This is a genomic window from Thermoplasmata archaeon (assembly GCA_035622275.1).
GTDB lineage: Archaea > Thermoplasmatota > Thermoplasmata > Lutacidiplasmatales > UBA184 > Lutacidiplasma.
In genome coordinates this window covers 1-48,800 of sequence record DASPVQ010000003.1, presented here as the reverse complement: position 1 = coordinate 48,800, position 48,800 = coordinate 1, and the positions used below count along the sequence as shown (strand labels likewise).

The window sequence follows — 48,800 nt, the reverse complement described above, 5'->3', positions numbered from 1 at the left end:
AGCTCCGAGCTCGGGGCTTAGGCGTCGTGGACGGCCCATCAGGGGTCGGCCCCGACGTCGCGGTGAGATCCTCTCGCCGCCGCGCGTCGTACGGGCCTGTCGGTAGGGGGCCTCCTCCCCCGCGGGTTGGAACTCGAGGCGCGCGCTGCCCTCTCGGTTGGGGGATCTCCTGGCACCTGCCGCGGCACGTGGCCGGGCACCGAGGGGAGTTGGGCGGCCTCAAGAAGCGTGAAAGAAAGGTGGCCCCGGTGTCCCGGGGCCGAACGGGTTGGACGCTCGATTGGCAGTTCCGAGAGCAGGGCAATTTGGCGGCGGAGAATCCTCGCGGCGCGCGTGCCCGAAATACGGCCCAATTCGGGCCGGACCAGGTCGCGCAGGAGGTCCGACTCTCTGACGGGGGATGGGCCCAGTCGGATTTGAACCGACGACCTCCCGGTTATCAGCCGGGTGCTCCAGCCAAACTAAGCTATGGGCCCATGGCGACCGGCGCCTCGAGACGGCGGCCCCAGCACGAGCCTCCTACTAAACCAATTCGACCTACGCGACCCGCTTTCGGCTCGTAGGGAGAAATCGGGACGGGGGAGGTCCCGGCCTCCCCCGCCCGGAAAAGGGTTAGGGAAAGGGTTGTCGCTGCGCTGCTGCCCGCCTACCGGTAGAGGTCCTTGTAGGCGTCCGCAAGTTCCCGAGAGGCGGCGTTCAGCTGGGCCGCCCTCTCAAACTGTCCACGCTCGACCAGGCGCTGCTGGACCGCGACCGACTGGCTGATCGACCGGGCCACCGCGCGGCGCACCTGCTCGAGGTTCTGGTCGACCTCGTCCCCGCGAGGGGACGGGCCGCTCCCCGAACTCGGTGCGAAACCGTACGGCGCCGCCGCGGGCTGCTCGGGCGCCTGGATCGAGGGTTCCTCGACCCGGCGTCCCCGGCGCATGACCGCGTAGGTCCCGACGACGCCCACGATCGCGGCCAGAGCGATCAACCCGACGATGAGCCCGCCGCCCAGCGAGGTGTCGTACCACGCCGGAGCGATCGTGCCCTTCTTCTGGTTGAGCTCCGCCTGCAACGTGTTGATCGTCGACTGGAGCTGGGCGATCTGCGTCTGGTCCGAGCTGACCGTGGCCTGCGCGGCCGCGAGCGCGCTCTGCAGCTGGGCGATCTGGGCGGCGTCCGCACTGTTCTGCGCCTGGAGGGCGGAGATCTGTGCGCTGAGCGACGTCACCTGCGCCTGGGCGGCTGCGAGCTGGCCCGACAGCGTCGACACCTGGCCCTGGAGGGACGAGACCTGCGACTGCAACGAGGCGATCGTCGCGTTGTCGGCCGACAGGCTCGCCTGCAGCGAGGCCACCTCGGCGTTCAGCGAGGCGATCGTCGTCGCGTCCGCACTGAGCTCGGCTTCCAGCTGGGCGACCAGGGCGCTGGCGTCCGCGGCCTGGTTGGCCGCGTAGATGGTCACCGAGTTGGTGGAGGCCACCGCGCCGGGCGCTTTCTCGGTGAAGACCACCGAGTAGCTCCCGTCGAGGAGGTTCGCCGTGTTCAGCGCGTAGGTGCCGCTCGTCGCGTCACCGGGCGAGAGCGCGTAGGAGGCGAGCACTTGCGAGGTCCCTCCCGAGACCAGCGACAGCGTGCCGACCGCACCCGCGAACGCCGAGCCGTGCCAGGAGACCGTGTCGATGCCCGTCACGGTTCCCGTGGCGGAGAGCGACAGGCCCGACGGCACGTAGGTGTACGGGTCCGACCAGTAGATGCCGTACTGGACATCGGGGAAGACGAAGCACTCTTCCTCGAAACAGCCCTCGTTGATCGACAGGTCGTTCCATCCGACCGCCACCATCGAGACCGTCACCGGGCCGGAGGTCGGGAGCGCGAGATCGATCTCGATCACGCCCTCACGAACACCGCTGCCGCAGAGCCAGTCCTCCTGGTTGTAGAACGCGGACGGGTCGCCCGTCTGGCAGACCTGCTGCGGAGTGTCGCCGGTCGGCGGCACGCTCGCACCCGATGTGGCACAGTAGTTCCCGGGGTCCTCCGGGAAGAACGTGAGCCCATCGCTGCCGGTCGTCGAGACGATACCCGGCCACGCGCACGCGGGCAGGAAGCTGACGTTGTCGAACTCGCCCGGAGCGCCACCCACCGAGACATTGACCCACTGGACGTTGGTCATGCCGGCGAACTCCACGAAGCCCGTCACGGTCGTGTCGGAGAAGCTGAACTGCGGATAGAACGAGCCCATCTGCGGTTCCACGTAGACCGTCACGGTGTTCGAGACAAGGCCGTTGAAGTACGCCGTGATCGTGTAGACCTGCGTCTCGAGACAGACCGGCGGGATCACCGGTTGGGATCCGTCGGTGTCGAGGCCGTACTCGTTGTCGAGTCCGGTCGCCGGGGTCTGACAGCTGGCCTCCGCGATGAACGCGTTGTCCCAGATGTCGGCGGTCCCCTTCGAGTCCGTCAGGTAGTTACCGATCACCACGCCCGGAGCGTAGGTCGCGGGGTTCAGCGTCGGGTCCTGCGAGTAGTAGTCCGTGACCACGGAGGTCTGGACCACGCTCGCCGACTCGACCGGGGTGGTCAGGCCGTCGGTTTCCGTCAGCGTCACGAGCGCGTTCGCCTGTCCCTGGAGGTTGTACTCGCCCTCGAGGTCGTAGGTGTTGAACATGGTCTCCTCGGCGACGGACGTCTGGCAGATGTCCTCCACGTCAGAGATACACAGGTTCAGCGAGCCCACCGGCTGCACGTTGCACGCGAACTGCTGGAAGTTCCACGCGTTGCCGCCCAGGATCGGGTTCGAGCCCTCCTGGATCGTCAGGAAGTAGCCGTAGTGCCAACCGCTGTTGTTCAGCGCGTTGGGCCCGGATACCGACGACGGAGGCGCGAGCGGCGTGTACTCGAACGTCCAGGGCGATCCGGTCACGGAGATGACCTGGGTCGTCCCGCCACCGTAGGCGGTCCCGTCCTCGGGGGTTCCCGAGTACGCGATCACGCTGAACGGTGCGTTGCCGAGCGCGGCCGTGCTCACGATCTCGAACGTGTAGGTCTCACCGCACCACAGCTCCGAGATGTCCTGGAGACCGGTGGGGGTGACGACTTCCACGAACCAGGGGTCCGTGATCAGCGCGTGCTGCGAGTCCGTGGCTCCAACGAGCAGTCCGTCCAAGACGTCCAAGTCCCAGACGCCCCATCCCTGGAGGTTGTTCCAGACCGAGGCGCCGCCGAAGAACTTGCCGTCCGTCCAGCCCGGCGGGATCGCCGGGTTGAAGATGCTGTCCGCGAACCACGGGTGGTCGACGGAGTTGGGCACCTCGATGGACAGGTTGGTGTAGTACCAGGTAAACGAGTTGAACGGCGCCCAGTCGCCGATGTCGCCGTTGTCCACGCCCATGTTCGTCATCGGGACCCACGGGTTGACCGTGGTCGCGCCCGCCTGCCAAGCGTTCGACGTCTCGGCAAGGAGGGGACCGATGTCGCCCATGTACTGGCTACCCGCACCGTACTTCTGCACGACCTGCTCCTCGATGAGCGCCCACCCGCCTGCGCTGATGGGCGTCGCGAACGAGGTTCCGCCGTAGAGGTAGTTCCACGGCCCCTCGCACCAGCCCTCGGGCAGGAAGTAGGTCGGACCGCACGCATTGTAGTAGATGCTCTCGTTGAACGCCGCAGCGTTCGAGATCGTCGGGTCAATGCGCGCGCCGTCCACGTACGTGCCGTTGCCGGCCTGGTACCAGGCCTGCGGCGACTCGATCGACTGACCGAATCCGCCACCGACCTCGCCACTGAACGTTCCGTCGTACGATGGGTACGCCCAGTACGTGTAGCTGTACAGGCTGGTCACCGGCGCGACCTCCACCCAGTTACCCTCTTCGTAACTGTAGCAGCAGTACTCGTAGCAGAACTCCTCGCTGAAGTCCTCGAGGAAGGCGTACTTGTTCGTGTTGGGGAACAGCACACCTTGATCGTCGGCGGTCATCTGCCCGCCGCCCACCGAGATCGTCGTCGGGGAGTCGGCCGGCATGAAGTCCTCGACCACGGCGTAGACACCGCCGCTGTCGCCGTTCGCGAAGAAGCTCGTCACGCCCTGGATCGACAGCTCCTCGAGGAGCTGGCTCGTGTACGTCACGTACATCGGCGAGCCGAAGTACGTGGTGTACGTCTCACCCGAGCCGTAGCTGTTCGAGGTGATCGAAACCTGGCACGCGCTGCCTCCGTTGGAGTCCGACGTCGCGCCGTAGACGAAGACCGGCCCGAAGACCGGGTCCGTCGACGGGATGTCGCAGACCTGCTTGCCCACGAGGTTCGCGCTGATGAAGCTGTACGCCTCATCGAACGCCGAGAAGTTCGGGTCCGGTACGGAGACCAGATCGATGTGGGCCTCGGGGGCCATCGTCGCCGCGTACTCGATGTCGAGCGCGGTCTCGATGTACCAGCCGTAGTCGGCTCCCTGGTCGATCGCCTCGGAGAGGCTCGACGCGCCCAGGTCGATGTAGGTCAGCCGGTCCAGGAGGTTCGTGGTGAGCCCGTTGGGGTACGTCCCGCTCGGGAACGTGAGCGCGCTGAATGCCGCCAGCTGGGCCGGGTCGACCGCGCCGACCTCGACCACCGCGATGGTGATCCCCTGGCCGTAGTCGCGCTCGCTCAGGATCGTGTCCGCCCCGGTGAAGAGCGTGCACGCTCCCTCGAGCGTCGGCATCGTGCTCGGGAAGAACAGCTGGGTGGCCTCGTCGCCCTCATAGAACCACGAGTAGTTCGCTGCGCAGTTGCCGTTCAGAGAGAACGGGTCCTGGTAGTGGTAGCCGCCCTCGCCCCAGTCGTCGCCGTAGGTCTGGCTCCACGAGCCGTTGGTGGTGTTGAACACCTGCGTGCTCGAGGTCAGCTCTCCGGGGCTGGTGGCGTACATGGCCTGGACTTGAGGCTGCGCCAGCTGGATACCGAAGCCCGTGACCGCGTCGACGTACTTCGCGATGCCCGCGGGGAGCGAAAGGTCCCCGACGTTCGCGTAGAACGTGTACGGCTCCGAGGTCCAGATCGGCGTCTCGAACGGCTGTCCCCCGACGGTGACTTCCTGCTCACCGGTGACCTTGTCGAACACCGGGTTGTAGTAGTCGGGGTTGCTGTAGGACAGCGCGAAGGAGTCCACCTGAGTGTGGAACGCCTTCTGGAGCTGCGCGGGCGTACCGGACAGGCTGACCGACAGCAGGTCAGGGTGAGTCTCGACCGTGAGGCCGAAGCTCGAGAAGTACGCGACGATCGACGCGTAGGTCGACGCCGGCACTCCCGCCTGCGAAGCGATCTCGCTCGGGGTCAGGAAGTCGTGGTAGCTCGTGCTCGCCGGGTTGCTGATCGCCGTCTCGATCGAGTTCAAGCTCTTCTGCGGCGTCAGGCCCACTTCGATCTGGACCTGCGCGCTCGAGCTGAAGGCGCTCGGGTCTGGAGCGAGCGAATAATAGCTCGCCAGAGTCGGCGGCAAGGTCGACGGCCCGACCGCATTGTACTGCGAGGCGGGCGCGACCTGCTGTAGCGGTCCCGTGGCGATATTCGCAGGGGCCGCTGCGGCCGCAGCGCTCGCGGGCGTAGTCGCCTGTCCCGACGGAGGCGCCGCGAACGCCGAGCCCGGTAGGGACGCTAGTGAAAATCCCGCAACGGCGGCCAGCACCACTAGCAGGGCCAGCGCCGCTTTCCAGTCTTTGTCTCTCATTCGTTCTCCCGGTTGTTCGAACCGCTGCCGTCAGGCAGAGCGGTCCAGAGGAGGGAATGGAGTGCGCCTAATCAAGCGAGTGAAAGGCGACTGGAAGCGGCTTGGGTATCACACGGCGACGGGCCCGGTAACGGCCTAGCGAGGGCTTTCGCCCGCTCGCTCGGGCGTCCAGGCAAAGGGCCGGTCGATCCCGCCGCCCGTCCTCTTCCAGCGGGCGAGCGCGGCCGCCAGCTTCGGAAGGTTGCGGGGCGGGCTCTCCGTCGCGCCTCCCGCCGACAATCCTCGGATCCAGCTCAGCACCATCTGCTCCCACGACTCCGAGTCGCCGCGCACCTGGGTCATGATCTGAGGGTGCCGGCTGAGCCACCGGGCCACGCTGGCGGAGAGGTCGGAGTCGCCCGCATCGGACAGCAGGGCGACCTTCTCGTTGCCCGCTCGCTGTAACTGTACCGAGTGGAGGAAGGCGAGGAACTCCTGGTCGACGTGGCGGTGGGTCGTCCGAGCCTCGCCGGGTCGATCGAGCAGCCCCAAGGTCGTCACGAGGTCCTTCATCCAAGGACGGCTCGGGCCGGGTGGCGGATCCGACGGGGGCTGCCGCAGGGGGGCCAGTCCGGTCGCCGCGGAGTTCGACCCATCGGAGAACGAGAGCGCGACGACCCGGCGGGGGGGGTTGACGTAGACCCCGAGCAGGTCGATCGTCTTGGGCCGGAACGGTGAGTCCTCGGCGAGCAGCGCGACCCGCGAACGGTTCGGGCGGATCCCGTACATCTTCCAGACCCGGCGGACCGCCGAGTGGCTCACGCCGACCGCGCGGCCCATGGTACGCGTGGACCAGTGCTCGCGATTCGGCGGTCGCTCGGACAGGGTCTTCTGCAGGATCCGCTGCACCACCGCCTCGGGGAGCCGCGGGGGAGACGCGTTACGCGGGGCCTCGCGACGCAGCCCCTCGATGCCGAAGAGAGCGAACCGCGATCGCCAGCGAGCGACGGTGATCGGATTCGTGCGGAGCAGACGCGCGATCCGTCGGTTGCTGTGACCGTACGAGGCGAGGAGGACGATCTGCGAGCGTATCACCAGCCGGAAGGGGGTGGATCCGCCCCGGCTCCAGCGTACGAGATGCTCGCGCTGGCCCTCGTCCAGCACGATCGGAAGCGCCCGCCGCACCAAGGAGCGGCATCGGAATCGGTGGTTTAGTTATACTCCTCTGTAACGGGCTCGGCTAGCATTTTGCAACGCGCGATGTGGCGCGGAGCCGCTCGAGGAGGGTGATACCTCCGTCGGTTCCAGTATATGAACCACCCGACCACCCGCGGCGAGTGGTATTCGTGTCGGATAACCCGAAGCGCGAATCTCTCGTCAGAGAAACGTTCCTCCGCTGACTAACCCGGGGCGATCGCCGGCCGCTTCGCCCGCGCCCTCGGGGGGCAGGCGTGCCTCGGTGGCCCCGTCGGAAGATTCTTGTACGTCGCTTGGGGTGGCCGGCCCGCAGGCGCCCCGGCCGGGAGCGTGACACGGGGGCCTGCGATGAGGACCGTGAGGCACGCGCCCGCGATCGCGCTGTCGACCCGCGAGCGGGCCGTTCTCGAGGCGTGGAGCGGGGAAGCCCGCTCCTCCCCGAGGTTACGGCTGCGCGCGCGCATCGTGCTCCGGGCCGCCCAGGGGCGGACCAACCGCACGATCGGCGCGGAGCTCGGGGTCACCGACACCACGGTCGGACTCTGGCGTCGACGATTCGCCGTCCACCGACTCGAGGGGATCCGCCTGATCGCGCCGCATCCGCTGCAACCGTATCCGTTACCCCTCAAGAACGAGGAGCGGATTCTCCGCGCGACCCGGGAGCTGCCCCCGCCTCCGCGGGGCCGCTGGACCGCGCGAACGCTGGCGCGCCGGCTGGGCCTGAACCACATGCAGGTTCACCGGGTGTGGCGCAAGCACGGGCTCTCGCCGGGCGCGACGGCGGTGCCGTCGGCTCGCGTCGCGAGCGAGCCGTGGGTGGAGGTCGTCGGCGCGTTCCGTTGTCCTCCGGTGACCGCGATCGTCTTCGCCTTCGACCTGACGGGTCGCGCCGGCCGCGAGCCGCCGTCCTGGACGGCCGCCGACGACCGAGCGGGCCGCGGCCTCCCGCTCATCTACGCGCCGGCGCCCGGGACCGGCGAGCTGTTCTGGAGCGCATCGCGGCTGAACGAGACGACCGGGGACCGGACGACGCCGGTCGCGGATCGCTACGATCTCCTGATCTTCCTGCGCTCGATCGAGCTCGCCTGGTCCTCGCGCGTTCGATTCCACCTGATCGTCTACTGCCCCGAGGCCGGCATGCAGCGCCAACTCCGGTCCTGGCTCGATCGTCGCCCCCAGTTCACCCACGAAGCCGTCACGGGGCCGGACGCTTGGCCCCCCGCGGTCGGGCGCTTCCTCGGCAAGTGGGGGCCCCGCGCGGTGAGCCGATCGAGCTACCGGGGCGTCGAGCCGCTGGTCGAAGCGTTCGTTCGACAGGCGGCCCGAGGACCGGCCGCACCGATCGGCTTCAGCTGGTCGGCCGTGCCCTACCGTCCCGAGGGTCCGGCCCCTGGTCCGGCTCGGGACGGGAGCGCGGGCCCCCCGGCCGCCTGAACGCCGCCGGTGTGGGCCGCCCTCAAATACGGACCGATTCCTGGGACCGTGCGGGGACGCCGATGCGCGTCGTGGTGTTCGGGGCCGGCGGTCGCATCGGCAGCCGCATCACCGACGAGCTGCTCCGACGCGGGCACACGGTCCGCGAGGTGGCGCGGCCGGGCCGGGGGGCCGGCCTTTCCGTCTCGGGCCGGCCGACCGTCATCGCGGACGTCACGAGCCCGGCCCGCGTGGCCGAGGCCGTGCGCGGCGCGGACGCCGTCATCTCCGCGGTCGGACCGCGTGCCGGCGACGACGCGTCGGTGGTCGAGGGGGCGGCCGCGGGACTGCTGGCGGGGCTCCGGCAGGCCGGTGTCCACCGCCTGATCGTCGTCGGGGGGGCCGGCGGTCTCGAGGTGTCGCCCGGCGTCCGGCTCGCCGAGACCGAGCGGTTCCCGGCGGCCGGGAAGACGATCGCCGAGGCGCACCGCCAGGCGCTCGAGACCTATCGCAACGAGCCGGAGGTCGAGTGGACGGTCGTCAGCCCGGCCGAGCTGGTCGAGCCCGGCGTCCGCACCGGGCGGTATCGCGCGGGCGGCGAGCAGCTGCTCGTCGACGCGAGCGGCCAGAGCCGGATCTCCGCGGAGGACTATGCCGTGGCCGTCGTCGACGAGCTCGAGACGCCGCGGCACGTGCGCCGCCGCTTCACGGTGGCGTCGGCGTAGGAGTTCGGGATGGCGGCCGTCGCGCTCGCGTGCCGGGACCTCGGGTTCGCCTGCGAGTGGGCCGTGCGGTCGCCCTCGCGCGCGGCCGCGGACGAGCGGCTCGCCGAGCACCTGCGGTGCGCGCACGCCGTCGCGTCGCCGGACGACGCGCTGCGCTCCCGCATCGAGGCCGCGTTCCGGCCGGCGTGACCGGGCGCGCTCGCAACCGTTTTCTTGAGGGGCGGAGTCGGCGCCGCGGACCGGTCGAGTTCTCGTGCCGACGTTCGTCTCGCCTCAGAAGTGCCGCGGCTGCATGCAGTGCGTGGACATCTGCCCGTCGGACATCATGCACATCGACCCGGACCGGGGCCGCGCCTACAACCTCGAGCCGGCCATGTGCTGGGAGTGCTACGCCTGCGTGAAGGCATGTCCCGAGGGCGCGATCGACGTCCGGGGCTACGCGGATTTCGCGCCCCTCGGCCATCGCGTCGTGCCGAACCGGACGACCGACCGGATCTTCTGGACGATCCAGCTGCGCGGCGGCGGGACCCGACAGTTCGACTTCCCGATCCGACGGACGCGCTGGGGGACGATCCCCTCGCCGGCGAGCGCGCCAGCGCCGGCGCCGGGGGACCTCGGCAGCGAGCTGCTCGCCTTCGAACCGGACTATCTCGCCGTCGACGCGCTCCCGTCGCCCGGCGCTCCGGCGCCGCGGCCGCTCTGAGGGAGACGGCCGGATGGAGGACGGCACCGGGAGCCCGCGGGTCGTCGACTGCGATCTGTTGATCGTCGGCGGCGGCTTCGCCGGCTGCGGGGCCGCCTTCGAGGCGCGCTACTGGGGACGGGAGCTGAAGATCGTCCTCGTCGAGAAGGCGGCGATCGAGCGCTCGGGCGCGGTCGCCCAGGGCCTCAGCGCGATCAACTGTTACCTCGGCATGCGCTGGGAGGAGAACCGCCCGCCGGACTTCGTTCGCTACGTGCGCTCGGACCTGATGGGCCTCGTGCGCGAGGACCTGGTCTACGACGTCGCGCGCCACGTGGACTCGTCGGTCCACCTGTTCGAGGAGTGGGGCCTGCCGATCTTCACCGACCCGTCCTCCGGACGCTACGTGCGCGAGGGGCGCTGGCAGGTGATGATCCACGGCGAGTCGTACAAGCCGATCGTCGCCGAGGCGGCCCGGGCCGCGGCGAGCCAGGTCGACGAGCACGTGCTCATCACCCACCTCGTGCCGTCCGCGGCGTCGCCCGACCGCGTCGCCGGTGCGGTGGGCGTCAACCTGCGGGACGGACGGTTCCACGTCTACCGGGCGCGCGCCGTGGTCGTCGCGGCCGGCGGCGCCTCCCACCTGTTCCGCCCGCGCTCGGCCGGCGAGGGCTGGGGCCGCACCTGGTACCCTCCCTGGTCGACCGGCTCGGCCTACGCCCTGCTCATCGGGCTCGGCGCCGAGATGACCCAGATGGAGAACCGGCTCGTCGTCACCCGCTTCAAGGACGGTTACGGGCCGGTGGGGGCCTTCTTCCTGTACCTCAAGGCGATCGCGACCAACGCCGCCGGCGACAACTACGAGGTGACCGGACGGGCCGGGCTGCGCGAGACGGTCGGCGAGTACGCGGACGCGAAGCCGCTGCCGACCTGCCTGCGCAACCACCTGATGTTCCGCGAGATCGTCGAGGGCCGCGGGCCGATCCTGATGCACACCGAGCGCGTCATCGACTCGCCCGAGAAGGAGACGATCGCCTGGGAGGCGTTCCTGAACATGACGGTCGGCCAGGCCGTGACGTGGGCGGCCCAGGGGATCGACCCGGCGCGGGAGCCCTCCGAGCTGATCCTCTCCGAGCCGTACGTCCTGGGCTCGCACGCGGTCTGCGCCGGCGCCTGGACGAGCGGTCCCTCCGACGTCGGGCCCGACGAGTACCGCTGGGGGTACAACCGGATGACCACGATCGCCGGTCTGTTCGGCGCCGGCGACACCGTCGGGGGCTGCGCGCACAAGTTCTCGAGCGGCTCGTTCACCGAGGGACGGCTCGCCGCGAAGGCGGCCGTCCGGTTCCTCACCGACCACCCCGGGTCGGTCGGGATCGAGGACTCCGCGCTCGGGAAGCGGCGCGCCGAGGTGTTCGCCCCCCTCGCGCGCGTCGCCGAGCGCGGCGACCGGGTGACCCACGGCTCCGTGCACCCGGACCTATTGTACCCGGACCAGGGGCTCCACCGCCTGGAGAAGATCATGGACGAGTACGGCGGGGGCGTCGGCGCCGGCTACGCGACGAACGAGGCGCTGCTCGAGCGCGGTCTCCGACAGCTCGGGCACCTCTCGGAGGACGCGGCGAGCCTCGGCGCCCGCTCGCTGCACGAGCTCGGACGCGCCTGGGAGCTCGCGCACCGCCTGCTGACCGCCGAGGCGGTCCTGCGGCACACCCGCCACCGGACCGAGACGCGCTGGCCGGGCTACTACTACCGCTCGGACTTCCCGAGACTGGACGACGAGCGCTGGCACTGCTTCGTCAACTCGGTCCGCGACCCCGCGACGGGGGCCTGGCGCCTGTTCACTCGGCCGTGCCACCACTTCGTCGACTGAGCCGGCCCGGCCGCTCGCCGCGCGTCTGGAAGACGCGCGCGATCGCCGCATCGAACGCCGCGGCCACGCGCACGCGGTCCTCGAGGGCCGTGCGCAGCGGGCCGGTCCGCAGCCAGCGGTCGATCGCGGTGACCCACGGCTCGCCCGGGGCTGGGTTGTGGAAGTGGAAGCGGGGATGGGCGGCCCCCCACGCCTCGAGGCGCGGCTCGGCCTCGGGGGGCGCCCGGTCGAAGAAGATGTGGATCTCGGCGGGCGGCGGGGTCCGCTCGTCGATCGAACGGAGGAACACGAACAGCTCGGGGGACGACCAGCGCACCTCGCTCGAGGACGGCGCGGCGACCTCGTAGGCGCGATCGAGCGCGGCCCTCAGGCCGAGCGACGTGCGCACGTTCCGGCCGAGCGTGTAGGCGCCGGACCGGCTCGTCGCCGTCGGCGGCGGAGCCGGGCCGGTGTCGCGCGCGTGTCCGGCCGTCTCGTGCGGGAGGAAGACCCGGACCGCGAGCGCCGCGGGCCCGTCCAGGAACACCCCGAGCACCTCGACCGGCGGGCGCTCGCTGCGGCGCTCGAGCTCGCCCGGGGTCGTCGCGAAGGAGACGCCGTGCGCCTGCCAGACCCGGTGGACGAGCATGTGGTTGACGTGCAGCGTCCGCGCGAGCGAGCGCGTCGTCCAGCGCGAGCCGCTGGCCGGCCGCTCCTCCCAGGTCGCGCGGAGGATCCGGTCGACGAGCGCCGGGTCGGTGACGCCCCGCACCCGCACGCGCGGGGCGTCGCGCACGAGCCCGTCGAGCCGGTTCACCTCGAAGCGGCGCCACCAGCGCAGGACGGTCTCCGGATGCACCTGGATGCGCTCGGCGACCTCCCGGGCGCTCGCGCCGCGGGCCAGCTCGAGCACGATGCGGGCCCGCAGCGCGCGGCGGGGCGCGTTCGCCGCGTCGGCCGCCCACTCGCGCAGCTGGCGGGCCTCGTCCGGATGGAGCGTGAGCGCGCGTCCGGCGGGCACGCGGACGAGAGGGGGTTCCCTTTAAATTGCGTTTCGCGCGGATACGTATCGGATAATCGTCAGTACCGCGCGATGCTGCCGGTCGCCAGCGCTCGCCGCTCGAAGGTCTTCCACAGGCCGAGCGACAGGCCGTAGCAGGCGGCGCCGGCGAGCGCCGTGGCGCCCCAGAACAGCGCCACGGTCCCGATCGGATCCGCGGCCACGGCGGCCCGCACGGCCGATAGACCCCAGGTCAGGGGCAGCGCGTCCCCGGCCCACTGCAGCGGGACCGGCAGCGCCGCGAGCGGGAAGTTCACGCCGGAGAGCAGGAGCCCGAGGAACAGGAAGATGTTCCCCAGGATCAGCGCCGTGCGCAGGTACAGCGCGACCGCCCCGAGCAGCAGGCCGAAGCCGACCATCGCGAACGCCGTGAGCACGACCGAGACCGCGAGCTCCGGGATCTGGGCGGGCGGCAGGACGACGCCGAAGAACGCGACCGCGTAGGCGATCCCGACGGCGGCGCTCGCGATCGAGATCAGGATCGGGATGAAGCCCCGCCCGACGTACAGTGCGAATCGGCTCGCGGGCGAGACGAGCAGGTGCTCCATCGTGCCGCCGTGCTTCTCGTTGTCCGTGGTCAGGCAGACGGAGAAGACGCTGGAGTAGGTGACCGTCGCGATCGCGTTCCCGAGCGCCGTGAACGCGACCTCGCTCGCCCCGCCGCCGCCGAGCTCGACGACGTAGGCGAAGAACACCATCTGGGTCAGCGGGATCACGAAGATCGTGCCGACGACGAAGTCGATCCGCATCAGGCCGAGGCTCGTGCGCGGGGCCAGCCAGGCGTTGGTCCAGAACGTCCGCCACACCGACGGCCGGGGGACGCTCGCGGGCGTCGATACGAGCGCGCTCAGGACCCGTCACCACCAGCCCAGGTTGCCCTGCTCGAGCACGTGGTGCTCGACGTAGCGGTAGACCGTCCCGGCGATCGCGAGGTAGACGACGGTGGTCACCACGGCGCCGGCGAGGTCGACCCAGAAGCCCCAGCCGAAACCGACGTAGCCGGGGATCGCCAGGTAGCGCAGCGCGTCGAGCGCCCAGGTCGCGGGAAACACCAGCGCGACCGGGTTCGTCCAGAACGGCAGGAGGACCACCGGGAACATGCAGCCGGTGCCGACGTAGAACGCGAACTCCCCGACGTTCTGGATCACCCCCGCGTAGCGCGTGTAGACGAACGCGGCGGAGAGCAGGACGCCGACCGCGGCCAGCGTCAGCATCACGAAGACGAACAGCGCGACGAAGCCGATCGGATCGGGCAGCGCGGGCGGGCCGCCGGCGGCGACGAGGATCACGACGTAGACGATCGCCCCGCCGATGAGACCGCTGGCGACGTTCCATACGATCCGGCCCAGGATCACGAAGAGGTACGGGGTCGGGGACTGGATCGTCGGTTCGAGCGTGCCGTACTCCCGGTCGAGGCCGGTCGCCCATCCGCTGCCGTAGAGGGTCTGACCCCACATGCTCATCATGGCGGCGCCCAGGATCGCGTAGGTCAGGAAGTAGCGACCCTCGTCCCGGAACAGCTCGAAGGAGACGAGCCCGAAGATCACCGGGGCGATCATCGAGGGGATCAGCCACTGCGGGTCGGCCATGAACTCGAGGAACGACAGGCGCAGCGAGGCGGCCGTCGCCCGGGCCCAGGAGACCTGGGCGGTCGGCGCGGCCATCTACGGTTGCTCCTCCTCGACGAGGTCGAGGTAGACGTCCTCGAGGACGGTCGGTCGCTCGCGGACGACGAGCTCCGGGTGACCCGGGAGCTGGCCGACGACGTCCTCCGGGCGGATCTCGCCCGTCCGGGCGCGCAGGGTGAGCCGGGTGCGCGGGCCGAACTCCTCGCTCACGACTTTGGAGACGCCGGGCAGGCGCTTGAGCACGTCGAGCTCTCGGTCCTCGAAGCCGTAGGCCTCGACCTCGAGGGTCCGGTCGCCTCCCACCAGTTGGCGGAGCCCGGGCACCGTGTCGCGCGCGACGATCCTCCCCTTCGACAGGATCGCGAGCTCGGGGCACAGCTCCTCCGCCTCGAACATGTAGTGCGTCGTCAGGAAGATCGTGACCCCGTCGGCGATCAGCGAGCGGACGAGCTTGCGGGTCTCCCGCGCGCTCTTCGGGTCGAGGCCGATCGTCGGCTCGTCCAGGAAGAGCACCTGCGGGCGATGCAGGATGCCGCGGGCGATGTGCAGCTTCTGCTTCATGCCGCGGGAGTACTCCTCGACGCGCCGGTCGATCGCCTCCGTTAGGCCGACGCGCTCGAGCACCTCGAGGATCCGCGCGTCCCGTTCGGCGATGGGTATCCCGTACAGGTCGGCGAAGTAGCGCAGGTTCTCCCGCGCGCTCACCCGGTTGTAGAGGCCCCGCTCCCCACCGAGGACGAGGCCGATGCGCGGCCGCAGCCAGTCCGCCTCGTCGACCACGTCGTGGCCGAGCACGGCGGCATGTCCGCCGCTCGGCAGCAAGAGCGTCGCGAGGATCTTGACGAGGGTCGTCTTGCCCGCGCCGTTCGGACCGAGGAGGCCGAAGATCGCGCCGGTGTCGACGCGCAGGTCGACGCCCTTGAGCGCCTCGGTGCGCGTGACCTCGCGGAAGAGGAACCCCTTGCGGCTCTCGAAGACCCGCGTGACGTCACGGACCTCGATGGCGGGCGCGCTCGGCATGGAACGAAGGCTCGCCGACTCCGGCGCCGGTACAAATACTCGCACCGAGGTGAACTCCCCCCGGAGTCCGGCTGGAACGCTCGGCGCGCAGCCGTTACACCCGCGGGCCCAGCGAGGCGGACGGCCGTAGCGTTATATCGGAACCAACGGTCGCACCGCCGATGGGCTCCGCGGCTCCTCCGGCCCGCGCGGCGTCCGACGCGGCCGCCGCCCCGACCGACCTCGCTGACGATCGCGTGGTCGACGCGTACCGGCTCATGGTGCTGGCGCGCGCGACCGACGAGCGGTGCCTGACCCTGCAGCGCCAGGGACGCATCGGTTTCTACGTGCCGCTCATGGGACAGGAAGCGGCGCAGGTCGGATGCGCGCTCGCCCTGCGGCCCGAGGATTGGCTGTTCCCGGCGTACCGCGAGCTCGCCGTGGCGCTCGCCCGCGGCGTACCGCTGCCGGCGATCGTCGACCAGCTCTTCGCCAACGCCGACGACCTGACGAAGGGCCGCCAGATGCCGAACCACTTCGGCTTCCGCGAGTTCCACTTCGTCGTCGCGTCGAGCCCGATCGGCACCCAGATCTCGCAGGCGGTGGGGGCCGCGATGGCCGCCCGGCGGCGGCGCGATGCGCTCGTCACCGTCGCCTTCTTCGGGGACGGCGCCACGAGCTCGAACGACTTCCACGCGGGGCTCAATTTCGCCGGGGTGTTTCGCGCCCCGACGATCTTCTTCTGCCAGAACAACCAGTGGGCGATCTCGCTGCCCCGAGACAAGCAGACGCGCAGCAAGACCCTCGCCGAGAAGGCCGAGGCGTACGGCTTCCCGGGCGTCGTCGTCGACGGCCTCGACCTCGCCGCGGTCCATCGCGCGGTCGCCGAGGCACGGGCCCGGGCCCTGCACGGCGACGGCCCGACCCTGATCGAAGCCCAGGTCTACCGGCTGGGGCCCCACTCGACCTCGGACGACCCCAAGCGCTACCGCACGGACGCGGAGGTCGCCGCGTGGCGGGCGAAGGACCCGGTGGCTCGGCTCCGCGGCGAGCTTCTCGGGTCCGGTCGGCTCGACGAGGCCACCGACGCCAAGCTGTGGGAGGCCGCGCGCGCTCAGGTCGGTGCGGCGGTGGACGCGGCGGAGCGCGGGCGAGCGGTCGCGCCGTCGACGCTGTTCGACGACGTGTTTGCCACGCCGACGCCGCGCCTCGCGTCGGAGCGGGCGGAGTTCGAGGCGCTCGGCCGCGGAGGTCCGTCGCCGGCATGAGCGAGCTCACGCTGGTCCAGGCCGTCAACCGGGGCCTTCAGGAGGCGATGCGCACCGACCCGGACGTCCTGCTGCTCGGCGAGGACGTGGGGGTGAACGGCGGCGTGTTCCGCGCGACCGAGGGGCTCGTGAAGGAGTTCGGCGAGGAGCGGGTCATCGACACGCCGCTGTCGGAGACCGGGATCGTGGGCGCCGCGATCGGCATGGCGCTCTACGGCCTCAAGCCGATCGCCGAGATCCAGTTCCTGGACTTCATCTATCCGGCCTTCGACCAGATCGTCAGCGAGCTCGCGAAGTTCCGGTACCGGTCGGGCGGGCAGTTCCCCTGCCACGTCGTGATCCGCGCGCCGTACGGCGGCGGGATCAAGGGCGGCCTCTACCACTCGCAGAGCACGGAGGCCTACTTCTGCCACACCGCCGGCCTCAAGGTCGCGATACCGTCGACGCCGGCCGACGCGAAGGGGCTGTTGCTGAGCGCCGTCCACGACGAGGACCCGGTGATCTTCCTCGAGCCCAAGCGGATCTACCGGTCGGTGACGGGGGAGGTGCCGGACGGCGACCACCGGGTGCCGTTCGGCCGCGCGCGCCTGGTCCGCGAGGGCTCGGACGTCACGCTCGTGGCCTACGGCGCGATGGTGCCGCCGACGCTGGAGGCGGCGGAGGCGCTCGCCCAGGAGGGGATCCGGGCCGAGGTGATCGACCCGCGCACGCTCGTGCCGCTCGACGAGGCGGCCCTCGTCGCGTCCGTCGAGAAGACCGGACGCCTCGTCGTCGTGCACGAGGCCGCGCGCTTCTGCGGGGTCGGCGGCGAGATCGCCGCGCTCGTCGCGGAGAAGGCGTTCTACTCGCTGAAGGCGCCGCCCACGCGCGTCACGGGTTACGATACGCCCTTCCCCTACGCGCTCGAGCAGCTGTACCTGCCCAACCCGGAGACGATCGCCCACGCTGCGCGCACCGCGGTGCGGGCCGGCTGACGGGAGCGAACGTGGCGTTCGAGTTCCGCCTCCCCGACATCGGCGAGGGGGTCGCCGAGGGCGAGGTCGTCCAGTGGTTCGTGAAGGAGGGCGACTCGATCGCGGAGGACGCGCCGCTCGTCAGCGTGCTCACGGACAAGGCGAACGTCGAGATCCCCTCGCCGCGCGCCGGTCGCATCGCCCGGCTCCACGCCCAGGTCGGCGAGAAGGTGAAGGTCGGCGGGTTGCTCGTCACGATCGAGGAGGCGCCCGGGGCGTCCCCCCGCGCCAGCCCGGCGGCAGGGCCGAGCCCGGCGCACGCGGTCGCCGCCGGCGCGAGGGCCCCCACCCCCGCCACCACCGCCGCAGCCGCCACGGCAGGGACCTCTGTGGCGGCCTCGCCGTACCTGCGCCGCCTCGCGCTCGAGCGGGGGATCGATCTCTCCCAGATCCGGGGCAGCGGACCGGGCGGACGGATCGTCGAGGCAGACCTCGCCGGCGCCACCGGTGTTGCGGCGGCCGGTCCTGTGCCTACCGCGCTCGCTGCGACTCCGCCGCCGTCCGCATCGCCCGCGCCGCCCGCGACCCCGATGCCCGCAGACCTGCCCGACGTGGCGCAGCGCATCCCGATCCGAGGGATGCGTCGCGCGATCTCCGAGCACATGACGGAAGCGAGCCATCGCCCCGCACCGTTCACCTACGTCGAGGAGATCGATGTCACCGAGCTGATCCTGCTGCGGGACCGCATGGCCAAGCACATCGAGCGCGACGGCGTCCAACTGCGCTACCTGCCGTTCATCGTCAAGGCCGTGATCGCCGGGTTGCGCGCCCATCCGACCCTGAACGCGACGATGGACGATGCGCGGGGCGAGCTGGTCGTCCGATCGGCCTACCACATCGGCATCGCCACGGCCGCCCCGGACGGTCTGATCGTACCGGTGGTCCGGAACGCCGACCAGAAGAGCCTCGCCCAGCTGGCCCGGGAGATCCAGGACCTCGGAGAGCGGGGTCGCGCCGGCAAGCTCGCCCGCGCGGAGCTGACCGGCAGCACGTTCACGATCACGAGCCTCGGCGCGCTGGGCGGGGTGCTCGCGACGCCGATCCTCAACTATCCGGAGGTGGGGATCCTCGGGGTCCACAAGATCCGCCGGCGTCCGATCTACCGCGCGGACGGATCGCTCGGGCCCGCGGATCTCATGAACCTGTCGCTGACCCTCGACCACCGGGTGCTCGACGGGATCACCGGTGCGGAGTTCCTGCAGACGGTGAGGGCCGGCCTCGAGGATCCGCACCAGCTGTTCGCCGACATGCGATGAGCGGCGCTCCGCAACTCGAGCCGCTGCCGTACGGCCCGCCAGCGGTCGAGCAGGAGCTCGGCCCGGGCTGGGTCGACACGCTCCACCTCGCCTACCGCTGGATGCGGCTCGCCCGGACGCTCGACGCACGCATGCAGGCGCTCCAGCGCCAGGGACGGGTCGGCTTCTACGGCGCCGCGACCGGCCAGGAGGCCGTCAACGTCGCCGCCGGCCTCGCGAGCGTGCGGGACGACTGGGTGTTCCCGGGGCTGCGCGAGCAGCTGGTGGCGCTCGTGCGCGGGCACCCGCTGCTCGCGTACGCCCACCACCTCTTCGCGGACGACGCCGACCCCGGTCGCGGTCGCAACATGCCCTGCCACCCGACCGCGCGCGAGGTCCACTACGTGTCGATGTCCTCGGTCATCGGCACCCAGATCTCCCAGGCCGTAGGGCTCGCCTATGCGCTGCGGCGGGGGCGTGCGCCCGGCGCCGTGCTCGCCTTCTTCGGCGACGGCGCCACGAGCTCGAACGACTTCCACGGGGGGCTGAACTTCGCGGGCGTCCTCGGGGTGCCGGTCGTCTTCTGCTGCACGAACAACCAATGGGCGATCTCGGTGCCCGTGAGCCACCAGACCGCGGCCCCGACGCTCGCGGGCAAGGCCGCCGAGTACGGGTTCGGCGGCGGCCGTGTGGACGGGACGGACTTCGTGGCATCGTACGCCGCGCTCGCGGGGGCGCTCCGGCGGGCCCGGGAGGGTGCCGGCCCGACGCTGCTCGAGTTCGTGCTCTACCGGATGACGCCGCACTCGAGCTCCGACGACCCGAGCCGCTACCAGCCCGCCGACTGGTCGGCCCGGGCCGCCGCGCACGACCCGGTCGCCCGGCTCGAGCACTGGATGCGCGCGAACGCGCTGCTCGACGACGCCGCCATCGACCGGGTCCGTGAGGAAGTGGACGCTGAGATCCGGGCGGCGATCGACGCGGCGGAAGCGACCGGTCCTCCGGCGCCGGCCTCCCTCACCGAAGACGTCTATGCGGCGGAGGCGTCCCCCGATCGGGCGGGAGCCGCTAGGAGGTAGGGACGTGGCCGGCACCTACGCGCGCAAGGCCGAGCTCCTGGTCGTGGGCGGCGGTCCCGCCGGCTACATGGGCGCGATCCGCGCCGGTCAGCTCGGAAAGAAGGTCGTCCTGGTGGAGCGGCGCGATCTCGGCGGCGAATGCCTCAACCGCGGCTGCATCCCTTCCAAGGCCCTCATCCACGCCTCCCTCCTCTACGACGCGGTCCGGAACGAGGGACCGGAGGTCGGCGTCATCGCGCCCGACGCGCGCTTCGACCTCGCGGCGACGATGCGCTGGAAGCAGGCGGTCGTGGCGAAGGAGCGACAGGGCGTCGCCACGCTCCTCAAGGCCGCGGGCGTCGCGGTGCTCCCCGGCGAGGCCCGCTTCACCGGACCCCACTCCGCGGACGTCACGGCGCCGGACGGCGGCCACGAGCGCGTCGACTTCGACGGCGCGCTGATCGCGACCGGCGCGGTCCACGCGAGCCTACCGGGCTTCGAGACGGACGGCCGCCAGGTCGTCAACGCCTGGGACCTGCTCGAGCTCGACTCCCTGCCGCGCTCGATGCTGATCCTCGGCGGCGGCGTGAGCGGCTGCGAGCTTGGCGAGTTCCTCGCGCGCGTGGGCGTCGCGGTCACGATCGTCGAGCTGATGCCCCAGATCCTACCGGGCATCGACCCGGAGCTCGCGCGCGAGCTGGCGAGCACGCTGGGCCGGCTCGGGGTGGGCCTGCGGGTCGCGACGAGGGCGACCGGTCTCGCCCGGTCCGCGGACTCGGTCGAGCTGACGGTCGAGGGCGCCCAGGGGACCGAGCGGCTGACGGCGGAGCGGCTGTTCGTCACGGTGGGCAAGCGCCCGGCGAGCCGCGAACTCGGCCTCGAGGACGCGGGGGTGGCGGCCGACCCGAAGACCGGGTTCATCGGGGTCGACGCGCAGCTGCGCACGAACGTTCCGCACATCTTCGCGGCGGGGGACGTGGCGCGGCCCCCGATGCTCGCCCACAAGTCCTACCGGGAGGGGATCGTCGCCGCCGAGGCGTTCGCCGGTCGGGCCACGCGCTTCGACTTTCGCGCGATGCCCAGCGTCGTCTTCACGACGCCCGAGCTCGCGACCGTCGGCTGGACGAAGGCGGAGGCCGCCGCGAACGGCATGGCCGCGCGCGACGCCCGCTTTCCCTACGCCGCGCTGGGCCGGGCCCACGCGAGCCACGCCACGGGCGGCTGGCTCAAGATCGTCGGGGACGACGGCACCGGTCGACTCCTCGGGGTCCAAGCGGCGGGCGAGGACGCGGGCGGCTTCGTCTCGGAAGCCGCGCTCGCGCTGGAGATGGGGGCCACGGTGCGCGACGTCGCGCTGACGATCCACCCGCACCCGACGTTCAGCGAGGCCCTCGGGGAGGCCGCGCTCCTCTGGCTCGGCGAGCCGATGCACGTGGCGCAGCGGAGGTTGGATGCCCGCGGTCCGTGACTGGGGACGACGCGACTACGGGCCGTCGCTCACCGATATGCGGGCGCTCGTGCTCGAGCGACGCGCCGGGCGGATCCCCGACACGCTGATCCTGGTCGAGCACCCACCGGTCGTGACCGTCGGGGTCCAGGGCGACGACGGCGGCGCAGCGGCGAGCGGCCTACCCGTCGTGTCGGTCGAGCGGGGCGGGCACGCGACCTACCACGGTCCGGGCCAGCTCGTCGGCTACCCGATCGTCGACCTGGCGCCCCGGGGCCGGGACGTCCGGCGGTTCGTGCAGGAGCTCGAGGCCGGCCTGGTGGAGGCCCTCGCCACGTGGGGCGTCCGGGCGGGCCACGTCGCCGGCCAGCGAGGCGTCTGGGTCGACGGGGCCCGCAAGATCGCCTCGATCGGGATCGCGGTGGATCACTGGGTCACGTTCCACGGCTTCGCCCTGAACGTCGATCTCGATCTCGCGCCGTTCCAGCGCTTCCAGCCGTGCGGGATGAGCGGGGCGCGGATGACGTCCATCGCACGGGAGATCGGCCGACCCGTGCCGCTCGCGGGCGCGAAGCGACCGGTCGTCGACGCCTGGCTCGGGCGCTTCGCTCCGGGAGGACCGGCGGCCGAGGTCGCCGCGCCCGACCGCCCCGGCCTGGCCCCCGCATGACGGGGGCGACCGACGGCCCGCGGCTGCTCGTCGTCGGAGGTTGCGGCGGGCTCGCCGGCCGGGCGGTCCTCGAGGAGTTCCGGGGGGACCACCGCCTGCGGTCCGTGCACCGGCACCCCGACCCGGGCGAAGCCGCGGCGGGCGTCGAGTGGATCCGGGCGGACGCCGCCGAGCTCGCCGACTGGGAGTCGATCCTGGACGGCGTTGACGCCGTCGTGAACCTCGCCTGGTACCGCCAGGCGTCCCGGTCCCGATTCCGGCGGCTCCGGGAGGGCCTCGAGCGGTTGATCCGCGCCTCGCGCGAACTCGGGGTCCGTCGCTGGGTGCAGCTGAGCGTGCCGGCCGCGCCCGAGCCGCTCGAGCGGGGGCTGCCCTACCTCATCGAGAAGCGGGCCGTGGACCGCGCGCTCGCGAACAGCGGCCTCTCCTTCTCGGTCGTGCGCGCCTCCATGCTCTTCGGCCCGCGGGACAAGCTCCTCACCGTGATGCTCGCCACGATCGCGCGCTACCACCGTTTCCCGATGTTCGGCGAGGGAGGGTACCACCTGAGCCCGATCAGCGCGCGCGACGTGGCCCGCATCCTGCGTCACGAGCTCGCGCTGGACGCCTCGCACACGGTGGAGGCCGGCGGACCCGAGCGCTGGCGCTACCGCGAGCTCACCGACCGCCTCTTCGCCAGCCTGGGCCGGGCGCCGCGCTACGTCCGGTTCAGTCCCACCGGCTCCGTGCGGCTCGCCCGCCTGCTCGAGGCGCTCGGTTCGCGCCGGCTCTACGCCTACGAGGTCGAATGGCTGCTGTCCGATCTCCTCGGCGTTCCCGCCTACTCGGGGCTCGACCGTCCGCTCGAGACCGTCGCTCCGTTCCTCGAGTCGGAGGCGGCCCGCTACCGAGGGCCCGGTGGCGCGCGCTACGGCAGTTTTTAATGGTCGAGGCTTCGTGTAGTCGCCGATGGAAGCGACGGATCTCAGTCGCCGATTGAGCGATTTCAGCCAGGTGGCCGGCGAGGTGCTCCGGGACGTCGAGGACGTCACCGAGGCGCAGATCCGTCACTGGATCGTCAATCCGTTCCTCGTCGCCCTCGGTTGGAACCCCGACGACAAGAAGCAGGTGTTCCTCGACTACCCGGTCCCGGGCGGCGACGGCCCGATCGACTACGCGCTGTTCAACAACGAGGGCCAGCCGCGCCTGTTCCTCGACGTGCGCGAGCGGACGGCGAACGTGAGCGACCTCGGCAAGCTCGCGAGCCAGGCGCGGGACGCGAAGGTGCCGCTCGCCCTGCTCACGAACGGTCGCGAGTTCTCCCTCTGGTCGATCACGAAGGACGAGGCGCCGGGTCCGTTGTTCGTGCTGCCGCTGTCCGACCTCGCGGACAACTCCGAAGCGATGCTCGGCCTCACCGCCGACTACCGGCTCAGCGACACGGGGATCCAGCAGCTGCGCCGCGCGGCGATCCGCATCGCGGTCCTCGTGATGCTCGAGGAGAACGCCGAGAAGACGTTCGACGCGATGGTCCAGTGGGTGCAGGGCCAGGTCGCGCCGGGCGCGCTCGACGACGTCACCGAGCAGGCGATCCGCGACGCGACGATGATCTGGCTGACCGAGGAGCACCTCACGCTGCCGGCGTTCCAGCCCAAGGAGGGCAAGCGGGCCCACGAGCTGCGGACGACGACCCCGCGGGACTGGGAGCCGTTCCCGCGCGGCCCGCCGGGCACGTTCCAGTACAAGTACGACACCGCGAAGATCCTCGACCTCCGCCAGGGTGCGAAGGAGGTCCGCGAGCAGCTGCGGCTGCAGGGCCTCAGGACCCCGACCGCGACGAGCTTCGGGGGCTTCTACCACGCCCTGCGCCACCGGGCCGGTCTCGGCAAGTAAGCCGGCGCCCGCGCCGCCGGCCCGCCGACGATAGGTTCCTATCCTCGGACGCCGTGGGGGTCGGCATGGCGGTGGCCGGCGCCCGCTCGGGCGACTCCAACCTGTTCCTCGACTTCGTCGAAGCGATCGCGGACCGGCACGGTCAGATGGAGATCCGACTCGAGCATCTGTCCCTGCGCCTTCCCCTGATCCGCGAGAGCCTCGAGCTGAACGGCACGATCTCGGTCTCGGTCCACCTGCGCGAGCTCACCGACAAGGAGAAGCAGGCCCGCGTGCAGAAGGAACTGAGAGCGCTCGCGCCGTAGGCGCCCGACCGGACGACGGCTCCCGTCGCCAGGTTTAATACACATGGGTGCGCATCGTTCTTAGCGATGCGCCCGGCTCCGGACGGACCGAACGACCCCGCCTGCCTCGACCGTCGATGCCCCCACCCCCCCTCGGACCACATCCCCACCCCCGAGCTCGCGGCCCGCCAGGAGATCGTCGTCTGGTGCGCCGCCTGCCGCCGTCACGAGGTCGGGCGCACCCCCCGCCGATTCGCCTGGTTGCGCCGCGGCTCGGACGTCGCGGCGCGCCGGCGCCGATTCACCGGCGTCGCGTGATCGGAGCGCGGGCCGAGCGCTCGCGCTACAGCGTTCCCGCGAAGTGCCCGATCAGGAATCCGGCGAAGCCGGCGCCGAGACCGATCACGAGCATGCGGAGCCCGCTCTTCCAGAGCGAGCCCACGGTGGTGGTCGCCTCGTACCAGCCGATGCCGAAGAGCGCCGCGGCACTGAGCCCGATCGACGCGAAGGCGGCGGTGACGATCGCGTGCCCCGCGACGAGGAACGGGACGAGCGGGATGAACGAGCCGAGCACGGTCGCCGCGAAGACCACGAGCGCGCTGTTGCGCGGCTGCAGCGGGCCGACCGGCGCGAGGTTGAGCTCGAAGGCCATCATGAAGTCGAGCATCGCCTTGGGCTTCGATTCGATCTTGCGGACGAGCTCTTCGAGCTCCTCGCCCTCGTAGCCCCACTTGCGGAAGACCGTGCGGACCTCCTCGCGCTCCATGTCGGGCACCTCGCGCATCTCGTGGAGCTCCCGCTGGGTCTCGGCCTGGTAGAAGCGCAGGCGAGCCAGGGTCGACGTGTAGGCGACGGCGCCCATCGAGACCGACTCGGCGCCGAGCGCCGCAAGGGCGGCGATGATGATGATGCGGGTGTCACCGGTCGCGGCCGAGAGCCCGAGCAGGATCCCGAGGACGTTGACGAGGCCGTCCTGACTGCCGAGGATGAAGTCGGAGAGGAGCCCCGGATGGGGGTGGGACTCGTGGATCTGCCCCTTCATCATCGCCGGGCCACCGAGCTTGCGATTATAGCCTGTGGGGCGGCGCGGCTCCCGTCGACCACGCCCGATGACCGCCGCGCCAGCAAATCGCTAAATCCGCGACCCGGGTCGATACCGCCGTCTCCTCCCGACGACGATGTCGACCCCGGTCAACCCGCCCAGCGGAAGCCGCGGCCTGAGCCAGCCGGCCCGGGAGCGGGCGGTCACGCTCCTCACCGCGATCGGGACCCTGATGGTCGCGGTCGACAGCACCATCGTGATCCTCGCGCTCCCCACGATGGCGCGCGACCTCGCCTCGCCGCTCTCGACGATCATCTGGACGATCCTGATCTACCTGTTGATCACCGCGGCCCTCACGACGCAGGCCGGGAAGATCGGCGACCTGCTCGGCCGGGGCCGGGTCTACAACCTCGGCTTCGCGATCTTCACGGTCGGCTCCGCGCTCAGCGGGTTCGCGCCGACCGACATCTTCCTGATCGTCGCCCGCGGCATCCAGGCCGTCGGCGGCGCGCTCGTGTTCGCGAACGGCGGGGCGCTGATCGCCGCGGTCTACCCGCCCGAGCGTCGCGGCCGGGCGTTCGGGTTCCTCGCCTTCGGCTGGGGCGTGGGCGCGATCCTCGGGGTCCTCCTCGGCGGCGTGATCACGACCGACATCGGCTGGCGGTACATCTTCTTCATCAACATCCCGATCGGGATCTTCGCGGCGTACCTCGGGCTGCGCTCGCTGCCGAAGGACACGCCCCAGAAGGTCGGCTTCGATTTACCGGGCTTCGTTCTGTTCTCGGCGATCCTGAGCCTCGTCTGCTACGGCCTGATCGAGCTCGCGGTCTACGGCGTGTCGATCCTCAACGTCAGCTACCTCGTCCTCGGCGGCCTGCTGCTCGTCCCCTGGATCACGCTCGAGCTGCGCAGCCGCCAGCCGATGCTGAACCTGCACCAGCTCAAGAATCGGCTGCTTGCCTTCTCGCTCGTCGCCGGCCTGTTCCAGAGCCTGGGCTACCTCAGCGTCGTCTTCCTGCTCACGATGTACCTCCAGGGCCTGCGCGGGCTCTCGCCGCTCGACGCCTCGCTGCTCCTGGTGCCCGGCTACCTCATCGGGGCGCTGCTCGCTCCGGTGATGGGGCGCAGCGTCGACCAGCGCGGCGCGCGCACGTTCGCGACCCTCGGGATCCTGTGCATGGGCGCCGCCGTCCTGGGTTACTCGCTGCTCGACCTCAGCAGCTGGCTCGGCTTCATCCCGATGATCTCGCTCGTCTCGGGGATCGGCACGGGGATGTTCTATCCGGCGAACACGACCGCGATCATGAGCCAGGCCACGCCGTCGACGTTCGGCGCGATCAGCGGCGTGCGCACCACGCTGATGAACCTCGGGACCCTCCTCAGCTTCGTCCTGGCGCTCACGATCGCGAGCGCGAGCATCCCGCGCGCGGTCGCCTACGAGGTGTTCCTCGGCACGACCAACCTCGTCGGCGGGCTGAGTTCCGCGTTCCTCACCGGCATCCACGCGGCGCTGTGGGGCTCGGCGGCGATCCTGCTGGTCGCGGCGCTGCTCTCCTGGTCGCGGGGACGCGAGGTCTCGAAGGTCGCCCCGGCGGTCATCTCGACGACGGCGCCCGCGGAGCCGGCGCCGCTCGCGGACGGCAAGTGAGATTGCGCTAGCGTCGGGCGCGACGCCGCACCGCGTCGCCCAGGATGCGGCGGTGGTCGAAGGCGAGCCTTCCGACCTCGCGGAGAGGGACCCACCGGGCCTCGCCCGCGTCGTCGCCGCCCCGCGGCGGGCGGGCGCGGCCGTGGACGAGGAAGGCGACCGACGTCGTCGGCTTCCTCGGATCGCGATCGGGGCCGGAGTACACGCCGAGGAGCTCGAGACGTCCCGCCCGAAGCCCGGTCTCCTCCGCGAGCTCGCGTCGCAGCGCGTCCTCGACGGTCTCGGTGAGCTCGACGAACCCACCGGGCAGCGCCCACATTCCGCGGAACGGGGGCCGGGCACGCCGGACCAGCAGCAGCCGGCCCCGATCGATCCACACGGCGTCCACGGTCAGCGCGGGATTCTGGTACCGGCGCCCCACGTCCCACCCCTTCCCGCCGCCCCGCGGTTCCGGCTCCGAGGAGCGGCCCCGGTTCCTAAGGGTTCCGGGCTCGGGCGCGTCCGCGCGGCGGAGGCAAGGATTAAGTCGCTGGTCCCGGTCGTCGGCCTCCGCGATGCAGATCCTCCGCAGCAAGGCGCCGCTGCGCATCAGCTTCGCCGGCGGGGGGACCGATGTCTCGCCGTACCCCGAGGAGCGCGGGGGCGCGGTGCTCAACTGCACGGTCGACAAGTACGCCTACGTCACCCTCGAGGCCGGCAACCACGCCGGCCGCGGCACCAGCGTCGAGTCCCTCGACTTCGGGCTGCGCGCGAACTACGCACGCCCCTCCGATCTCCTCTACAACGGGGAGCTCGACCTCGTCAAGGCCGGGCTGCGGGTGCTGCGACCGCCCGGCGCGCCCTCCGGCCCCGAGGAGTCGCTGCACCTGTTCCTGCACTCCGACGCGCCGCCGGGCTCGGGGCTCGGCGGCTCCAGCGCGATGTGCGTCGCGCTGGTGGGGGCGTTCCAGCACTACCTCAAGCAGGCCTGGACGAGCTACGAGATCGCCGAGCTCGCCTACCGCATCGAGCGCACGGAGCTCGGGATCACGGGGGGCCGACAGGACCAGTACGCGGCCGCATTCGGGGGCTTCAACTTCATCGAGTTCTTCCGCGACCGCACGATCGTCAACCCGCTCAAGATCCGGCGCGAGGTAGCCAACGAGCTCGCCTATCGACTCCTCCTCGCGTACGTCGGGGGCGGCCACTTCTCCAACGAGCTGCTCGACCGGCAGCAGCGGGGCTTCACCGAGAAGCGGCCCGAGACGGTCGAGGCGCTCGACGCGACCAAGGAGCTTGCGATCGCGATGAAGAACGAGCTGCTCCGCGGCAACATCGACGAGATGGGCCGCCTCCTGGACGAGGGCTGGGAGCTGAAGAAGCGGTTCACCGAGGGGATCTCGAACCCGCACGTCGACGCGCTCTACGCCCGGGCGCGGGCGGCGGGAGCGCTCGGCGGCAAGCTCGTCGGCGCGGGAGGCGGCGGCTTCATCCTGTTGTTCTGCGACTTCGCGCGCCGGGCCCAGGTGGCCCGCGCGGTCCAGGACGCGGGCGGTCGCGTCACGGAGTTCGCGCTGGAGCCCGAGGGACTCCAGACCTGGAGCGTCCGCGCCGAGGCGGGCGCGCCGGCCCCGGCGGCCCGGGGGGCCGCGCGCCCCCGACGGGCGCTGGGCCGAACGCACAAATAGGGCGAACCACCGCTATCGCTACCGTCGGGGATCCGGATGGAACGACGCAAGGCGCTCCGCGCGTCGGGGCGATCGCGGGAGGCGCCGCTGCGCGCGGTTCTCACCCTCGCGGGAGAAGGGACCCGGATGCTGCCGTGGTCCCGCGGCCTGCGCAAGGAATTCCTGCCGCTCTTCGACGTCGGTCGGGACCACGAGCCCGTGCTCAAACCGGTCGCCCACATCGTGCTGGAGACGATGATGGGCGCCGGCGTGACCGACGTCACCCTAGTCGTGCAGCCGCGCGACCGCGCGACGGTCGAGAACTACTTCCGCATCGATCGGGCGTTCCTCGCCCGGCACGCCGGTCACTCCGACCGCCTCGCCGAGACCCGAGCCTTCTACGACCGACTGCGTCGGCTGCGCCTCCGCTTCGCCCTCCAGCCGCGTCCGAGCGGCTTCGGCGCGGCGGTCCTGTGCGCGGCGCCCGAGGTCGGATCGGCGCCGTTCCTGCTCCACGCGTGCGACGCGGTCCTGGACGAGCCGCATCGCGGTGCCCTGCCGCGGGCGATGGCCGAGCTGCTGCGGACCGAGGAGCTCGATGCCGTGCTGCTCGTCCGACGCGTGCGCGACCCCCGACGCTACGGCGTGGTCGAGGCCCGGGCCGCCGGGCGCTACCGGCAGTGGCGCCGCCTCGAGGTGGAGCGCATGGAAGAGAAACCCGCCCGGCCCCGGTCGAACTGGGCCGCGACCGCCGTCTACGCCTTCTCGCCCCGGCTCTTCGGCGCCCTGCGTCAGGTCCACGCCCGGCGCCCCTCGGCGGAGCTCGAGGTGACCGCCGGCATCGAAGAGCTGCTCGGGAGCGGCGGGCGGATCGCCGCGCTCGTCGCGGCGGCGCCGGCGCGCTGGAGGTCCGTGGGCTCGCCCGACGGGTTCTACCGTGCGCTCCGGGCGACGCGGGCGGCCGCCGAGTAGCTCGAGGCGCCCGCGCGGGCGGCACGCTTAACCCCTTTGGCTCTCGTCCGTCGGCCCGTTGGCGATGCGCGCGCTGGTGACCGGGGCCGCGGGCTTCCTCGGCTCCTACATGACCCGGGAGCTCGTGCAACGTGGCATCGAGGTGCTCGCGACGTCGCTGCCCGGGGCGGCACCGGGGGCGATCCCGGCGACCGCCGACGCTCCCCGGTGGACCGCGCTCGATGTCCGAGAGGCGGAGGCGGTCGATCGTACCGTGCGGGAGTTCTCGCCCGACGTGGTCTACCACTTTGCCGGGCTCGCGTTCGTGATCCCATCCTGGCAGGACCCGGAGGGAACGTTCCGGACCAACGTGCTCGGCACGCTGCACCTGTTGGAGTCGCTGCGGCGCCACCGCCCCGACGCCCGCTTCGCCTTCGCGGGCAGCGGCACCCAGTACGGCGACCCGGAGCAGGTGCCGACCCCGGAGGACGCCCCGATGCGGCCCACGAGCCCCTACGCCTCCAGCAAGGCAGCCGCCGACCTCCTCTGCTACCAGTACTTCCGCAGCTTCGGGATCCCCGTGGTGCGCTACCGCATCTTCGGGACCACGGGCGTCGGAAAGGTCGGCGACTCGATCAACGACTTCGCGAGCCAGATCGCCCGCCTCGAGCACCAACCCGCGCCCCGGGTGATGCGGGTGGGGAACCTCGACAAGGCGCGCGACGTCACCGACGTGCGAGACGCGACGCGGGCGATGATCGCGGTCGCAGAACGCGGGGAAGCGGGGACCGCCTACAACATCGGCAGCGGCGTTCCCCGGACCGTTCGCACGACGCTCGACACCCTCCGCGGCTTCGCGGCCGCGCCGATCGAGGTCGAGGTCGACCCGAGCCGTGTCCGCCGGGTCGACGAGCCCGTCCACCTCGCCGACGTGCGGCGATTGCGGGCGCTCGGATGGTCCCCCGAGATCTCGTTCGAGGAGACGCTGCGCGAGACGCTGGACGCCTGGCGCGCCACGGTCGCGCGCGCTCCCGGGGCGTAGCCCCGGCCTACGTCGGCACGGGTAGATGGACCATCGGGGGCTGGTCCTCGGGCGATGGCACGCGCCCGCGCGGCCGGACGCCCTTGCGCGTGCGGAAGGCGAGTTCGACCGCGCGCGCGAGGTGCGGCACGGTGGGATAGCTGCGCATGTCCTCGAGGCTGACCCAGGCGTACTCGGTGTGCTCCTTGGGGTCGAGGTGCGGGACCTTCGGGTTGGCCGCGACGCAGTGGAAGTAGACCCCCACGGTCGGCCGGATCTTGCCGTGCCGCGAGAACGATCCGAACAGGTCGGCGTGGAACATCGGGCCCAGCCGCGTCGCGATGCCGGTCTCCTCGCGGACCTCGCGCCGCACGGCGCGGCCCAGGGTCTCGCCCTCTTCGACCTGGCCGCCGGGCAGGTCCCACATGCCGGGATCTGCCGCGTCGAACGAGCGATGGAGCAAGAGGATTTGGTGGTCGCGGAACACCGCGGCCTTCGCGACCACGCGGGCCTTCACGTTGGGGCGCGGTCCCTTCATGGGACAGAAACGGAGAGGCTCGGGGTTTGTGAACCTTGCGATTTCGGGTGTTTACGTGTTACATCGACGCTCAGGGTCGGCTGCGCTAGGCGAAGACGCAGTCGGTCGCGGCCTCGCCGGGAGCGAAGGCATAGATCTGCGCGTCGCCCTGGGCAAACAGCGTGACGAAGTCGTGGGACGTCGCGAAGACGGCCGGGTCGAACGGCAGGTAGCTCACCGAGCTCTGGCCGGTGACGAAGACCTCGGTGACGTTGAGCTCGAGCAGGTCGGCCCGCGTTCCGGCCGTGTACGTCCCGGCGATCAGGTCGTTCACCGCGTTGTTGTACGAGAGGTTGACGGAGATCGGGTACATCGGGAAGACGAGACCCAGCCGAGCGAAGAGCGGTAGGAACATGGCGGCCGAGCCCGGGGCGACGAGCACGCGCGAGCACGCGGGGAGGTGAGCTCCGGCCCAGCGCAGCCCGTTGGCGTCCCCGGCGCTCACGTTCGCGAACATCGCCAGGTGGCCGCCGAGATAGCCGGGGACCTCGGTCACGGTCGTGACGCCTCCAACGCCGATCGGCACGACCACGAGGGCGACCGCGAGGGCGGTCGCCGCACTTCGCCCCCGGGCCGCGGCCGGCTCGAGCGACCAACGGCGCGCCGGTCGGTCGCCTCCGCGGTCGGTCGCGTCGCCGGCCGCACGCCCGGCGAGGTACTCGACAGCGGCCAGCGTCGGGATCGCGGTCAGTGCGCCGTAGAGGATGAACAGCAGGTACGACGACTCGTAGACCGAGGCGAGGTTGTTCGCGAAGGTGGCGGTGAAGGGACTCGCGCTCGCGAACAACAGCGCGAGCGTCCAGGCGAACGCGAGGATCGTGATCGCCACGAGCGGCCGGACCACGTCGGCCGACAGCAGGCGACGCTCGGTGCCGGCCGGACGCAGGAACCACAACAGGCACAGGATCACCCCGGCCGCGAGCAGGACCACGATGAGGCCAGCCATGATCGGGAACGGGGAGATCTTGGGCCGCAGCGGCGGGAACGGGTACACGTAGGTCACGAACAGGCCCCAGGTCAGGGACGGCAGGCCGCCCTGCGCCGCGTAGGGGGGGCTGCCGGTCGCCCCGAGCACGTGCTGCGGGTAGTGCCACCACACGACGACCCCCGCGATGCTCCGTGCCACGAACACGGTCCCGATGGCGATCGCCGCGAGCAGTCTCGCGGCCCAGGCGCGCCATCGTAGCCGCAGGCGAGGGGCGTAGAGCACCAGGAAAGCGATCAGCAGGATCGGCAGGAGATCCCCGCAGGCCACGCTGAGCGAGGTCAGTCCCCCCAGGAGCAGCCCGAACGCCGCTGTCGGGCCCCACCTCGTTGCGCCCCGCTCGGCGTACGGGCGCAACCATCCGAGCGCCACCAGGAACAGGGGCAGCGAGAGCGCGAAGTCGTACGACCCGCCGATGAACAGGCGGGGCCAGCTCGCGACGAGCGCGAAGAAGCCCAGGAAGACGAGGCCCGTGCGGGCCGCTCGCGGCCCGGAGACGCCCCCGAGACGCTGGCCCCAGCAGAAGGCCGCGGGGGCCGACAGCGCGAGGAACAACGGAGGCACGACCACCGCGGCGGTGATCGTACTCCACCCGAACAGGTAGTTCGGGAACGCGAACCAGACGGCCGCGCCCTGCGGGTAGATCACCCCGGCGGTGGCGTACGGCTGGAGCGTCCAGACCGCGGTATGGTTCGCGACGATCAGGTTCGCGAGCAGGCTCTGGAAGGCGCCGTCGTACACGTTCGGGAAGGCCGAGGTTCCCCCGCCGACGATCTCGACGGCGATCAGGCCGAGTGAGACGAGGACGACCAGCGCCCCCGTCGGCGTGCTCACCCAGGCCGCCCCTGCGCGCAGGCCGAGCCAGCGCTCGTGCGACCACAGGACGGCCAGGGCGATCCCGCCCGCGCCGAGGATGCCCCACATCACCGGCGGCCAGAAGATCGGAAACGGGATCGAGGCGACCAGGAAGAACAGCGTGCTCGCGGCGAAGATCGAGACGATCGCTCGCTCGGGGACCGTCAGGAATCCGCGGAGCCCGAACGCCCGCTCGGCCCCGCGGATCAGGACGAGGCCGAGCGGTGCGAGCGCGGCCAGCAGCGCGAGGGCTCCGAGATAGGCGTCGATCGCCGAGACGGCCACCGGCGCTGGGAGAGGCTGAGGTTACTTATGGCCGTGCGGCATCGGGGTCCGTGCGTCCGTTCGGCGAATCACGGGCCCGGTACGCTGGGCCCGTCGTGCCGACCGTTGCGTCGACCCGGGTTGCTCCGCGCGTGGGAGTCGCACGCCACGATTTCTCGTCCTGCGGGCCAATACCTACCTATATGTACTTCGGAGGGGCGGGTAAGTACTGTTAGGGAGGCAGCCGCATGGCATTCAGTGACGGGTCGGGCGGCTCGAACGCGGCTGCGTTCGGGCGCTTGCCTCCCCCCCTCGACGACACGGTGGTGCTGATCCCCGCGTACCGGGAGGCCCAGGGCATTGCTCCGGTGATCGAAGAGGTGCGGCGGAGCCTGAACCCGCGCATCGTGGTCATCCACCGGCCCGACGGGGACGCGACCGGCGTGGTCGCGCGCGCGACCGGGGCCGAGGTCGTCGAGCAGGCCGGCAAGGGCAAGGGAGACGCGGTCCGTCTGGGCCTCGAGTACGTCCGGGATCACTTCGAGCGGGCCCGATTCATCGGCATGATCGACGCCGACTGCACCTATCCCTCGTACGCCATGCACCCGATGCGCTCGATCCTGAACCACCGCCCGGACGTCGGCATGGTGATTGCCCGTCGGGAGAACATCGCCAACAACGGCGCGACCTCCCACGCGTTCGCCTGGGGCAACCGGGTGCTCGCCCAGGTCCACCGGGCGATGAACCGCATCCCGCTGGACGATCCCCTCTCGGGTCTTCGACTCTTCCGCGCCGACGTCGTCCGCGACTGGAATCCGCGCTCGCGCGGCTTCGACATCGAGTGCGAGCTGAACGACTACGTCCACAACGTCAAGGGGCTCGAGATCTCCGAGGTCGCCGTGCCGTACCGCGCGCGGGTCGGAACGAAGAAGCTGCGGTTCCGCCACGGCTTCCTGATCCTGGCCCGCATGGTCGGGCTCCGCTTCCGTGCCCTCGGAACGGTCCCGAGCCCGCTCGCCTGCCCGTCCGACACGCACAGCTCCGGCACCGCGACCCAGCAGTGACCCGCCGGCCCGGTCGAGGGGTCGTGTGAGGGTTCTCTACCTGCTCGGAGCGTTTCCGGTCCCTCCCCTCGGTGGCGTCGAACTCTCGATCTACGAGGTGGCCCGCGACGAGGCCCGGCGCGGCGCCGACGTCCGCGTCGTCGCGCCGTCGCCCGAGCCCCGACGGCTCGTCCTGGACCTCGTCGAGTTCCTCGGCGTGCCGGTCGGCGCGATCTCGAACTGGATCCAGATCCCTTCGCCGGCCTCCTACCGCGCGCTCCATGACACGGTGACGTGGGCCGAGATCGTCCATGTATGGAACCCGCAGGAGGTGTTCAACCTCATCGGGATCGGCCTCGCGCTACGACTGGGCCGGCCGCTCGTCCTCTCGACGCCCGTGGTCTCGAGCCTGGCGCGTCACCCCCGACGGCCGGTTCGTTGGGCCGGTCGCGTCGATGACGGGATCGTTCACCGCGCGCTGCGGCGGGCCGCGCTGGTGCATGTCCAGAGCCGCGAGGAGGAACGGGTCGCGCGCCAGTGGAGCCCCCGGGTCTGCTACATCCCCGGCGGGGTACCGGACTCGGTGCTGACCTCCCCTCCCCTCGGCGCGTCATTCCGCGCGGCGCACGCCCTCGCGGGACGACGTCCGGTGCTGCTGTTCCTCGGCCGGTGCCACCCGCTGAAGGGGCCGGAGTGGCTGGTCCGCGCGATGCCGGCCGTCCGGCGGGCGCTGCCGGACGCGAGCGCGGTGATCGTCGGCCCCGACGTGGACGGCTCGCTCGATCGTCTCCGCCGGCTCGCCGCCGAGCTGGGGGTGGCGGACCACGTCCAGGTCCTCGGACCCGTCGATGAACGGGAGCGGGTCGGCGCGCTCGACGCCGCCGACGTGGTCGTGGTGCCGAGCCGCGCGGATTTCGTCGAGGGATTCTCCCTGGTCGTCAGCGAGGCCTGGGCGCGCGGCAAGCCGGTCGCCGCTTTCCCGGTCGGCGCGCTGCGCGAGCGGATCCGGACGGGCGAGAACGGTTGGCTCGCCGCGGACCTCTCCGCCGACGCGCTCGCCGTAGCGATCGAAGGGGCGGCCGGGCTGGGACCGTTCGCGCGGCCCCGGGATGTCATCGGATGGCGGGAGGTCGCCGGCGAGTTCGATCGGCGCTACCGCGAGATCCTTGAGCGAACGTCCGTCCCGTCGGAGGCGGCGGCGCTCGCCGCGCCCCGAGGAGGCGATGGCAGCGCCTGACCTCCCACCGACGGGGACGCCGGCGCCGGCGGGCACCCCGAGCCTCGCGCGCGTGGTCGCACTGTATCACCGTGCGCTGAACGCGGCTTATCACGGCAGCTCGCTCCACTTTCGAGGGTTCGTGGAGGGACTGCGGCGGGTCGTTCCGGTGGAGGTCGTCGCCCCGGGGGAGCATGCCACCGTGGGCACGGACCGCGCGCGGGAGTCGAGCGGTCCCCTCCTGGTCGGGTTCCGCTACCTGCTCGCGGCCGTGGCCGAGGAGCTCCGGTTCATCGTGCGCGACGCTCGCTCGCCCCGAGCCCAGCGGGCCCGTGTGATCGTACCCGTCGACGTGTACGTCGCCGGTCTCGCCGCGGTCTGGAGCTGGATCCGGCAGGTGCCGCTCGTCTACTACCCGCTCGATGCGAACACCGCGGTCAGCCGGCACTGGCGCAAAGCGGGCTACCGGGGCGGGATCCTGTTCGGCCTGACCCGTCGGCCGCTCAACGCGCTCGGTCTGCGCATCGCGCGGATCGTCATCGCCCCGTCCGAGGAGGTCGCGCGCTCGCTGCGCGAGGGCGGCGTGCCCGCGGAGAAACTACGCGTCTGCACGCTCAAGCGGACCCGGCCGGTCCCGGACCCCGTGGCGATCGCGCGGTGGCGGGCCGAGCTCGGCCTGGCGGGCCGCGTTCCGGCCGTCTTCGTCGGCTCGTTCCAGTACGCGCCGAACGTGCGTGCCTTCCACTTCCTCCGCGACGAGCTCGCGCCGGCCCTCGGTCGCTCGGATCCGGACCTGCTGATCCTCGTCGGCGGGCTGGACTCCGAGCCGTACGTCCCTCAGAGCGGTGCCAATCTTCGGGTGCTCGGGACCGTATCGGACCTGGACGGCCTGCTGTTCGCCTGCGAGATCGGGCTCGCGCCGATGGACGTCGCCGGGGGAACGAGCGGAAAGATGGTCGATTACGTGCTGCACGGGCTGCGGGTCCTCGCCACGCCCGAGGCCGCCGCGGGCATCGATGCCGCGGCGAGCGTCCAGGTCGCCCCGTGCTCGGAGTTCGCCGACCGCCTCAAGGCGCTCTGCGCCGAGGTACGGGCCTCGAGGGGCCCGGCGCTCCCGCCGCGACCGGATCCGGAGTTCGTGCGCCGGTACACGGAGTCGGCCGACCTCGATCGAGTGGCGCAGGAGATCGCGTCCCTTGCTCGAAGCTAACGGCGATCGGGCTCGCCTGAGGGGCCCGGGCGCCTGCCCGCAGCAGTCGTGGAGCCGACCATGATTCCGGTCGGATGGCTCGCGCTCGGGCTGCTGCCGATCCTGGTCCTCGCCAGCGCGCTGATCGGCTCGATGATCCGCTGGGCGGTCTCCGCGCTCCTGCCGCCGGCGTCGGCGGATCCGCCCGCCACTTGGGCCGCGATCCTCGGACGGCTGATCGAGGACGCCGCGCTCGGACTTTCGGTCGTGCCGATCCTCTACCTCGTGGCCACGATCGCGGGCCTCTCGATCGGGACGGACGTCGCCTGGGCACTGCTCCTCCTCGCGGCCGCGATCTTCCTCGTTCGCGGGTTCCTCGCGCGCAAGCGCTTCGGAGCGCCGCTCGGCCGGCGGCCCGCGCCGCCCGCGCGCGTGGAGTGGTTCCTCTTCGGCGTCGTCGTGGTCGTGGTGGTCGCCCGGATCGCCTCCTACGTCCCGTACCTCGTCTACGCGGGCGACGACATCCGCATGTTCACGCTGATCACCCAGCTCGTCGAGGCCCACGGGCACTTCGTCACCTCCTGGGCGCCCTACGCCGAGCCGTCGTGGAACCCCGTGGTGGCTCCGCATCTGCGCTTCGCCGGTAGCGAGGCGATCTTCGCGACGGTGAACGCCTGGGTGCCGTGGAACGCGCCCCAGCTCGTCTCGGCGGCGGTGATCGACGTCGGCATCCTGATCCCCTTCGCCGGGTTCGTGCTCTTCCGCGCGGCATTCCCCACGCGCAGCCCCTGGACCGCCACCCTCGGGGCGCTCGCCCTCGGGATGTTCTCCGCCTACCCGCTGTTCTACCAGGACTGGGGAGGGATCGACGAGCAGGTCAACTGGCTGCTCGTCCCGGTCGCCCTCGCCTTCTTCCTCGCCGCGCTGCGCTCGCCCCGGTTCCTCAGTGCCGAGCTCGTGCTCGCCGGCCTCGTCTTCGGCGGGGCCGTGATCGTCAACCCGTACCCGTTCGCCTACGTCGGCGTCTTCGTCGTCGCGGCCGTGCTCGGGGCGTTCGCCCTGCGCTCGGGGGCCGTGCGGGCCCTGGCCCGGGGCGCCGTCTTCTACCTCTTCGGGGTCGCCATCGCGTCGCCGATCCTGTACGCCGAGATCGCCGACCTCTCCACGGCGAACGCGCTCAGCCCTCCGGGCTACGCCGGCTGGGGGGTCTTCCAGAGCGACGTGATCCTCGTGCCCGGCGAGCCGCTGGCCACCGCCCGCAACCTGCTCTTCCTCCACACCGGGATCCTCGGAACCGGCGTCGTCGTCGTGCTGGGCTGGCTCGGCCTCGCCCTCGCGCTTGTGCGCTACCGCGAGCGGCATGCGTTCACCCTCCTCGGGCTCGGGATCGGACTGTTGCTCCTGAACTCGAACGGTCCGTTCGGACCGTACTGGGTCCAGTACCCCGGCTGGTCGTTCCTCTATGCCGACCGGCCCCTCGAGTGGATGTTCCTTCCGTTGGCAGCCGGCACCGGCTGGCTGCTCGCGACCCTGCTCGAGCGAGGACCCCCCGCGTCGGTGGCCACCGCGCCGGTGCCGCGTCGCAGCGCCTGGAGCCTCCCGCGCAGCGACGGGCGTCCGCTATCGAAGCGCCAGGTCGCGTTCGTGGCGCTCCTGCTGCTCGGCACCGCGGCGTCCGTCCAGGTCGTGATCGACAACGCGGAGACCGTCGGCTGGGGGACCGAGCTCACGCCCGCGGACCTCGCGGCCTTCGCCTGGATGCAGAGCCACCTGCCGGCGAACGCCACGCTCCTCGTCACCGACGCGGATGCGGGCACCTGGATCCCCCAGTTCACCGACCTCAAGGTCTTCCCGTACCCCGAGCTCATCTCGAGCCCGTCCGTCTACGAAGCGTCGACCGAGATCCCGGCGCTGTTCAACACGAGCGAGTACGCCCCGACGCTCTCGTTCCTCCACGCCTTCAACATCAGCGGCGCCTACTGGGGTGCCCGCAACGGCTACTCGAGCGTGCCGTCGTTCGACCCGGCGAAGTGGGTGGCGCCGCGCCCGATCCTCGACTTCGCCTCGCGCTACAGCGTCTGCGAGAGCCCCGAAGAGAACCTGCCGCTGTTCCTCCTGTGCAACGGCGACTCGGTGACCTTCCGCGGACCGGTCGTCGTCAACCTGACCGAGTACCACGACCTCGAGCCGATCGGGATGGGCCTCGTGGCGATCGCGAACGGGACCAGCTGGACCTTCACGCTCGCCTCGGGCACGCCGCCGTTCCCCGGGGACTGGAGCGCGTCGTTCGAGGAGCACCCGCTCGGCACCTGGGCCTACTACAGCGGGAACGCCGAGCTCGCGATGCTCGATCCCCAGTGGACCGCGCTCGAGACCGCGCCGCCGGGCGTGACGATCACGGTGGTCGCGGGCGAGCTGCCGCAGACCTAGACCCCATCGGGCGCCGGCGTCACCCGACCGGCGCGCAGGAGGAGAACGGCACGATCGTGCAGGTCGTGGAAGCGAACTCCGGGTTCAGCGACAGCACCTCGGCCGAGCTGCCGGGGACCTGATAGGCGACGGCCGCGAGCGGCTGGCTGACGATCGCCGCGTCCCAGTTGCCCGGGAACTGCGCCGTGTACTCGTGCAGGACGAAGGTGAGGTTGTCGCCCATCGGCACGCTGCCGTTGAACGTCCCGACGACCGCGCCGTTGTCGTAGACGGTCTCGGAGAAGGCGATCGGACCGACGAGCGACAGCGTGTCGTTGTTGCAGGCGAGCCGGGCGATCCACGGGGCGGTCGGCGGGAGGCAGAGGTGGTAGCTCGAGACGAAGTAGAAGATGAACGGCGGCTGGAGGAGCGGCGGCGGAGCGAGGACCACCGGCTGAGTGTACGCGATCTGCGATCCGAAGTACGCGGCGCGAAGGTCGTAGGCCCTCGCGAGCTCGGAGTAGGCGGTGTAGTTCGAGTCCGTGATCTGCTCGACCATCGTGGCGTACTCGGCGAGGAGGCTCGCGTTGTTCACGATCGCGGCGTCCGGGAACTCGCGCAGGTCGGTGAACGCGGGCAGCCAGTTGCCGGCGTCGACATCCGTCACCAGGACCGTCGAACCCGCGGGCTCGTGGGCCTGGAGCCAGGCGAACCCTTCGAGGTCGGCCGGCGAGAATCCGTTCGCCCAGTCGACGTTCACCTGGTTGGTCTGGGCCACGCTGACGGAGACCCCGCCGCTGAGCGCCACGACCGCGACGAGCCCGATCGCGCCCGCCACGCGCAGCGGCCCCGGGCGGCCGGCGGCGCTCGGCGGGCCCGACCGCGGGTGGCCCGCGGACGGGGGCGAGGAGCCCTCAGGACTCCGGGTGAACGCCGGCGGCCCCCGGGCGAGAGAGTGGAGCCGGGCCGTCAACAGGCCGACGCCCAGGCTGAGGGGAACGAACAACAGGTCCGCGGGTCGGTCGGGGAAGACGGCCGTCCAGCCGGGGAACCGGACCCAGTAGAGGCCGTAGGGGCCGTTCTCGTTGAACGCGAACAGCATCGCCATCCAGACCAGGAGCGCCGGGACCCAGCGGACCCGTCGGACGCTGAGCGCGAGCCCGAGGTACCCGAGCACCACGACGACGGCGACGACGTCGAGCGGCGTCGAATTGGTCAGGAAGCGCTGCAGCGAGCCGACCGCCGGGCCGTAGCGGATGATCGGGGCGGTCGCGAACGTGCCCCAGCCGATGGCGCCGGGCGCCTGGGCCGCCTGGTTGGCCTGCCAGGCGGCGGCCGCGCGGACCAGGGCCGGCGAGGCCAGCGCGACCCCGCCGGCGATCGGCACGAACAGGCGCGCCAATGCGGGCCCCACCGACCGACGGCGGACGATCACCTCCAGCCCGATGCCGATCGTCAGCGTGGTCACGTAGACGAGCGACAGGGGCGAGATCAACACGCCGCCGGCCACCAGCAGCGTCGCGAGCAGGAGCATGCCGAAGGAGGCGCGTGTCTCGTCCAGGAGAAGCAGCGTGACCGCGACCGCGATCGGGAAGACGACCCAGATGACCGTCTCGTCGATCCCGCCCCAGCTCAGGAAGTAGGACGGGTAGCTGGTCGCCAGCCCGATGACGAACCCGGCCATCAGGGGTAGCCCGCGACCGCGATCCCGGAACAGCGCGCGCCCGAGCGCGTATACCGACAGCGGGATCGCGCTGCTGAACAGCAGGGTGGCGCCCGAGGCCAGCTGCGGCGTGTCGGTCGACCACCACAGGTTCATGACGGCGAAGACGTCCTCCGCGCCGCTGAACCACTGGTGCAGGTCGGACGCGACCATCCAGCCCGGGAACACGATCGACCGGAGCGAGGGGAACAGGTGGCCGGTGGCGAGGATCTGCTGGGTGTAGAAGGTGTAGAAGCGGATGTCCGGTCCCGCGTACAGGTAGAGTCCGTTGTACACCCACAGGCGGACCCCAAGCGTGACGGCGAAGAGCCCCGCGAGGCCCAGGATCTCCCAACGCTCGGCGCGCACGCGCGCCAGGAGCCGCCTCAGGAGCGTGCCGCGCCCCCGAACCAGGCGGACCACCGCGAGGGCGGCGGGCACCAGGACCAGCCCGAAGGCGACGGCGGCCGTCAGCACGAGCCCGAAGACCGCGATCGCGAGCCCGGCGATGACGAGGGCCGCGGTCCCGATCGCGAGGTCCCAGATCGCGCGCTCGGCGAGCGACAGCCGCGACAGCGCGCCGAGGCGGGCCCGGTCGCCCGGCAGGAGGGAGACCAGCCACAGCACCGACTCCCCGATCAAGGGAAGGCCGAGCGCCCAGAGTGGCAGCAGGAGGAGCGTGAACTGCGGTAGCGGGATCATGGCGCGCGGGCCCCGAACCCGTCGGGCTCGCCTCCCGCGAACGGCGCTCCGGTCATCCCCGGGCTAACTCGCGAGCCCGGGAGCGCGCGGCCCCCGGCCCGAGAACCGGTCGAGGTACCAGCGCGCGACCCGCCGATAGTCGAGGCGCTCGATCGCCCGCGCTTGGCCGCTGCGCCCCATCCGCCGGGCGAGCTCGGGATCCTCGGCGAGGGTCTCCAGCGCCCGGGCGAGGCCTCCCGCGTCGCCCGGAGCGACCAGCGCACCGGTCTCTCCGTCGGAGACCGTGTCGCGCAGGCCCCCGACCGCGGACGCCACCACCGGCAGTCGCGAGGCCATCGCCTCCGCGGCGGCGCGTCCGAACGGCTCGATCAGGCTGGGCTGGACGTAGATGTCGGCCGCACCGAGCACCGCCGGCATGGCGGGGTTCGGGATCGGCGTGGGCTCGAAGCTGACCCAGGCGCCGAGGCCGAGCCGCGTCGCCAACCCCCGATACTCCGCCTCCATCGGCCCGCGGCCGATGATCCGCAGGCGGAAGTCCCGACCCCGGGCCCGCAGGCCCGCGGCGGCCTCCAGCAGCACGGGGATGCCCTTGTACGGATGCAACCGGGCCACGCACACGATCGTGGGCGGATCCCGCGCCGTGCGGACATGGCCGTTCGCGAGGGCGCTCTCGCGACGGAAGTACTCGGCATCGATGCAGCCGGGCAGGTACGCCAGCCGCTCGCGCGGCGCGCCCAGGTTCGTGTAGAATCGCATCGACTCCCGCGAGTGGCAGGCGATCGCCTCCGCGCGACGCCAGAGGCGGGGCGCGAGGGCCCGGTCGACGAAGCCCAGCGCGGAACGTGCGAGGCGGTCCGAGGGATAGTAGCACCGCTCCACCGCGAGCACGACCGGCACCGACGCGTGGGCGAGCTGGCGGGCCGCTTGACGCGAGAGCATCGGGTAGTCCTCGAAGATGATCGCGCCCTGGAAGGAGGAGTCCAAGGGCGGCGAGGGCGGCAGGGAGACGACGAACTGGCGGACCACGCCGAGGTGGCGGCACCAGTGGATCTCGAACGGCGAGTCCCGCAGGTCCCGGACCGGCAGCCCGAGATAGTCGGCGTCCCGTCCGGAGGACGATCGGGTCGTAAAGACGTGGACCTCGGCCCCGGCCTCGGCGAGGCCCCGCGCGATGCACTCCGGATCCGATGGGAGGACGCGCGAGAAACTGGGGACCACGACCGCGACCTTCACCACCCGACCTCCGCACCGATCGCCGTGCCGCGAGCCGGGCACAGCCCGTCAGCGGGAACGCCACGGTCCGACGCACCGGGACGACCGCTCGTACCCACGCCGTCCATGGGCTATATGCGTGACGGCAGCGGCCCCGAGGCGCCGGGGGCCGAGCCGCAGCGGCCCTCCCCGCCGGGGCATCGCGTACCACCCGGTCTGCCCCCATGAGCCTTTGAACCTTGGTCCAAGTGCCGGGTGGCACCGCGAGGGAGGGACCGGCGTGACCACCGTTCGTACCGTCGCGAGCCACGAGATCGTCCGCGCGCTCTTTCCGCGACCGGTGACCGAACGCGACGAGATCGCGATGGCGGTCGGCAAGGCGATCGACGGCGCCCTCTCCCGCTTCAGTCATGAGTTCCGGATGGGCCGCCGTCCCTCCCTTGCGGCGATGGACCGGTTCAGCGCGGAGGAGCTCGACCGCGCGATCGAGGAGGCGGCGGTGTCGCTCCCGCCCACGGACCGCGCACGCCAGCTGGAGGAGATCGCGGGGGTCCTTCGAGCGTTCCGTGGCAGCGAGCTCATGGGCCTCCCCCGGCCCCGCAGCCGCCTCATCCTCATCGGCGAGGACGCGGGCATCTACGCCCAGCCCGACTACTGGGACGGCCGCGCTCGCTTCTTCGAGATGAAGAGCTACCGGGCCGACCCGGTCCCACCCGACGTCGAGCTCCAGCTCCGGCTCTTCCAGCTCGGCTTCCCGGAGTGTCGTGGCTTCCTCGCCGCGTTCGATCGGCACGCGAGACCGGTGACCGTCCACATCTCGGAGATCCCGGCGGCCGAGGCGGCCGATCGCACCGAGCTCCTGCGCGAGGCCCGACACATCGCGCTCGAGGCGGGCGTGCCCAAGGTCCTCGAGTACATCGACAACCCGGTCGTCCGCTACGCCGCGCCCGTCTGAAGCGTCCGGGCGCCGTGGCAATCTTATGAGCCCGGACGCGGGTGGACGGCCACCGTGGCCGCGCCCGTCGGGACAGGTCCATCGCTCCAGTGGGTTTCGGGCGAGGTGGCGGCGAAGGTCGCGACGGTCCGCCGGATCATCCCGAGCGCCAAGGTCGACGTGTGGCCGCCGTACGTCCGCGCCGTGGAGTCGATGGCGGCGGGCGCCCGGCAGTACCCGGCCCACAGTCACGAGCAGGAGGAGGTGCTCACCTACGTGCTCGAGGGATTCGCGTCGTACCAACTCGAGGGCGGCCCGCCCGAGTCGATGCGTCCCGGCTCGGTGCGACTGTTCACGGTCTACGACAAGACGGCGCACCGGATCAGCCCCGGGAAAGGCAGTTCGATCCGCTGGTTCTCGCTGGTGCTCGCGCTGAGCGGTGGGACGAAGGGCGAGAACCGGCTGCAGTCCGCGCTCCCCGCCCTGTCCCCGGTCCAGGCGGAGGGCGCCCGCATCCGTCCGCTCGTGGGTCCAGGGACCCCGGTCACTTCGTCGGCGGGGCTGGAGGCAAAGGAGATCCAGTTCGCGGAGCGAGGAACGGCGTTCCTGCGGGTCGGGCGGGCCCGCCGAGGGATCGTCTACGTCCTGGCGGGCCGGGGCGCCGTCGACGCCCAGCCGATCGAGGTCGGCGAGGCCGTGCTCATCGAACGGACGTCCGGTTTCGCGCTGCAGGGCACGCCGGGCCTGCGCGCCCTCGTCGCCACCGCTCCCGCGCCCGGCTGAGGCGAGCTCAGCGCCTCGGCGGTGGATGCTCCCGGACGGGACGCAGCGCGTTCGCCCAGGCGATCAGCTGGTCGAGCATCGTGTTGAGCTGCGGCTCTCGGATGGGCAGCGGCTTGAACACCCGGAAGTTCTCGAAGTCGGTGGAGATCGGGAGCGGGACCTGCATTCGGACGGTCGCCACCATGACCTCCGCCAGGATGAGGCGGAGATGCTCGACGGCTCGCACGCCTCCCGAGCTGCCGTAGCTCACGAAGCCCGCCGCCTTGTGGTTCCACTCGGCGAACAGGTAGTCGATCGCGTTCTTCAGCCCCGCCGGCACGCTGTGGTTGTACTCCGGGGTCACGAAGACGAATGCGTCGAAGGAGCCGATGACCTTCGACCAGTCCTGGGTGTGCGGCTGGGCGTACTTCCCCGCCGAGGGTGGGACCGCCTCGTCCAGCAGCGGGAGGTTGACGTCCTTGAGGTCGACGAGCTCGAACTCCGCGTCGGTCCGCTTTCGGGCGATCTCGAGCACCCAGCGCGCCACCGCCTCCCCGACCCGTCCGGGCCGGGTGCTTCCCAGAACGATCCCCACGCGCGGCATCGCGCCCTCGAACGTGCGATGGGGTCGGACGCTACTTAATCGGGACGTCCGCCGCAGGAAAGGTGCTTACCTGGCCTTGGCCCCGCACGACCCCACCCACGCGACGAGGGCGGGCGCGGGCCGGGTGACGGCGGCTCAGGCTTTCGGCTGGGTGAACCACCACTCGTTGCCCCAGAGATCGCGGACCCCGCCGCGACGCCCGTCGGGCATGTCGCTCGGTTCCCGCACGCTGAGGGCCCCGGCCTTCAGTGCCCGCTGGAACGCCGCGTCGGCGTCCGCCACGTACAGGTGGAGCATCGCGGGGAACGGCGGTCGACCGCTCGGCGCGTCGGCCAGCATCACGACCGCATCCGCCACCTTCATCTCGAGATGCTGGAACTTGCCGCTCGCGTCGAGCTCTTGGAAGCCCCGCAGGCCGCCGAGGCCCTTCTCGATGAACGTGGCGAGCCCGGCAGCATCCCGCGCGACGAGGTACGGCGCCAACTTCGGCTTCATCATGGGATCCATGCCCGGACTATCACCGGGGGCGCTTTCTGGCTTGCCGGGGGGTCCTGAAACGCCGCGGGGCGGCTCGCCGCGATGGTCGCATCGCTCGCCCACCCTGGCGAGGGGTCGTTGGGCACTCTCCTCCGGAAACCGCCGCCGGGAAGGGGCCACGTCCGTCCCAGAGCGGACGGGTGAGCCCGGGAGGCAGACCCATCGCCCGCACCAGGGCCGCGAACCGGGGGTCATCGCGAACCCGATCGAAGCCGACCCACTGGTAATGGTTCCAGAGGAAGCCCTCGCCGGTGGCGCAATCTCGCTCCAGGAGGCCCAGCGCTTTCTCCCGTTCGCCGCACATCCCGTAGGCGGAGGCCACCAGCACCGGGCTCGGGCCGCTCGCGCTCGTGTTCCGTTCCAGCGTGGCGAGCCAGGACCGCAGCTGCTGCGGCCTCCCGAGGAACGCGTTCAGCTCGCCTTGGATGTGCCGCAGCGGGAGGCCGAAGGGCGTGACGAGGGGCTTCAAGAGCCGGACCGCCTCCTGCACGCGCCCCGCGAAGGCGTAGGCCCAGGCCAGCGTACCGCGCGACCACTGACGGTCCCCGAAGTCGGCCAGGAGCTTCTCGCTCAGCGCGAGGAAGCGCTCGTAGTCGGCCGCGTACGCCTGGTTCCACGCGCGCAGGAACTGAGGATAGAACCAGAGCGGATCGAGCTCGATCGCGGCGGCGAACTGCTTGTCGGCCTCCCGGTACCGTTGGAGCACGGTGAGGAGGTGGCCGTACCACACGTGGGCCGCGGAGCTGCTCGAGTTGAGCGCGATCGCCTGCTGGAACTCCGCCTCGGCCCGGGGCCAGTCGTGGTCGGCCTGCATCGCCAGGTTCCCCTGGGCCGTATGCGCGTCGGACGAGCTCGGATGCAGCTCGAGCGCGTGGAGGGTGAGGACCCGGGCCCGCGCGAGTGCGAGGCGGGCGGGACGCGTCTCGCCGCTGGCGGCGATCAGGTGATTTGCCAGATGAGAGTAGGCGGCCGAGAACGCGGGATCCTCTCGGATCGCGGCTTCGAAGTACTCCTCCGCCGCGCGATCCGCCCGGGCTCCCTCGGCGCTGGCCATGCCCCCGAGCGCCGTCTGCGCGGCGCGCACGCCCCGCAAGTAGAGCTCGTACGCGCGGAAGTTCGCGGTGGGTTGTTCCTCGATCGCCTTGCGCTCCGAGCTCAGGAGCTGGACCTTGAGCGCCTCGGCGGTCCGTTCGGCCACCTCGGCCTGGATCGCAAAGACGTTCTCCAGCCGCCGATCGTAGGTCTGCGCCCACCGGTGCTCCTGGGTGTCGGCGTCGATGAGCTGCATCGTGATGCGAAGCTGGTCACCGTCCTTGCGGACGCTTCCCTCGAGCACCGCCTGGGCGCCCAGCTCCGCCCCGATCACCGAGATCGGCTTCGAGGTGCCCTTGTACTGGTTCACCGACGTCCGAGCGAGGACGCGGAGCCCGCCGATCCGCGAGAGGACGGAGATCAGTTCTTCGGTCAGGCCGTCGGCGAAGTACTCGTCGTGCGGATCCGGGCTGATGTTCGCCAGCGGAAGGACCGCCACCCGGGGCACGACCGACGGGAGCACGACGTTCGCCGGCGGCGACCACGGAAACGCGACCCGGTAGATCTCGATCGGTTCGACGACCCCTTCGAGCTTGCGCGGACCCAGCCGCTCGAAGGTGCAGTTCGCCTTGCGGTGGACCTGATCATAGACCTGCACGGAGAGCGCGACGCCCCCGGGGTCCGCGAGCGGCTCGACCCGGGAGGCGACGTTGACCGCGTCTCCGAGGATGTCCGCGCCCTTGGCCTGGACGTCACCGAGGTGGATCCCGACGCGGAGGCGCAGCGGGAGAGCGCCCGTCCGCGCGTTCCGCTCGTGGAGGGCTCGCTGAAATCCGACGCCGAACTCGACGGCGTCCAGCGCGTTCGGGAACTCGAGCAAGAGCCCGTCCCCCATCGACTTCACCTTCCGGCCGCGGTGGGTCGCGAGGAGCGGCCGGGCGACGCGCTCCTGTTCCTCGAGAAGCCGAAGGGCACCGGCTTCGTCGGTCTGGGCGAGCTGAGTATACCCAGCGACGTCCGTGAACATGATGGCGGCGAGCCGCCGCGACATCGTCGACCGCCGAAATCGAGTCGTCTTAGATTAGACCTTGGGCGCCCGGTTGCGTTCGATGGGCCCTCCGCCGGGGCCGAAACCCCGCCCACGACGACCCGATGAACCGACATGAACCGCCGACGGTCGAGGCCGTTATGGGTGCCGCCGGGCTCGCTTGCGCGATGGCCGCGAAGAAGAGCGCGAGAAAGCCGGGGGCGAGGTCGGGCGCCAGGTTCACCAGCGAAGAACTCGCGGCGATGAAAGAACGCGCCCGTGAGCTACGATCTCGTGCGCCGGCGGGGGCAACGACCGGAGAGGCCGAAGTGCTCGCGAAGATCGCCACGATGGCTCCCGGGGATCGCGACCTCGCCGAACGGCTCCATGCCCTGGTCCGTGCCCACGCCCCCGATCTCTCGGCCCGGACGTGGTACGGGATGCCGGCGTATTCGAAGAACGGACAGATACTCTGCTTCTTCCAGGCCGCGGGTAAGTTCAAAACTCGCTACGCCACGCTCGGATTCAGCGACGAGGCGAACTTGGACGAGGACAAGATGTGGCCGACCGCCTTCGCGCTCACCGCGCTCTCTCCCGCCGAAGAAGCGAGGATCGCCGCGCTCCTGAAGCGCGCACTCACCTGAGCAGCGGCAGACCCCGCCGAGGACGCGCTGCGCCTCGTAGCAGGTCGGGGCGCTGCGGACTGGCGACGGGCGCCAGGTCACCTTTAGGGCGCCACGATGGTCTGGGCACGCTCCAGGATCTGCCAGTTGTGGAAGGCGAAGAGCGCACCCGCCAAGGCGGCGGTGCCCCCGCCGTTGTAGAGGATCACCGTGATCAGCGAGAGATACGCGCCCGGCGCGATTGCGGTGTCACTGCCGCCCGTCATTTCCAGCGCGACGGCGACCGAGATTACGAGGAGTCCCACGACGAGGATGTAGAGGCTCAGACGAAGGTCCCGCCGCGTCTTCGCGAGTTGCGATGCGATGCCGTCACGACCCGGCTCCATCGTCGCCGGAGATATCCGACTCGCCGACATAATCGTCGCGCATCATCGACCCACGGCTCGAGTCGCCCGGGATCTCCTTCCCGCCCCAGGTGGAATGGGCATTGCAGCCTCCACTTTCCCCCCTTCGCCGCTACTCCCAGCGAGCCCGGCTCCTTCGGCGTCGACGCGCAGACAGAGGAGAGGTGCTCCCGTTCTTCCACCGAGGGCACGAGGGGGAGCACCGCGATGACCGTGGTCGCGGCCAGCTGGAACATCGGCGCAGGGCACCGCGTCGGGTGCGCGGCCCGAGGTTCGGCCCCACCCATCGCGCCAGCCTCCCCGCTTGCCGGATGATCCGGCGGAGCGTGCGGTCCGACCGGACGTCG

The 48,800-nt window shown here is 71.3% G+C and carries 42 protein-coding genes and 1 tRNA gene; 26 read left to right on the top strand and 17 right to left on the bottom strand.

The window, feature by feature from the left end; translation table 11 throughout:
* Nucleotides 1-401: 401 nt before the first annotated feature.
* The 3 genes from VEL82_01110 to VEL82_01100 form a co-directional block, all read right to left on the bottom strand.
* Nucleotides 402-476, bottom strand: a tRNA-Ile gene (locus VEL82_01110).
* A gap of 170 nt (nucleotides 477-646) precedes the next feature.
* Nucleotides 647-5,458 (bottom strand): protease pro-enzyme activation domain-containing protein, encoded by a 4,812-nt coding sequence (locus tag VEL82_01105; protein ID HXW66475.1) that lies wholly within the window; start codon nucleotides 5,456-5,458, stop codon nucleotides 647-649.
* 363 nt (nucleotides 5,459-5,821) lie between these two features.
* Nucleotides 5,822-6,850 (bottom strand): helix-turn-helix domain-containing protein, encoded by a 1,029-nt coding sequence (locus tag VEL82_01100; protein ID HXW66474.1) that lies wholly within the window; start codon nucleotides 6,848-6,850, stop codon nucleotides 5,822-5,824.
* 360 nt (nucleotides 6,851-7,210) lie between these two features.
* Between VEL82_01100 and VEL82_01095 the strand changes: the two genes are divergently transcribed.
* The 5 genes from VEL82_01095 (at nucleotide 7,211) to aprA (ending at nucleotide 11,555) form a co-directional block, all read left to right on the top strand.
* Nucleotides 7,211-8,296: a helix-turn-helix domain-containing protein gene (locus VEL82_01095; GenBank protein HXW66473.1), complete on the top strand. Its 1,086-nt coding sequence runs from the start codon at nucleotides 7,211-7,213 to the stop codon at nucleotides 8,294-8,296.
* 62 nt (nucleotides 8,297-8,358) lie between these two features.
* Nucleotides 8,359-9,000 (top strand): NAD(P)H-binding protein, encoded by a 642-nt coding sequence (locus tag VEL82_01090; protein HXW66472.1) that lies wholly within the window; start codon nucleotides 8,359-8,361, stop codon nucleotides 8,998-9,000.
* A gap of 9 nt (nucleotides 9,001-9,009) precedes the next feature.
* Entirely contained in the window at nucleotides 9,010-9,189 is a 180-nt protein-coding gene (locus VEL82_01085; GenBank protein HXW66471.1) for a DUF1059 domain-containing protein, read from the top strand.
* Nucleotides 9,190-9,253: 64 nt separating this feature from the next.
* Nucleotides 9,254-9,703: an adenylyl-sulfate reductase subunit beta gene (gene aprB / locus VEL82_01080; protein ID HXW66470.1), complete on the top strand. Its 450-nt coding sequence runs from the start codon at nucleotides 9,254-9,256 to the stop codon at nucleotides 9,701-9,703.
* A gap of 13 nt (nucleotides 9,704-9,716) precedes the next feature.
* Nucleotides 9,717-11,555: an adenylyl-sulfate reductase subunit alpha gene (aprA, locus tag VEL82_01075; GenBank protein ID HXW66469.1), complete on the top strand. Its 1,839-nt coding sequence runs from the start codon at nucleotides 9,717-9,719 to the stop codon at nucleotides 11,553-11,555.
* Here aprA and VEL82_01070 read toward each other — a convergent pair.
* From VEL82_01070 to VEL82_01055, 4 genes are read right to left on the bottom strand one after another with little or no spacing between them, the layout of a single operon-like run.
* Nucleotides 11,524-12,555, bottom strand: a complete 1,032-nt coding sequence (locus VEL82_01070) for a helix-turn-helix domain-containing protein (GenBank protein HXW66468.1) — start codon at nucleotides 12,553-12,555, stop codon at nucleotides 11,524-11,526. The genes aprA and VEL82_01070 overlap by 32 nt on opposite strands.
* A 59-nt stretch (nucleotides 12,556-12,614) precedes the next feature.
* A complete protein-coding gene (locus tag VEL82_01065; protein HXW66467.1) occupies nucleotides 12,615-13,400 on the bottom strand; it encodes an ABC transporter permease in 786 nt (261 codons plus the stop codon).
* A 51-nt stretch (nucleotides 13,401-13,451) separates the two neighbouring features.
* Nucleotides 13,452-14,258: an ABC transporter permease gene (locus tag VEL82_01060; protein ID HXW66466.1), complete on the bottom strand. Its 807-nt coding sequence runs from the start codon at nucleotides 14,256-14,258 to the stop codon at nucleotides 13,452-13,454.
* A complete protein-coding gene (locus VEL82_01055) occupies nucleotides 14,259-15,242 on the bottom strand; it encodes an ABC transporter ATP-binding protein (protein ID HXW66465.1) in 984 nt (327 codons plus the stop codon).
* 161 nt (nucleotides 15,243-15,403) lie between these two features.
* On the opposite strand from VEL82_01055, the gene VEL82_01050 reads away from it, so the two are divergent.
* The 10 genes from VEL82_01050 to VEL82_01005 all read left to right on the top strand — a co-directional run bounded on the left by VEL82_01050 (nucleotide 15,404) and on the right by VEL82_01005 (nucleotide 24,386).
* Nucleotides 15,404-16,489 carry a thiamine pyrophosphate-dependent enzyme gene (locus tag VEL82_01050; GenBank protein ID HXW66464.1) on the top strand — a complete coding sequence of 362 codons (1,086 nt, stop codon included), beginning with the start codon at nucleotides 15,404-15,406 and terminating at the stop codon, nucleotides 16,487-16,489.
* On the top strand, nucleotides 16,486-17,463 hold the full coding sequence (locus VEL82_01045) for an alpha-ketoacid dehydrogenase subunit beta (GenBank protein HXW66463.1): 978 nt from the start codon (nucleotides 16,486-16,488) through the stop codon (nucleotides 17,461-17,463). The genes VEL82_01050 and VEL82_01045 overlap by 4 nt, the downstream gene beginning before the upstream one ends.
* An 11-nt stretch (nucleotides 17,464-17,474) precedes the next feature.
* A complete protein-coding gene (locus VEL82_01040) occupies nucleotides 17,475-18,758 on the top strand; it encodes a dihydrolipoamide acetyltransferase family protein (protein ID HXW66462.1) in 1,284 nt (427 codons plus the stop codon).
* The gene (locus VEL82_01035) at nucleotides 18,755-19,816 is read left to right on the top strand and encodes a thiamine pyrophosphate-dependent enzyme (GenBank protein HXW66461.1); all 1,062 of its coding nucleotides are present in this window, start codon (nucleotides 18,755-18,757) and stop codon (nucleotides 19,814-19,816) included. Before VEL82_01040 ends, VEL82_01035 begins: the two co-directional genes overlap by 4 nt.
* 4 nt (nucleotides 19,817-19,820) lie before the next feature.
* Nucleotides 19,821-21,263: a dihydrolipoyl dehydrogenase gene (gene lpdA / locus VEL82_01030; protein ID HXW66460.1), complete on the top strand. Its 1,443-nt coding sequence runs from the start codon at nucleotides 19,821-19,823 to the stop codon at nucleotides 21,261-21,263.
* Nucleotides 21,247-21,912 carry a lipoyl(octanoyl) transferase LipB gene (lipB, locus tag VEL82_01025; GenBank protein HXW66459.1) on the top strand — a complete coding sequence of 222 codons (666 nt, stop codon included), beginning with the start codon at nucleotides 21,247-21,249 and terminating at the stop codon, nucleotides 21,910-21,912. Before lpdA ends, lipB begins: the two co-directional genes overlap by 17 nt.
* Nucleotides 21,909-22,835, top strand: a complete 927-nt coding sequence (locus VEL82_01020) for an NAD(P)H-binding protein (protein ID HXW66458.1) — start codon at nucleotides 21,909-21,911, stop codon at nucleotides 22,833-22,835. The genes lipB and VEL82_01020 overlap by 4 nt, the downstream gene beginning before the upstream one ends.
* 25 nt (nucleotides 22,836-22,860) lie before the next feature.
* Nucleotides 22,861-23,784 (top strand): hypothetical protein, encoded by a 924-nt coding sequence (locus tag VEL82_01015; protein ID HXW66457.1) that lies wholly within the window; start codon nucleotides 22,861-22,863, stop codon nucleotides 23,782-23,784.
* A gap of 65 nt (nucleotides 23,785-23,849) precedes the next feature.
* On the top strand, nucleotides 23,850-24,089 hold the full coding sequence (locus VEL82_01010) for a hypothetical protein (GenBank protein ID HXW66456.1): 240 nt from the start codon (nucleotides 23,850-23,852) through the stop codon (nucleotides 24,087-24,089).
* Between the two features lie 66 nt (nucleotides 24,090-24,155).
* Nucleotides 24,156-24,386, top strand: a complete 231-nt coding sequence (locus VEL82_01005; protein HXW66455.1) for a hypothetical protein — start codon at nucleotides 24,156-24,158, stop codon at nucleotides 24,384-24,386.
* A 25-nt stretch (nucleotides 24,387-24,411) separates the two neighbouring features.
* On the opposite strand, the gene VEL82_01000 is transcribed toward VEL82_01005, so the two are convergent.
* Nucleotides 24,412-25,113, bottom strand: a complete 702-nt coding sequence (locus tag VEL82_01000) for a VIT1/CCC1 transporter family protein (GenBank protein ID HXW66454.1) — start codon at nucleotides 25,111-25,113, stop codon at nucleotides 24,412-24,414.
* 133 nt (nucleotides 25,114-25,246) lie between these two features.
* On the opposite strand from VEL82_01000, the gene VEL82_00995 reads away from it, so the two are divergent.
* Nucleotides 25,247-26,758, top strand: a complete 1,512-nt coding sequence (locus VEL82_00995; protein HXW66453.1) for an MFS transporter — start codon at nucleotides 25,247-25,249, stop codon at nucleotides 26,756-26,758.
* Between the two features lie 7 nt (nucleotides 26,759-26,765).
* Here VEL82_00995 and VEL82_00990 read toward each other — a convergent pair whose 3' ends face one another.
* A complete protein-coding gene (locus VEL82_00990; protein ID HXW66452.1) occupies nucleotides 26,766-27,179 on the bottom strand; it encodes an NUDIX hydrolase in 414 nt (137 codons plus the stop codon).
* 133 nt (nucleotides 27,180-27,312) lie between these two features.
* Here VEL82_00990 and VEL82_00985 point away from each other — a divergent pair, with 133 nt between their 5' ends.
* From VEL82_00985 to VEL82_00975, 3 genes are all read left to right on the top strand, one after another.
* Entirely contained in the window at nucleotides 27,313-28,425 is a 1,113-nt protein-coding gene (locus VEL82_00985) for a GHMP kinase (protein ID HXW66451.1), read from the top strand.
* A gap of 36 nt (nucleotides 28,426-28,461) precedes the next feature.
* Nucleotides 28,462-29,376, top strand: coding sequence for a sugar phosphate nucleotidyltransferase (locus VEL82_00980; protein HXW66450.1), 915 nt, complete (start codon nucleotides 28,462-28,464; stop codon nucleotides 29,374-29,376).
* A gap of 64 nt (nucleotides 29,377-29,440) precedes the next feature.
* Nucleotides 29,441-30,397 (top strand): GDP-mannose 4,6-dehydratase, encoded by a 957-nt coding sequence (locus VEL82_00975; protein ID HXW66449.1) that lies wholly within the window; start codon nucleotides 29,441-29,443, stop codon nucleotides 30,395-30,397.
* 7 nt (nucleotides 30,398-30,404) lie between these two features.
* Here VEL82_00975 and VEL82_00970 read toward each other — a convergent pair whose 3' ends face one another.
* Entirely contained in the window at nucleotides 30,405-30,914 is a 510-nt protein-coding gene (locus VEL82_00970) for an NUDIX hydrolase (protein HXW66448.1), read from the bottom strand.
* A gap of 85 nt (nucleotides 30,915-30,999) precedes the next feature.
* Nucleotides 31,000-33,078 carry a hypothetical protein gene (locus tag VEL82_00965; GenBank protein HXW66447.1) on the bottom strand — a complete coding sequence of 693 codons (2,079 nt, stop codon included), beginning with the start codon at nucleotides 33,076-33,078 and terminating at the stop codon, nucleotides 31,000-31,002.
* Between the two features lie 227 nt (nucleotides 33,079-33,305).
* Here VEL82_00965 and VEL82_00960 point away from each other — a divergent pair, with 227 nt between their 5' ends.
* The 4 genes from VEL82_00960 to VEL82_00945 are packed head-to-tail and all read left to right on the top strand — an operon-like array spanning nucleotide 33,306 to nucleotide 38,935.
* Nucleotides 33,306-34,121: a glycosyltransferase family 2 protein gene (locus VEL82_00960; GenBank protein ID HXW66446.1), complete on the top strand. Its 816-nt coding sequence runs from the start codon at nucleotides 33,306-33,308 to the stop codon at nucleotides 34,119-34,121.
* 25 nt (nucleotides 34,122-34,146) lie between these two features.
* Entirely contained in the window at nucleotides 34,147-35,337 is a 1,191-nt protein-coding gene (locus VEL82_00955; protein HXW66445.1) for a glycosyltransferase family 4 protein, read from the top strand.
* Nucleotides 35,324-36,526, top strand: a complete 1,203-nt coding sequence (locus VEL82_00950; GenBank protein HXW66444.1) for a glycosyltransferase — start codon at nucleotides 35,324-35,326, stop codon at nucleotides 36,524-36,526. Before VEL82_00955 ends, VEL82_00950 begins: the two co-directional genes overlap by 14 nt.
* A gap of 60 nt (nucleotides 36,527-36,586) precedes the next feature.
* Nucleotides 36,587-38,935 (top strand): hypothetical protein, encoded by a 2,349-nt coding sequence (locus tag VEL82_00945; protein ID HXW66443.1) that lies wholly within the window; start codon nucleotides 36,587-36,589, stop codon nucleotides 38,933-38,935.
* A 19-nt stretch (nucleotides 38,936-38,954) separates the two neighbouring features.
* On the opposite strand, the gene VEL82_00940 is transcribed toward VEL82_00945, so the two are convergent.
* Both VEL82_00940 and VEL82_00935 read right to left on the bottom strand, forming a co-directional pair.
* Entirely contained in the window at nucleotides 38,955-41,318 is a 2,364-nt protein-coding gene (locus VEL82_00940; protein ID HXW66442.1) for a hypothetical protein, read from the bottom strand.
* Nucleotides 41,319-41,381: 63 nt separating this feature from the next.
* A complete protein-coding gene (locus VEL82_00935) occupies nucleotides 41,382-42,554 on the bottom strand; it encodes a glycosyltransferase family 4 protein (GenBank protein HXW66441.1) in 1,173 nt (390 codons plus the stop codon).
* Between the two features lie 256 nt (nucleotides 42,555-42,810).
* Here VEL82_00935 and VEL82_00930 point away from each other — a divergent pair, with 256 nt between their 5' ends.
* Nucleotides 42,811-43,485 (top strand): hypothetical protein, encoded by a 675-nt coding sequence (locus VEL82_00930; protein ID HXW66440.1) that lies wholly within the window; start codon nucleotides 42,811-42,813, stop codon nucleotides 43,483-43,485.
* Nucleotides 43,486-43,539: 54 nt separating this feature from the next.
* Complete coding sequence (locus VEL82_00925) at nucleotides 43,540-44,247, top strand: hypothetical protein (GenBank protein ID HXW66439.1); 708 nt, start codon at nucleotides 43,540-43,542, stop codon at nucleotides 44,245-44,247.
* 7 nt (nucleotides 44,248-44,254) lie between these two features.
* On the opposite strand, the gene VEL82_00920 is transcribed toward VEL82_00925, so the two are convergent.
* The 3 genes from VEL82_00920 to VEL82_00910 all read right to left on the bottom strand — a co-directional run bounded on the left by VEL82_00920 (nucleotide 44,255) and on the right by VEL82_00910 (nucleotide 47,450).
* Nucleotides 44,255-44,830, bottom strand: a complete 576-nt coding sequence (locus VEL82_00920; protein HXW66438.1) for an NAD(P)H-dependent oxidoreductase — start codon at nucleotides 44,828-44,830, stop codon at nucleotides 44,255-44,257.
* Nucleotides 44,831-44,965: 135 nt separating this feature from the next.
* The gene (locus VEL82_00915; GenBank protein HXW66437.1) at nucleotides 44,966-45,337 is read right to left on the bottom strand and encodes a VOC family protein; all 372 of its coding nucleotides are present in this window, start codon (nucleotides 45,335-45,337) and stop codon (nucleotides 44,966-44,968) included.
* Nucleotides 45,338-45,347: 10 nt separating this feature from the next.
* Nucleotides 45,348-47,450 (bottom strand): adenylate/guanylate cyclase domain-containing protein, encoded by a 2,103-nt coding sequence (locus VEL82_00910; protein HXW66436.1) that lies wholly within the window; start codon nucleotides 47,448-47,450, stop codon nucleotides 45,348-45,350.
* Nucleotides 47,451-47,614: 164 nt separating this feature from the next.
* Here VEL82_00910 and VEL82_00905 point away from each other — a divergent pair, with 164 nt between their 5' ends.
* The gene (locus tag VEL82_00905; protein HXW66435.1) at nucleotides 47,615-48,070 is read left to right on the top strand and encodes a DUF1801 domain-containing protein; all 456 of its coding nucleotides are present in this window, start codon (nucleotides 47,615-47,617) and stop codon (nucleotides 48,068-48,070) included.
* An 83-nt stretch (nucleotides 48,071-48,153) separates the two neighbouring features.
* Here the strand turns inward: VEL82_00905 and VEL82_00900 are convergent, their stop codons facing one another.
* Nucleotides 48,154-48,435, bottom strand: a complete 282-nt coding sequence (locus VEL82_00900; protein ID HXW66434.1) for a hypothetical protein — start codon at nucleotides 48,433-48,435, stop codon at nucleotides 48,154-48,156.
* Nucleotides 48,436-48,800: the final 365 nt, after the last annotated feature.

Bases quoted from the DNA above. Each gene is read 5' to 3' on its own strand.
- VEL82_01095 (HXW66473.1), top strand. From the start codon at position 7,211: ATGAGGACCGTGAGGCACGCGCCCGCGATCGCGCTGTCGACCCGCGAG.
- VEL82_01090 (HXW66472.1), top strand. From the start codon at position 8,359: ATGCGCGTCGTGGTGTTCGGGGCCGGCGGTCGCATCGGCAGCCGCATC.
- VEL82_01085 (HXW66471.1), top strand. From the start codon at position 9,010: ATGGCGGCCGTCGCGCTCGCGTGCCGGGACCTCGGGTTCGCCTGCGAG.
- aprA (HXW66469.1), top strand. From the start codon at position 9,717: ATGGAGGACGGCACCGGGAGCCCGCGGGTCGTCGACTGCGATCTGTTG.
- VEL82_01060 (HXW66466.1), bottom strand. From the start codon at position 14,258: ATGGCCGCGCCGACCGCCCAGGTCTCCTGGGCCCGGGCGACGGCCGCC.
- VEL82_01055 (HXW66465.1), bottom strand. From the start codon at position 15,242: ATGCCGAGCGCGCCCGCCATCGAGGTCCGTGACGTCACGCGGGTCTTC.
- VEL82_01050 (HXW66464.1), top strand. From the start codon at position 15,404: ATGGGCTCCGCGGCTCCTCCGGCCCGCGCGGCGTCCGACGCGGCCGCC.
- VEL82_01045 (HXW66463.1), top strand. From the start codon at position 16,486: ATGAGCGAGCTCACGCTGGTCCAGGCCGTCAACCGGGGCCTTCAGGAG.
- VEL82_01035 (HXW66461.1), top strand. From the start codon at position 18,755: ATGAGCGGCGCTCCGCAACTCGAGCCGCTGCCGTACGGCCCGCCAGCG.
- lipB (HXW66459.1), top strand. From the start codon at position 21,247: ATGCCCGCGGTCCGTGACTGGGGACGACGCGACTACGGGCCGTCGCTC.
- VEL82_01020 (HXW66458.1), top strand. From the start codon at position 21,909: ATGACGGGGGCGACCGACGGCCCGCGGCTGCTCGTCGTCGGAGGTTGC.
- VEL82_01015 (HXW66457.1), top strand. From the start codon at position 22,861: ATGGAAGCGACGGATCTCAGTCGCCGATTGAGCGATTTCAGCCAGGTG.
- VEL82_01010 (HXW66456.1), top strand. From the start codon at position 23,850: ATGGCGGTGGCCGGCGCCCGCTCGGGCGACTCCAACCTGTTCCTCGAC.
- VEL82_01005 (HXW66455.1), top strand. From the start codon at position 24,156: ATGCGCCCGGCTCCGGACGGACCGAACGACCCCGCCTGCCTCGACCGT.
- VEL82_01000 (HXW66454.1), bottom strand. From the start codon at position 25,113: ATGATGAAGGGGCAGATCCACGAGTCCCACCCCCATCCGGGGCTCCTC.
- VEL82_00995 (HXW66453.1), top strand. From the start codon at position 25,247: ATGTCGACCCCGGTCAACCCGCCCAGCGGAAGCCGCGGCCTGAGCCAG.
- VEL82_00985 (HXW66451.1), top strand. From the start codon at position 27,313: ATGCAGATCCTCCGCAGCAAGGCGCCGCTGCGCATCAGCTTCGCCGGC.
- VEL82_00980 (HXW66450.1), top strand. From the start codon at position 28,462: ATGGAACGACGCAAGGCGCTCCGCGCGTCGGGGCGATCGCGGGAGGCG.
- VEL82_00975 (HXW66449.1), top strand. From the start codon at position 29,441: ATGCGCGCGCTGGTGACCGGGGCCGCGGGCTTCCTCGGCTCCTACATG.
- VEL82_00970 (HXW66448.1), bottom strand. From the start codon at position 30,914: ATGAAGGGACCGCGCCCCAACGTGAAGGCCCGCGTGGTCGCGAAGGCC.
- VEL82_00960 (HXW66446.1), top strand. From the start codon at position 33,306: ATGGCATTCAGTGACGGGTCGGGCGGCTCGAACGCGGCTGCGTTCGGG.
- VEL82_00950 (HXW66444.1), top strand. From the start codon at position 35,324: ATGGCAGCGCCTGACCTCCCACCGACGGGGACGCCGGCGCCGGCGGGC.
- VEL82_00945 (HXW66443.1), top strand. From the start codon at position 36,587: ATGATTCCGGTCGGATGGCTCGCGCTCGGGCTGCTGCCGATCCTGGTC.
- VEL82_00940 (HXW66442.1), bottom strand. From the start codon at position 41,318: ATGATCCCGCTACCGCAGTTCACGCTCCTCCTGCTGCCACTCTGGGCG.
- VEL82_00920 (HXW66438.1), bottom strand. From the start codon at position 44,830: ATGCCGCGCGTGGGGATCGTTCTGGGAAGCACCCGGCCCGGACGGGTC.
- VEL82_00915 (HXW66437.1), bottom strand. From the start codon at position 45,337: ATGGATCCCATGATGAAGCCGAAGTTGGCGCCGTACCTCGTCGCGCGG.
- VEL82_00910 (HXW66436.1), bottom strand. From the start codon at position 47,450: ATGTCGCGGCGGCTCGCCGCCATCATGTTCACGGACGTCGCTGGGTAT.
- VEL82_00905 (HXW66435.1), top strand. From the start codon at position 47,615: ATGGCCGCGAAGAAGAGCGCGAGAAAGCCGGGGGCGAGGTCGGGCGCC.
- VEL82_00900 (HXW66434.1), bottom strand. From the start codon at position 48,435: ATGGAGCCGGGTCGTGACGGCATCGCATCGCAACTCGCGAAGACGCGG.